Source organism: Aeromonas sp. 62-46 (assembly GCF_001898585.1).
Classification (GTDB): domain Bacteria; phylum Pseudomonadota; class Gammaproteobacteria; order Enterobacterales; family Aeromonadaceae; genus Aeromonas; species Aeromonas caviae.
This window is the reverse complement of record NZ_MKUI01000053.1, coordinates 1-45,841: the sequence shown is the minus strand read 5'-3', so window position 1 is coordinate 45,841 and position 45,841 is coordinate 1. Positions and strand designations below refer to the sequence as shown.

Here is a 45,841-nt window from a genome sequence, read left to right as displayed (position 1 = left end):
GGGGTTCTGTATATCGGGGGTAATATGGTCTCCCTAGCTGTGATCTCTCTGCAGGTTGTTCACTCGGGGCATTACCGGAGAATTGGAGGCGCCAACCAAACTAATCGTCGGAGATGTGCGAGTGAACAACCATAAAAATGTCCACTTAACCGTCTTTGGTCGACAGCTTCTTGTCCGGCGCGTCCTTGAACAGGGCCTGCGTGTTGAAGAGGCGGATCACGCTGCCGAGTCACTATCCGAGCAACTGACAAGTGGCTCACTCGATATCGCAAGGAGGGACCTGATGGCTTGCTCGGTCACTCTTCTTGCCCCCATGCCATCGATGACCAGCGCCAACAGGGATTATCGAACTGCGCAAGCATCAACAAACCTATCGACCCATCAGTCATGGGCTGGTGGTGCTAGCCTGCGTGTAAATGTAAACCATCATGCCGCATCAATCGTGCCATCGGGCGTTTCCCACAGGTCTCACCCATCTCTCGCAGCTAAGCGTAAGAACTAGCTAGGCAGGATGTGGCGGAAGCGCCATTTGGTGTTTCTGGCATGGGGTCGACCCGGCAAGCGGCGAGATATTGTTCGGTGCATTGCTGGGCCGGGATGGCCGAATGCGGTTGGTCTATGGGCTGTTGATTGGTGCTTTCTACAGAGATGAGCATTGAGGACTCGTTTTGCTTTGTTTGAATTCTACTGCAATGCATTGAAATATAACTACAAATTGAACTTCTGCTGTTTATGGTCACGAACTTCTGCATGTTGTGTTTCACATATGAAACAGCGGACTGGCTTTACTGGTTTTTTTGCGGCCAAAGCGGATGAAGTCCTGACCCTTCAGTTACTCACACGAACAGCGTTGCTATCTGTAGCAATGCCCTCAAATTTCACCATGTCCCAATTGTGTACCGCGCTCATCAGCGTAAGAACCATAAACCTTTATAAATCAGTCCATTAAAAAACACATATTGCAAAACGTGGAAGTAGAACGTGGGCCCGCTGGCCGGGTGCGCTGATGTGCTCATGTTGCTCGAAAGGAGTATCCGATGACGGCGGCGCCTGGCGCCTGGGTGGGGGTGCCATGCACCGCAATTGCCTGCATGGTAAACCATCGCGCTGGCAGAGCGAAGTCCGGGGCGTTCGCCTGGCGCTTTAATGGGCAGTGGGCGTTGTCCGTGAGCCTGGTCATCCCATCGGTCCGGCTCAGGGCTGGGGAAAGTGAGGAGTCAGGGTATTGAGGTCCAGCAGGGTGAAGTAGCCGCCCTCCTCGGGATACCAGCCGCCGGTGTCGATGTAGTGGACGTTGCCAAGGCGCACCGGCACCCTCACCGGGGTGTGGCCCACCACCAGGGCGGCGAGATCCGCGACCCCGCTCTCGTCCAGCCGCTCGATGCAGCGCCTTGACCAGAGGCAGACGTTCTTGATGGCCCGAAGCCGTCCGCCGCTCACCCCGGCATCGAGTTGGTCCAGCAGCCCCTGCCAGGCGGAGAAGGGGCAATCGGCGTGAAGCAGCCCGACGGGGCCCTGGGTGGTCTGCACCTCGATGGCCAGGGGCAGGCTGCGGTAGTGGACGGCGAACGCCGCCTGCTGATAGGGGGAGAGCCGTTCAAACCAGCCGCCGCCGTTTCGGATCCAGTTCTCCCGATCGCAACTCTCGTAACGGCAGACGTAGTCGTCGTGATTGCCGCAGACCGGGTGAAACCAGGGCCTGGCCAGCCAGTGGACCACCTCGCTGCACTCGGGTCCGCGATCCGCCAGATCCCCGACGCTGAAGAGACGGTCCCGGGCGGGATCAAAATCCAGGGTGTCGAGGGCCTGCTGCAACAGGGCGAAGTGGCCGTGGATGTCGCCGACGGCCAGATCGCGCCCCAGGGCGTTTTGGGGGAAGCGTCTTATCAGGGGGGAGGGTGTCATGGCGTCTCCTGCCTCTATCCCGGACGGGGATGTTTTGTCTGCCTGTACATAAGGTTACAGAAGAAAAGTGGCGAGCGGGCAGAGCCTGGTAAATCATAGGATTGCCCCCGTGAACGTGCGGCGTCACGCGCTGCCTGTGGGGGAGTCACTCCGGGAGGGCGCCTTGTCCGCCCGCTTTCGGAGCCTCTCTTTCTCCACGCTTTTCGACAGGAATCTTGAATGCGGCGTCAGCTGTTGATCTGGATAGGCCCCCTGTGCAGCCTGCTGCTGCTGGGGGCGGCCTTGACCGTCCTCTATCATTTGACCCACCTGTGGCACTGGCACGACATCCGCCAGGCCATCTGGTCACAACCCTTGCCGCAGTTGGGGGGCGCCCTGCTGCTCACCCTGCTCAGCTATGGCTGCCTCTGCTGCTATGATCTGCTGGCCCTGAAGGTGCTGGAAAAACGCCTGCCCTGGCAGCAGGTGGGGATGACCTCCTTCATCGCCTACACCTTCTCCAACACCCTGGGCTTTGCACTGCTCACCGGCTCCTCGGTGCGCTACCGGCTCTACTCCTCCCTGGGGCTTGGCACCGGGGAGGTGGCCAGGGTGATCCTCTTTTGCTCCATCACCTTCTTCCTCGGCCTGCTGGGCTGGGGGGGCAGCGCCCTGTTGCTGGGGCAGGGGGCGGCCCTGCTGGTGGACTGGCCCCGCTGGGCGACCGGGTTGTTGCAACTGGCGGGGGGCCTGGCCCTGCTGACGGTGCTGGCGTATCTGGTGTGGCCGGGGACAGCCCTGGTCTGGCGCGGGCACCCGCTGTTCCTGCCGCGCATCAGATACCGCCTGCTGCAGCTGCTCATCGCCCTGCTCGACTGGATGGCCGCCGCCGCCGTGCTCTATGTGCTGCTGCCATCGGGCAGCGTGCCCTATCCGGTGCTGCTCAGTGCCTTCGTGCTCTCCAGTCTGCTCGGGGTGCTGGCCCATGTGCCGGGGGGCATCGGGGTCTTCGAGGCGAGCATGAGCCTGCTGCTCACCCACTATCTGCCGGTGGACAAGCTGCTCGCCTCCCTGCTTATCTACCGCTGCGTCTACTACTTCCTGCCCTTCCTCTGTGCCCTGCTGCTGTTCGCAGGTCAGGAGCTGCTGCAACAGCGGGCCCGCCTGCACCGGTTGCAGGGGGTGATGATGGCGACCCGGGAGTTTGTGCCCGCCCTGGTGAGCATGGGTACCTTCGCGGCGGGCACCCTGCTGCTTTGCTCCGGGATGATCCCCACCATGAAGGGGCGGATCGAAGCCTTCCTGGAGGTGTTGCCCCTGCACCTGCTGGAGCTCTCCCATGTGCTCGGCAGCGTCAGCGGCGTGTTGCTGCTGTTGCTGGCCCACAGTCTCTACCGCCGTCATGACGGGGCATTCAGGATCACCCAGTGGCTGCTGGGGCTTGGCATGCTGTTCTCCCTGTTCAAGGGGTTTGACTGGGAGTCGGCCCTGCTGCTCGGGGGCTTCTTGCTCATCATCACCCCCTGCCGCCCTCTCTTTTATCGCAAGGGTTCCCTGCTTCACGCCCGGTTTACCCCTTCCTGGCTGATGTCGGTGGGGGCCGTGCTGCTGGGGGCCTTGTGGTTGCTGCTCTTCTCCTACCGGCATGTGGAGTACGACCCCTCCCTCTGGCTGCACGTCTCGGCCCACGGGCCCGGGGCCGCCTCCCGCGCTCTGCGCGCCATGGGGAGCGTCATCGGCGTGCTGGCGGTGGTCGGGGTGGCCCATCTGTTGGCCCCCTTGCGCCTCGCCACCTGCAAGCCGGATGCCGAGGCGCTCTCCCGTGCCCATGGGCTGGTGATGCGGGCAGGGGGAGGCCACGGCTACCTGGCCCAGCTCGGGGACAAGTCCCTGCTGTTCCACCCCAGCGGCGAGGCGTTCCTCATGTACGGGGCCGAGGGCAGCAGCTGGATAGTGATGGGGGATCCCGTCGGCCAGCCCTCCCTCGTGGAGGAGCTGCTCTGGCAGTTTCGCGAGCGCTGTGACGAGCACGACGTCAGCCCGGTCTTCTACCAGGTGTCGGCCCGCTATCTGCCTGTCTATCTGGATCTCGGGCTCATCCCCTTCAAACTGGGGGAGGAGGCCATCGTGGATCTGCCGAGCTTCGATCTCGCCGGCAGTCGCCTGCGCAACCTGCGCCAGAGTCACGCCAAGGGCAAGCGGGAAGGGCTGCGCTTCGAGGTGGTTGCCCCCGGTGAGATTGCCCCCCTGCTGCCTGAGTTGAAGGGGATCTCCGACAGCTGGCTGCACAGCAAGCAGGGCAGGGAGAAGGGCTTCTCCGTGGGCAGTTTCGATCCTGCCTACCTCACCCTCAACCCGATGGCGCTGGTGCGGCGGGAGGGGCAGATCGTCGGGTTTGCCAACCTCTGGACCAGCGACAACAAGGAGAGCCTCTCCATCGATCTGATGCGCTACAGCCTGGACACAGGGGCGGCGCCGGTCATGGATTTCCTGTTTGTCGAGCTCCTGCTGTGGGGCAAGCAGGAGGGGTATGCCAGCTTCAACCTGGGGATGGCCCCCATGTCGGGCTTCAACGACAACCCCCTGGGCGGTTACTGGGCCCGCCTTGGCAACACCCTGTTCACCCGGGGCAGCCGTTTCTACAACTTCCAGGGATTGCGGCGTTACAAGGAGAAGTTCGGCCCAAGGTGGGAGCCCCGCTACCTGCTCTGTACCGGTCATCTGGTGCTGCCCCGCACCCTGACCCACCTCGTCTCCCTCATCAGTCGCGGCCCCTTCGGGCTCATGAAAAAATAGGAGTTGGCCCATGAGAGCCATGTTGTTGCTGTTGATTTGCTGTTTCGTCTCTTCGTTCACCTTGCCGGCAGTGGCTGCCCAGCCGGGGCGGGTCGGCGCGGATCTGGGGCTGGTGGAGTTGCCCGTGGCGCAAGCCTCGTCTTCCCCCATGGTGGTCTTCATGAGCGGGGATGGCGGCTGGGCGGCGCTGGACAAGGGGCTCAGCGCCCAGTTGCAGGCCCACGGCATGCCGGTGGTGGGCTGGAGTTCGCTCTCCTATTACTGGAAGAAGAAGACGCCGGAGCAGGCGACGGCGGATCTGGTGCGCATCCTCACCGAGTACCAGTCCCGCTGGGGGCGCCAGCGCTGGCTGCTGGTGGGCTTCTCCTTTGGTGCCGAGATAGTGCCCTTCGTCATCAATCGTCTGCCGCCGGCCTATCGCGACAGCCTAGCGGGGGCCGTGATGCTCTCCCCCTCGACCGCGTCGGATTTCGAGATCCACGTCAGCGACATGGTGGTGCACGACAAGGGGGGCCGTTATCCCACCCTGCCGGAGGTGACACGGATCCAGACTCTGCCGCTGCTCTGCGTGCAGGGCGCGGAGGACGACTCCCCGGTCAAACTCTGTCCGCGCTTGCAGCAGCCGAACGTGACGACGGTGACCCTGCCGGGCTCCCACCACTTCGACGACAACTACCAGACCCTGTATCAGGAGATTGCCGGGCACCTGGGCCTGGCCCAATAACGGCGAGAGGCTGGGAAAACGACACAGGGCGGCCAATGGCCGCCCTGTTGCCGTGGCCCCTTGCAACTGTCCAGGGGGCTGGCATGCCGGGATCAGAGCAGATCTTCGAGCTGGTACTTCTTGAGCAGGGTGTTGAAGGTGCCGTCGGCCTTGACGCTCTCGATGGCGGCATCGAAGCGGGCCTTGAGCTTGTCATCGTGTTTGCGAAGGGCCACCGCCACCCCTTCTCCCAGGATCTTGTCCTGGGTGCCGTTGAACTGGGGACCGACGAAGGCGAACTGCTTGCCCATCTCCTTGTCGAGGAAGCCCACCTTCAACTGCACCATGTTGCCGAAGGTGTAGTCGGCGCGGCCGGACTGCAGATCCAGCATGGGAGACTGGGCGTTGACGTAGCGCTTGATCTTGGCCACCTCGCCATAGCGGGCGGTGACGAAGTTGTCCTGGGGAGTGCCCTCCTGCACCGCGATCACCTTGCCCTTGAAGTGGGCCGGATCGTCTGCAAAGTCGGCGGCCTTGTCGCTGCGCCCCACGAAGCGGTTCTGCATCATGTAGTAGACCTGGCTGAAGTCCACTTTCTGGCGCCGCTCGTCCGTGATGTTCATGGAGGACATGATGGCGTCGTACTTGCGCACCTGCAGGCCCGGCAGCAGGGCATCCCAGGGCTGGTTGATCACCTCGCACTCGGTCTTCATGGCCGCGCACAGGGCATAGGCCAGATCGACCTCGAAGCCGCCGAGCTGGCCGTTGCTGTCGACCATCTCGAAGGGGGGATAGGTGGCATCGGTGGCGATCACCAGGGGTTTGGCGGCGGCCTGGCCGGCGGTGGCCAGGGCCATCAGCATCATCAGTGTGTTGAGTTTCATGGTCAGTCCCTTGAAGTGTGGTGTCATTCCTAGCGTGCTAAAGGGTGCCGGCCTCAAGGGCCGACGGCTATCTTGCGATGGGTGAGGGCCGGCAACTGGCTGCGCACCGTGCGCTGTGCTGCCAGATCCAGGGTGGCGATGGCCATGCCCTGACCCTCCTCTACCTGGGCCAGTATCCGGCCCCAGGGATCGATGATCATGCTGTGGCCGAAGGTGCGCCGCCCACCGGGGTGGTGTCCCCCCTGGGCACTGGCAAACACGAAGGCCAGGTTCTCCACTGCACGTGCCCGCAGCAGCAGCGCCCAGTGCGCGAGCCCGGTGGTGTGGGTGAAGGCCGCGGGCAGGGCGATGAAATCGGGGGCGGGCCCCAGGCGAAACAGCTCCGGGAAGCGCAGGTCGTAGCAGATCCCGAGGCGCAGCACGCCCCAGGGCAGGGGATGGCTCACCACCTCCCGGCCCGGGGTCATGGTCGCGGCCTCGTCATACTGCTCCTGCCCGGTGCAAAAGCCAAACAGGTGCAGCTTGTCGTAGCGGCTTGCGAGCTGCCCTTGCGGGTCGATGAGCAGGCTGCTGTTGTGCATCTTGCCGGGCTCGTGGCTGGCAAGCGGCAATGTGCCGGCCAGGATCCAGACGCTGAGCTCCCGGGCCAGCCCCTGTACCCAGGCAAGCAGGGGGTGATCGTCAACGGGGGCGGCCAGGGCCACTCGCGCCCGCTCATCGACCGGCATCAGGTAGAAATATTCGGGCAGCAGGGCCAGCTCGGCCCCCTCGGCCGCCGCCTGACGCAGCAACGCTTCGGCCTGGGCCAGGTTGTGGTCAAGGTCATCCCCGGAGACCATCTGGAGGACGGCAACGCGCAGTGAATCCATGGTGCCCCCTAGACGCCGCACAGGCGCTCGGCGCCCGCCAGCAGGGTGTCGTCATCCTTGGAGAAGGAGAGACGGATGACCCGCTGATCCGTGCCGTCGTGATAGAAGGCGGAGACGGGAATCGTAGCAACCCCGTGATCGCGGATGAGCCGCTGCACGAACAGGCTGTCCGGCTCGTCGCTTACCCGCTCGTAGCTCGCCAGCATGAAGAAGCTGCCCGCCGAGGGGAGCAGGGTCAGGCGCGAACCGGCCAGGGCCGAGGTCAGCAGGTCGCGCTTGCGCTGGTAGAAGGCTGCCAGCCCCTGATAGTGGGCCGGTTGCTGCAACAGGTGGGCGAAGCCGTACTGCATGGGGGTGTCGGCGGCGAACATGGCGAACTGGTGCACCTTGCGGATCTCCTCCATCAGGGGGCGGGGCGCCACGCAGTAACCCACCCGCCAGCCGGTGACGTGGAAGGTCTTGCCGAAGGAGAAGACGGCGACGGAGCGTTCCACCAGCTCCGGATAGCGGATGACGCTCTGGTGCAGGGCGCCGTCGAACACCACGTGCTCGTACACCTCGTCCGAGAGGATCAGGATGTCGGTGCCGCGCACCAGGCGGGCGAGGCGCTCCTGATCCCCTGCCTGCCAGACGGTGCCGGTGGGGTTGTGGGGGGTGTTGAGCACTATCATGCGGGTGCGGGGGGTGATGCGGGCGGCCACCTCGTCCCAGGGAATGGCGAAATCCGGCGCCTTGAGGGCGATCACCACAGGGGTGGCTCCCTGCAACTGGATCATGGGGCGGTAGCTGTCAAACGCCGGCTCGAACATGATCACCTCGTCGCCGGGGTGAACCAGGGCGGTGATGGCGCAGAACAGGGCTTCGCTGGCGCTGGCGGTGATGGTGATCTCCTCGCCCGCGTCATAGTGATGGCCGTAGCTGGCTGCAATCTTGGCCACCAGTTGTTCGCGCAGGGCAGGCAGCCCCGTCATGGGGGCGTACTGGTTTTCACCGGCCAGCATGGCCTCGTGGGTCACCCGGATGAGCTCGGGATCGCAGGGGAAGCTCGGCGCCCCCTGGGAGAGGTTGATGCTGGGGTGGCGGGCGGCCAGATCCCCGATCACGGTGAAGATGGTGGTGCCCACCTGGGGCAGTTTGCTGGAAACCTGGGGGATGGACATGGGGCCGTCACCTGCGTGTGTGAAAGAGGTCCCTTTTTAGCCCCCCCAAGGCTTGCCGGACAACGGATTATTCGGCATGGTATGCATGAGTTTTTCTCAAGCATGGAGGCTTGTCATGTTGTCCACCCAGCCGCGTACTCAGTTGCCTCTCTATGGCCTGCAGGTCTTCGAGTGTTCTGCCCGCCACCTGAGTTTTACCCTGGCTGCCGACGAGCTGTGCGTGAGCCAGGGGGCGGTGAGCAAGCAGATCGCCCAGCTGGAGGCGCGCCTGGGCCACCTGCTGTTCGTGCGCGGCACCCGTTGCCTCACCTTGACTCCGGCCGCCGAGCGGCTGCTGCCTTTCGTTCGTGAAGGGCTGGCCCGCATGGGGGAGGGGCTCAGCGCCTTGCAGGCCCTGCCCCACGAGCAGGCGATCAGCATCAAGGTGCCCTCCTGCGCCAGCCGCTGGCTGCTGCGGCGGTTGCAGGCGTTCGAGGGGGAGGCGGTGGAGGTGCGTGGCAGCCACAGCCATGGCATCGACTTCTCCCGGGAGCCCTTCGATCTCGCCATCGTCTACCAGCCCTGCCTGGGGCGCTATCCCCACAGCCAGCCCCTGTTTCGGGAACGGCTGACCCCGGTCTGCGCCCCGGCGTTTGCTGCCAAGCATCGTCTGTTCGAGCGCGACCTGAACGAGCTGCCCCTGCTGCCCCTCATCCATGCCAGCGCCGATAGGCGGGACTGGCGCAACTGGTTTGCCGCCTTCCTCGACATCCCCTGGCAGCCCCAGGGGGGGCAGCTGTTCGATACCCTGGACTTGGCGATGAATGCTGCGCTGCAGGGGTTTGGCCTCTCTCTCGGGGATCCCACCATAGTGGCCGAGGAGCTGGAGAGCAGCGCCCTGGTCGCTCCCTTCGCCCCCGTGCTGGAGACGGATCACGAATACGCCCTGATCGCCCGGCCCGACAGCCAGCGCCACGGGGTGCAGCGGGTCTGTCACTGGCTGCTGGAGGGGGAGGGTCATCCCTGAGGGGACGCGAAATGAAACAGCCCCGCGGGCGGGGCTGTTGTCAGGCGAATACCATCTCCATACAGTCATGGTGATGGTCGCTGGCCGATTAAAGGGTCACTGGCAGATCTTGTAGTAGACCTCGTTCCAGCGCAGTTGCTCTTTGAGCGCGGGGATGCGGGTATGCTCGTCGATGACCACAAACTCGATACCCATGATGTCGGCGAAGGTGCGCAGCTGCTCGATGTCCACCGCCTGGGTGAACACCGAGTGGTGGGCGGCGCCCGCCAGGATCCAGGCCTCGGCGCTGGTCTGCAGGTCCGGCAGGGGTTTCCACAGGGCGCTGGCCACCGGGAGTTTCGGCATGGCCTCTGGCAGGTCCACCACTTCCAGCTGATTGACCACCAGACGGAAGCGGTTGCCGAGATCGATGAGGCTGGCGTTGACCGCCTTGCCCGCCGGGGCCGCGAACAGCAGGCGGGCCGGATCGGCCTTCTTGCCTATGCCTAAATGCTGGGCGTCCAGCACGGGTTTGCCTGCGGCGATGGAGGGGCAGACCTCCAGCATGTGGGCCCCCAGCACCAGGTTGTTGCCCGCCTCCAGGTGGTAGGTGTAGTCCTCCATGAAGGAGGCTCCCCCCGCAAGGCCATATCCCATCACTTTCAGGGTGCGCAAGAGGGCCGCGGTCTTCCAGTCCCCTTCTGCCCCAAAACCGAAGCCTTGCTCCATCAGGCGCTGGCAGGCGAGGCCCGGCAGCTGGTGCAGACCATAGAGATCTTCGAAGGTGGTGGTGAAAGCGCCAAAGCCGCCGTCGGTGAGGAACGTCTTCATCCCCAGCTCCTGGCGCGCCGCCTCATACAGTGAGGCACGCAGCGGTCCACCCGCCTGCACCGCCTCGGTCAGGGTGTAGGTCGCCTCATATTCGGCCAGCAGCGCCTCGATGTCGCTCTTGGGCACGGCATCGATCACCTTGACCAGATCGCCGACCGGGTGGTAGTTCACCTGATAGCCGAACTGGATCTGGGCCTCAATCTTGTCGCCCTCGGTGACCGCCACGTTGCGCATGTTGTCGCCAAAACGGGCAATCTTGAGGTGGCGGCTGTCGTGGATGGCGGCGGCGATGCGCATCCAGTTGCCAATCTTCTGTCTGGCCTCTTCATCCTGCCAGTGACCCACCACCACGGTGCGGGGCAGCCGCAGGCGGGCCCCCATGAAGCCGAACTCGCGTCCGCCGTGGGCGGTCTGGTTCAGGTTCATGAAGTCCATGTCGATCTCGCTCCAGGGGAGATCCCGGTTGAACTGGGTGTGGAACTGCAGCAGAGGCTTTTGCAACTGACTCAGCGCCGGGATCCACATCTTGGCAGGGGAGAAGGTGTGCATCCACACCATGAGCCCGGCGCAGCGCTCGTCGTGGTTGGCATCCCGGGCCACCGCGCTGATTTCATCCAGGGTGGTACCGGTGGGTTTGAGCACTATCTTGAGGGGCAGGTTCGCCCCCTCGTTGAGCTGGCTGGCGATGGTGTGGGCGTGATCGGCCACCTGCTTCAATGTGGTGGCGCCATACAGGTGCTGGCTGCCGACCAGGAACCACACTTCCAGCTGTTTCATCAATTCCATGAGTTTGTCCTCTTTTAGGCTTTTGTCTGGCCGTAATAGGCGTGTTTGCCATGCTTGCGCTGGTAGTGCTTCTCCAGCAGGTAATCGGGCAGGGGGCGGGCCCCCGGGTTGATCTGGCCGGTGAGCCAGGCCATGCGGGCCACCTCTTCCAGCACCACGGCGTTGTGTACTGCATCCTCGGCGCTCTTGCCCCAGCTGAAGGGGCCGTGGTTGGCCACCAGTACCCCCGGCATGGTGAGGATGGGGGTCTGCTTGAGGGTTTCGACGATGAGATGACCGGTCAGCCCCTCGTAGTCCTCCTCCACTTCGCCCGGGGTGAGCAGGCGGGAGCAGGGGATCTCGCCGTGGAAGTAGTCGGCCTGGGTGGTGCCGAAAATGGGGATGGGGCGCCCCGCCTGGGCCCAGGCGGTGGCGTGGGTGGAGTGGGTGTGCACCACGCCGCCAAGCTCCGGATAGGCGCGATAGAGCACCAGGTGGGTGGCGGTGTCGGAGGAGGGGCGAAGGTCCCCCTCCACCTGCTTGCCCGCCAGATCCAGCACCACCATGTCCTCGACCCGCATCCGCTCATAGCTGACGCCGCTTGGCTTTATCACCACCAGATTGCGCTCTCGGTCGATGCCGCTCACGTTGCCCCAGGTGAAGGTCACCAGGCCATGGCGCGGCAGATCCAGGTTGGCGGCGAGCACCTGCTCCTTGAGGGTCTTGAGGCTCATGCCGGCACCCCCCGGTTGTAGAGCGGTTCGGCGGCGGCGCCCCAGGCGAGGTAGCGCTGGTAGAGGCGTTCATACTCGGCGACCTGCTCGGGGTGTGGCTGGTGGGTGCGCTCCACGGCGCTCGCCATGTGGTGCTGGGCCTTGGCCACATCGGGATGGATCCCGGCCGCCACGGCGGCAAAGATGGCCGCCCCCAGGGCGCAGCACTGATCCGAGGCCACCACCTGGATGGGCCTGTTCATCACGTCGGCGCAGGTCTGCATCACGGTGGCGGACTTGCGGGCAATGCCGCCAAGGGCGATCACCTGCTCCACCGGCACCTGCTGACTGGTCATGCACTCCATGATGCTACGGGCACCGAAGGCGGTGGAGGCCACCAGGGCGCCGAAAAGATCGGGGGCATCGGTGCCGAGGTTGATCCCCGTGAGGGTGCCCTGCAGGCGCTGGTTGGCATAGGGGGTGCGCCGGCCGTTGAACCAGTCGAGCACCACCGGAAGGTGCGCCAGGTCGCGCTGCTGATCCCAGGCGGCGGCAAGGTTTGGCAGCAGCTCCCGCTTGTGGGCCTCGATGGCGGTGCGCAGCTCCGGATACTGGGCGGCGAGGCTGTCAAGGGGCCAGCCTAGCTGGCGCTGATACCAGGCATAGATGTCACCGAACGCGGACTGTCCCGCCTCCAGCCCCACCATGCCCGGCACCACGCTGCCATCCACCTGGCCGCAGATCCCGGCAATGGCCCGATCACCTATGGTGGCCTCGTCGGCGATCAGGATGTCGCAGGTGGAGGTGCCTATCACCTTCACCAGGGCATTGTTGCCGGCCCCGGCTCCCACCGCCCCCATGTGGCAGTCAAAGGCGCCGCCGGCAATCACCACTTCGCAGGAGAGGTGCAGCCGCTCCGCCCACTCCGGGGTCAGGGTGCCGACCGGCAGATCGGCGGTCCAGCTGTCGGTAAAGAGGGGGAAATCGAGATCCTCCGTCAGCAGGGGATCCAGGGCATTGAGGAAGTCGGCGGGGGGCAGGCCGCCCCAGCTCGGGTGCCAGAGGGACTTGTGGCCGGCGGCACAGCGCCCGCGTTTGAGGGTGGCCGGGGCCTGGGTGCCGCTCAGGATGGCGGGGACCCAGTCACACAGCTCGACCCAGTTGCAGGCGGCGGCGCGCACGGCGGCATCGGCTCGGGAGACGTGCAGGATCTTGGCCCAGAACCACTCGGAGGAGTAAATGCCGCCGATGTAGCGGCTGTAGTCGGGGAATTGGCCGCCGTGGCACAGGGCGGTGATGGCCTCGGCCTCCTCGATGGCGGTGTGATCCTTCCACAGCACGAACATGGCGTTGGGGTTGTCGGCAAACTCCGGACGCAGGGCCAGCACGCGCCCCTCTCTGTCGATGGGGGCGGGGGTGGAGCCGGTGCTGTCCACCCCGATGCCGCGCACGGCGGTACGCTGACTCGGTGTGAGCTGGCTCACCACCGCCACCACTGCCTGCTCCATGGACTCCAGATAGTCGAGGGGGTGGTGGCGGAACTGGTTGTTGACCGGTTGGCAGTAGTGGCCTGCCTGCCAGCGCGGGTAATAGACGACATGGGTCGCCAGCTCGGCGCCGTCCTGGCAGCGCACGGCGAGTGCCCTGACCGAGTCGCTGCCGAAATCGAGTCCGATGACGATGTGCTCAGACATAAGTGCTCCTGACCATCAATGAGGGGTGACTGGGGGGAACCATAGGAGATGGGCAGGAGGGGCGGTTAGCCATTGGCTGCTGGAAATATGGATTTTAACGCTGTCAGTGCGACAGGGTGACAGCTCTCAAAAATTCGATATGTGACGAAATTGCTAATTATATAGACGAAATGGCTGCAATCTCATGGCGTGATCCTGCTCTCCATTTTTAATTGTGAAAACGATTACAACTTGGTTCGCTCAACCAGCAACAACAATAACGTCCTGTTTAAGCATGTTTTTATATGGCTGCGACTTGATTGACTCAACGAGCAGCACTGCGTGGATACATGGATTGATAGAACCGTTGGAGACATTCGCATGAACAAAATCGTTAAAGGCATGATCGCGATGGGGTTCGCCCTTGGTATGGCAAATTCTGCTTTCTCGGCCGAAGCGCTGAAGCTGGGCTACCTGGTCAAGCAGCCCGAGGAGCCCTGGTTCCAGACCGAGTGGAACTTCGCCGACAAGGCGGGCAAGGATCTGGGCTTCGAGGTGATCAAGATAGCCGTCCCCGACGGGGAGAAGACCCTCAATGCCATCGATAGTCTGGCGGCGAATGGCGCCAAGGGTTTCGTCATCTGCACCCCTGACCCAAAGCTCGGGGCCGCCATCATGGCGAAGGCCAACAGCATGGATCTGAAGGTCATCACGGTGGATGACCAGTTCGTCAACGCCAAGGGCCAGCCCATGGAGCAGGTGCCGCTGGTGATGATGGCCGCCACCAAGATTGGCGAGCGTCAGGGGCAGGAGCTCTACAAGGAGATGCAAAAGCGCCAGTGGGACGTAAAGGCGACCGGGGTGCTCGCCATCACCGCCGACGAGCTCGACACCGCCCGTCGCCGGGTCGAGGGCTCCCTGGGCGCGCTCAAGGCCGCCGGTTTCCCCGAGGGCCAGATCTTCCGCGCACCCACCAAGAGCAACGACATTCCGGGGGCGCTGGATGCCGCCAACTCCATGCTGGTGCAACACCCCGAGGTCAAGAACTGGCTCATCGTCGGCATGAATGACAACACGGTGCTCGGCGGCGTGCGCGCCACCGAAGGGCAGGGCTTCAAGGCGGAGAACGTCATCGGTATCGGCATCAACGGGGTGGATGCGGTGAACGAGCTCTCCAAGTCCAGCGCCACCGGCTTCCTCGGCTCCCTGCTGCCCAGCCCGGACGTACACGGCTACAAGAGCATCCAGATGCTCCATGACTGGGTCGTCAACGGCGCCGAGCCTGCCAAGTTCACCGAGGTGACCGACGTGGTACTCATCACCCGCGACAACTTCAAGGCCGAGCTGCAAAAGAAAGGGCTGTGATCCCCATCCCTTGATACCCATGCCGGCATGGCGGAGTGCGCCGTGCCGGCTGGCTGGAGTCATCTCATGAATCAAGTTCCATATCTGGAGTTTTGCGGCATCAGCAAGGAGTTTCCCGGCGTCAAGGCGCTGCAGAACGTCTCCTTCGCCTGCCAGCAGGGCACGGTACACGCGCTGATGGGAGAGAACGGGGCCGGCAAGTCCACCCTGCTCAAGATCCTGAGCGGTTTTCAGGCGCCCACCCGCGGGGTGGTGAAGCTGGCGGGTCAGGAGAAAGTGTTCCAAAACACGGTCGATGCCCTTGAGAGCGGGATTGCCATCATCTATCAGGAGCTGCACCTGGTCCCTGAAATGAGCGTGGCGGAGAACATCTACCTGGGGCAGTTGCCGACCCGGCGCGGCGTCATCGATCGGGAGAAGCTCTATCAGGATGCAGCCAGGCAGCTGACGCGCCTCGGGATGGACGTCTCCCCCGAGACGCCGCTCAAGTACCTGTCCCTGGGTCAGTGGCAGATGGTGGAGATCGCCAAGGCCCTGACCCGGGACGCCAGCGTCATCGCCTTCGACGAGCCGACCAGCAGCCTGTCGTCCCGCGAGATTGAGCAGCTGTTTCGGGTCATCCGCCAGTTGCGGGACGAGGGCAAGGTCATTCTCTACGTCTCCCATCGCATGGACGAGATCTTCGCCCTGTGCGATGCCATCACGGTGTTCAAGGATGGCCAGTTCGTGCGCACCTTCGCTTCCATGGCCGAGGTGGACCGGGATCTGCTGGTCAAGACCATGGTGGGGCGCGAGCTGACCGACATCTATGGCTACAGCCCAAGGCCGCTCGGTGAGGCGGGCCTCAAGGTGGAGCACCTGATGGGGCCCGGCCTCAAGGCGCCGGTGTCGCTCGAGGTAAAGAGAGGGGAGATCCTCGGCATCTTCGGGCTGGTGGGGGCCGGGCGCAGCGAGCTGATGAAGCTTATCTTCGGCGCCGAGACACCTCGAGGGGGCGAGATATCGGTGTTTGGCAAACAGGTGGTCATTCAGAGCCCCATCGACGCCATTCGCAGCGGCATCATGCTCTGCACCGAAGACAGGAAGGCGCTCGGCATCATCCCCATCCATTCGGTGCAGGAGAACATCAACATCAGCGCCCGCCGCCACCACGCGTGGGGAGGCTTCTGGATCAACCAGAAGTGGGAAGACGAGAACGCGAGGCTGCGGATCCGCGACATGCGGGTCAAGACCCCGTCTCCCCAGCAGGCCATCATGAACCTCTCCGGCGGCAACCAGCAGAAGGCCATTCTGGGGCGTTGGCTGTCGGAAGACATGAAAGTGATCCTGCTCGATGAACCGACCCGGGGCATCGACGTCGGGGCGAAGAACGAGATTTACAACGTGATTTACGATCTGGCCAAGGTGGGCATCGCCGTGATGGTGGTCTCGAGCGAGCTGCCGGAGGTGCTGGGCATCGCGGATCGGATCCTGGTCATGCGGGAGGGGGAGATCGCCGGAGAGCTTTCCCACGACGAGGCCAACGAGGTCAAGGCGCTCAATCTGGCCATGCCGGCCCGTTGACCCGCTGACCGCAACGAGATAGCACCCGGAATTTTCAGGAGAAATACCATGACAACAACGACCTCGGTCGGCCAAGCCGCCAACGACACCGCGGCGAGCGGTACCCGCCTGCAACTGACCCGCATCTGGGATCAGTACGGCATGCTGGTGATCTTCGCCATCCTGTTCCTGCTCGCCTGCGTGCTGGTCCCCAACTTCGCCAGCCTGATCAACATGCGGGGGCTCGGGCTTGCCGTCTCCATGTCGGGCATGGTGGCCTGCGGCATGCTGTTCTGCCTCGCCTCCGGCGAGTTCGACATGTCGGTGGGCTCTGTGGTGGCCTGCTCCGGGGTTGCCTGCGCGGTGGGCATCAACGCCACCGAGAGCATCCCCCTCGGCATTCTGGCCGGTCTCTCGGTGGGCCTTGTCTTTGGCCTCATCAACGGCATCGTCGTGGCCAAATTCAAGATCAACGCCCTCATCACCACCCTTGCCACCATGCAGATGGCGCGCGGGGTGGGCTACATCATCTCCGACGGCAAGGCGGTGGGCATCGTGGAGGAGGGCTTCTTCGAGCTTGGCAACTCCGCCCTGCTCGGCATCCCGACGCCCATCTGGCTGACGGCTGTCTGCTTCGTGCTGTTCGGGCTGCTGCTCAACAAGACCACCTTCGGGCGCAATACCCTGGCCATGGGGGGCAACGAGGAGGCGGCACGTCTGGCCGGGGTCAACGTGGTGCGCACCAAGATCATCATCTTCACCATGACCGGGCTCATCGCCTCGCTCGCCGGCATCATCCTCGCATCCCGCATGACCTCGGGTCAGCCCATGACCTCCATCGGCTTCGAGCTGGTGGTGATCTCCGCCTGCGTGCTGGGGGGGGTCTCCATGAAGGGGGGGATCGGCAAGATCTCCTACATCATCGCCGGGGTGCTGATCCTGGGGCTGATGGAGAACGCCATGAACCTGCTCAACATCTCCCCGTTTGCCCAGTACGTGGTGCGTGGCCTCATCCTGCTCGCCGCCGTGCTGTTCGACCGCTACAAGCAGGTGCGCAAAGCCCGTATCTGAGCGATGTGTTTCCTCGTCACCGGGCGGGCCTCGCGTCGGCCCGGTGTTTTCCCCGGCAAGCTGTGAGCCAGTTCAACAATTTCACAACGAACAGCTTGCGAACATAGGGGGTTCCTACGCCGGATCTCTACAATGGCCCATGTCGACTTTTTTACCGAAACCCTGTTTTCCGCCATGTCCTCGATGCAAAAAGAGAAGCCGAAACAACTCAATCCCCTGCTGCCTGGCTACGCCTTCGACGTCTTCCTGGTCTCGGGGATGACTCCCATCGAGCAGGGGAGCGCGCTGGATTTCACCATCGACAGGCCCCACGGCATGAAGGGGTTCATCGTCAATCTGACCATCAAGGGCAAGGGACAGATCTTTCAGGGGGACAAGGCCTTCACCGTGGAACCCGGCGACCTGCTGCTCTTTCCACCAGCGGCGGTGCACCATTACGGCCGGGCGCCGGATGCCCGAGAGTGGTATCACCGCTGGGTCTATTTCCGGCCGCGGGCCTATTGGGCTGACTGGCTCAAGTGGCCCCAGGTGACGGAGCAGGTGGGGCGACTGCAACTGGCGGACAACCAGCTGCTCACCGAATTCGACGCCCTCTTCCTCGACATCGAGGAGACCCACAAGCAGCTGCGGCCCATGTCGGAGCAACTGGCCATGAACCTCTTGGAGCGGTTGCTCATCCGCTGCTACGAGGCATCGTCCCAGAATGCCTATCCAGCCATCGATCACCGGGTCCACGAGGCGTGCCAGATCCTGAGCGAGTCCCTCTCGGCCGAGATCTCGGTGGAAGCGCTGGCGGAGCAGGTGTTCTTGTCCCCCTCGCGCCTCGCGCACCTGTTTCGCGAGCAGGTGGGGGTGAGCATAGTGCGCTGGCGCGAGGATCAGCGCATCATGCGGGCTAAGCTGTTGCTGCAGACCACACCGCTGTCGGTCGCCACCATAGGCCAGCAGGTGGGCTATGACGATCAGCTCTACTTCTCGCGGGTATTCCGAAAGCGGGTAGGAGTCAGCCCCACCGAATACCGCAAGTGCGCCACCCCGCTGTGAGCAGAGCCCAGAGATGACAAAGCCCTCATGACGAGGGCTTTGTTATCCATGAGGGGCGGATGCGCAATCAGCCCTGACGAGCCTTGAACCTGGGATTGCTCTTGCAGATGACGAACAGCTTGCCGCGCCGACGCACGATCTGACAGTCCGGGTGACGCGACTTGGCGGATTTCAGGGAGGCGAGGACTTTCATTGTTTCTCTTTTCCTTTGCTGAAGAACTGACCGAATCGCTGGCCGAAGCGAGCGACCTGACCTTCCTTGCCGACCTGCTTCTGTTTGCCGGTATAGAAGGGGTGGGACGCGCTGGAGACATCCAGCGTCACATAGGGGTAGGTGTTGCCATCTTCCCACTCTCTGGTGCGATCGGTGGCCAGCGTGGAGCCGATCAGAAAGTAGGTATTGCTGGCGAGATCGTGGAACAGAACCTTGCGGTATTCAGGGTGAATATGGGGGCGCATGATTGCCTCTTCTGTTATGTTATAACAAGGCGTGAATAATGCGATGGATGAGAATCAATATCAACTGTTTTTTCCATGATGACAGCGATGGGGGAAAATCGGGGCCGTTCGGCTGCACATCGTCAGCGAGAAGGTGTGAGCGGTGAGGGCCTATGTGCAGCCACCATCTTTACTTTTTAAAATTACTGTATAAAAATACAGTTAATTATCATGGAGACGTACCCTATGCGCCTGGAAATCATCATCGACAGAAAACACCAGATCCCCACCTCGACCATGGAGGCCTTGCGCCAGGAGCTGCTCAAGCAACTGGGTGAGCGCTTTCCCGATCTGCATGTGCGGGTGGCGCCGGGTAGTGCCATGGCTCTGACGGTCAGTCGCGCCAGCAAGGAAGACAAGGAGCTGGCCGAAGCCATGGTTCAGGAGGTGTGGGAAAACGCCGATAGCTGGATGCCGGAAGAAGAGGCTCTGGAGGCCTGAAGATAAGCTCTCAGCAGCAAGCATCGTCGTGATCTGCCAGGCCGAGAGGAGGAGTCTCCAGCCGGATGATGATCCCTGTACTGGCTTTGCCGAACCGCTCTTCAAAACACGCAGCCATGGGCTGCGTGTTGCGTTGATGGGGGAGGCGCATGACCATGAAGGCGAAAGGCGAAAGGCGAAAGGCGAAAGGCGAAAGGCGAAAGAGTAATGTCTCTGGCTGCGCTCAGAGTCCCGCCCAACGCTTGAGGCTGTCGACCTGCACCCGTTGGGTGGCCTGTGCGATGTCGCCATTGGCACGCAGTGCCTTGAGGGCGGTGGGGAGCGCCGCGCGTACCTCGTCCGCCGTCATGCCCGGTTGCAATGCCGGGTGGTAGGCAAGCCTGAGCAACACGTAATCGAGCCCGGTCAGAAAGCTGTCGATGCTGCTGTCATTGAAGATGGAAGGGAACACCTTGTCCGAGTCGTTGGGCAGCCCCATCACCTGGCTTAACTCTTCCACCACGCAATCCAGAAAACGGCCCTTTGCCCGGCTGTAATCCACCGGAATGATGATGGTGGCACGGGTGATCTCGTAGCGAGCGTTGGTGGCGAAATTGGCCAGGCAGATCCCCTCTTTGAGGGCGATGCGCACCGACTCGTCCTGGCGCATGGTGCGTGCAGCCCAGCTCGCCATCTGTTTGTGCCGGGTCATGATGAGGGTGAGATTGGGGTTGTCGTTGACAATCTCGATGGGGTGACCGGTGATCCTGCTCAGGTGACGGGTCTGTACCTTGACGACCTCGGCCTGCAGCGGCTTGTCGCCGAATTCGTTGACGAGCTTGAGACGCACGGGGCCCGGCCAGCGGGAGAAGTGCTCCTGTTGTTCATGGCCATACTCCCGTTTCATGGCGATTTCCATGAAGCTTTGGACAAGGTAGTCATCACGTTGCCAGCGTTCGGTGGCCGACAGCGGCAGGGAGAAGAGCCAGAGCATCAGCCCCTGGAGCAACCAGTGCCCATGGCGAACGGGCTGGACAGGTGTGTGCCATGGGCGCATCTTGCCTCCTTGCAAGGGGATCAGCGGGCGGTACGCTCGATATCACGCCAGGTGAGCCAGAGCCTGAGATCGAACTCCAGTTGATGATAGTCCGGTTCCATGTGCTGGCAGAGCTGGTAGAAAGCCTTGTTGTGATCCTTCTCCTTCAGGTGGGCCAGCTCATGCACCACTATCATCTTGAGAAAGGCGGGATGGGCCTCCTTGAACAGGGCGGCGATGCGGATCTCGTTCTTGGCCTTGAGCTTGCTGCCCTGCACCCGGCTGACATAGGTGTGCAGTCCCAGGGCATCCTTGATCACGTTGATCTTGCCGTCGAAGATCACCTTGGAAAGCGGCGCCGAGCTTTTCAGGTAGCGGTTCTTCAGCTCCATGGTATAGGCGAGCAGCGCCTTGTCGCTCTGGACGAGGTGGGTTTGCGGGTAGCGCTTGGCCAGCATCTCGCCGAGTTTGCCCGCCGCAATCAACTGCTGTACCTGAGCCTTGAGTGGCTCCGGATAGCCCCCCAGATAAGTCAGCTCCGCCATGATTCTTCCCTCTGCCGCGAAAAAGAGCGCCATTGTAGTCAGGATGGGGCCCCTTGAACATGGTCGGCCCCCTCTTTATGACGGCAACGAAAAGGGGCCATCACCAGGATGGCCCCTTCTGTGTGCCTGATTAGCGGCGCCGGTACAGGCCCGGATCCACCTCTTCATACTGGTCTGTCAGATACTGGTAGAAGGCAAGGTGGGAGGGGGAGGTCGGAGTCTTGAGCTCCTGTGCCACCCGCTCCGGTTTGGCGATGATGAATTTGGGGTGTTGGCGCTTGATGTCAGCCAGCACCCGCTCGCGCACATCGTAGGGCGGGTTGACGTTGGCAAAGAACAGATAGGCGGAGGCCGGCTGGCGATCGGTCCAGAGGTAGTATTGCGGCTGGATGCCATCGACCCAGATCTTGTCGGTGTGCGCCGTCTCAGCCAGGATACGATCGACCCTGACCTGGGCGGGGGGATTGAACGGCCTGCCCTTGAGATTGCCTTCCCAGGCGTTGTTGACCAGCAGCGCCAGCATGGCCAGCGAGGCGAGCCAGGGGGTGGCGCTTCGCACGTCCCAGGCGCGCCAGAGCGGGACCAGAATGAGCACGGGCAAGGCCCACAGCAGGCTGTTGCCGAGCACCTCGCGCACCCGCTCCAGAGACCACTCCTTGGTGCTCCAGCCATAGCCGAGCTGCTGTGCCAGCAACCAGCTGGCGGTCAGCACCACCAGGGAGATGCAAAGTAGCCCCAGGGCATCGGATCGCTGCTCGCTTCTGTCCAGCAGGCAGGCGAGCGGCAGCAGGCCAAGCTGCAGATAGAGCACGTCATAGTGATCGAACACATGGCCGGAGACCGAGTTGGCGATCAGGGTGAACAGCACCCCCAGCAGGGTGGCGCACAGCGCGGGGAGATACCACTCCTGGCGGCGCCCGAGCATCAGGACGAGGAAGGCGGGCAGCAGCATGATGAGGCCGGTGCGCAGCAGACCGACGGCGCCTACCTCAGGAGAGAAACCGTTGCCGTAGCTCCCTTCAAAGAAGATGCCGAAGGCGTAGTATTTGAACTCTGCCAGCACGTCGTGGTGCTGGAAGTAGGCATAGAGCGGGCCGCCGACGAGAGCCAGTCCAAGCAGGCTGGAAAAGAGCAGGGCAAAGGCGCAGCGCCACTGCTCGCGCAGGCACCAGTGACAGAAGAGCACCAGATACCAGGCACCCCAGAAGGCGCCGTTGTTGGTGCGCATCCAGGCCACGATGGCGAAGGTGAGTGCGGCGACCAGGGCCGGTCCCCAGCTGAATCGCTTGTCCAGCAGCATGGTGATGAAAGCCCACTGGGCGATGAGGGCCAGATGGAATGTCCAGTCCTCAGTCATGTTGCCGTAGTAGTAGCGAGTGCTGTAGAGCGCCAGCAGGGCCAGCATGCTGCCAAGTCGCGCCCGCACCGAGAGCCCGAGCTGCGAAAAAGCCTGCCAGCTCGCCATGAGGCCCAGCCAGCAGAGCACCCACTCCAGCAGCCAGATCCCGAAGAAGCCACCAAGGCCATAGCCCAGAGCATCGAGGGCGAAGATCATGGGACCCTTGATGTCGATCATGTCCCGATAGAGTACGCCCCCCTCGCTCCACATCTTGCCCATCACCGCAAACAGGGAGGCATCAAATCCCGGGGCCATGCCGTGGAACAACGGATTGCGCAGACAGAACAGCAGAGCCATCAGGGCGGTGAGCAAGATGACCGACGGCCTGATCCCGGGATTGTGGCGGTGCGGGGTAAAGCGGATGGCATGATTCATGGGTGACCTGTTCCTGCGGGAAAGACTGAAAAAGCGGGCTTATCTTGCCGAGCCGGGCTGCACGATGCAATGGAAGAAGTGTAGGCACCTGAAATAATTCGTAAAAGTATCGTTTTCACGCCTCTGGCTGCACTGGCAGGCCCCATCACAAGACAGGGCTGGCGCAGTCGGGCGTCACAGCCTGAGGTTGCATGGTAGGGGGCCTGCGCCTGGGAGCGGATCAGGATTCCCCTATGCGGGGGCAAGGCGGCACCGACCCGGGATGGGCCGGTGCCAGATTCACTGGCCGTGATACTCCACCAGGGCCGGCAGGGGGCTGAGTTCCGGCAGGTGGCGTGCCCAGCGCAGGAAGGCATCCGCCAGGGTAATGCCGAGCTCCTGATTGTGCTGGGTCAGGGTGCGGGCAAGGGCCGTGTAGCCCTCCTTGCCGGAGGCGGTATAGGCACTGGAGACCCCGCGATAGATGGCATCCGGCTCGACGTGCTGCCACTGACCCGGGCTGACTTCCCATTCCAGGCGAGTGATCCTCTCCCCTTTGGGTCTGTCGGCCTGATAGCAGAAGCGCACCCCGGCGGTATAGGGGAAGCTGCCGCTGCCATTGCCCGTCACCCCGTTGTTGGTGGCGTTGTCGATGGCCCCCTCCAACGCCTCGGCCAGTTCATGGCCGTGCACCCGGTAGAGGGTGAGGGGAATGGCAAAGGGCAGCAGGCGCCCGGCAACGTCTGCTTCGGTCAGGGGGCCGGGCTCGAGGGAGCAGCGCACGCCCCCGGCATTGTGCAGGGCAAAGTCCACCTGACCCACCTGTTCGCGGGCACTGGCCAACATGGCACTCGCTACCAGGGGGGCGACCTGGCTGCCGGCGGGCAGGCTGGCATCGGGTAGGCGCTGGTGATGGAGCGGATCGGCGAGCCGGGTCACCACGCGCCGGGTCATGGTTTCGAGCTCGGGACGATAGCGTCTGGCCAGATGCTGCTCGAGCTCGGGGGCCGGTTCGCAGAAGTGCAGCCCCGCAGGAGGCGGGGAAGCAAAGGGCCAGGGATCCCAGGGTAACCACTCCAGCTGGCCGCGGCTTTGGCACACGCGTCCCTGCTCGTCGAAGGTGAGTTCGCACACCCCGAGACAGAGGGCGCTGTGGGCGGCGTGCAGGATGGCCACCCCGTTCACCATGAGGGGATAGCTGCCTTCGCTGTCGAGCCCGAGCGGCGCCAGATCCCCCAGCAGGCTGTGGGTGTGCCCGCCGACGATGAGGCTGAGCTCGGGGAAGCGGGTCGCCAGTCGCTTGTCCTGCGCCAGACCCAGGTGGCTGAGCAGGATAATGTGCTGGATGCCGGCGGCCTTGATCTCGCCGAGGGCGCGGCTCAAGGTCTCTTCGATACCGTGGAAACGGGTGTGGGGATCGGGGCTCGCGATGGCGGCCATCTGCGGCAGCGTGATGCCGAGCAGGGCGAAGGGCACGTCGTCGATGACGCGCTTGTGCCAGGGGCGGCTTGCGTCAAACAGCTGCGGCAGTCCCTGCAGCCGCAGCGGGGCATCGGCGGGCTCCTGACGGTTGTCGATGTTGGCGGCGAGCACCGGGAAATCGAGCTGGCGCAAAAACTCCACCAGCGGCCCGTTGCCCAGATCGAATTCGTGGTTGCCGATCACCATGGCATCCGGTCGCAAGAGGGCCAGCAGGTCCGCATTGGCCCGCCCTTTGAAGCGGTTGAAGTAAAGTGACCCCTGGAAGGTATCGCCGCCATGCAGCAGCAGGCAGGTCTGGCCGGCTGCCTCGGCCTGTTGGCGCAGGGCGGTGAGCCGGGTCAGGATGCGGCCATAGCCGCCGCACTGGGTGCGCCATTCGGACTCGCCATCGGGGGAGAAGCGCATGGGGGCGCCATCGAAATGGGAGTGGCAGTCGCTGAAGTGGGCAAGTTGAACCGTCATACTCAAGGCTCGGTCCTCCTTAGGAAAAAAGAGCACCGAGTCTACTGCATGGGGTGGGGGGGATACCAGCCCGGCGGCAGCCGGGCCGGTAAAGAGTCAGGCGGGAACCATGATCTGGGTGGCGAGGATCACTACCAGCAGGCCGACGGCCACCGGCAGCGAGGTACGTTTGACCACCTCGAACGGAGAGAGATTGCCCATCCCCGCACAGGCGACCACCACCCCGGAGACCGGCGAGATGGTGCGGCCGAGGTTGGATGCCTGCAGCATGGGGATCACCAGATAGGCCGGGTTGACGCCGAGGCTGGTGGCCAAATGGGGGATGAGCTCCACGAAGGCGTAGAAGGGGGCGTTGCCGGAACCCGTGGTGAAGGCCGCCAGGGTGGTGATGACCACCAGCACCAGCATGATGATGATGCCGCCGGTACCGAAGCTCTGGGCCAGATCCAGGAGGTTGGCGATGAAACCAAGCCCCATCAGACCCTGGGCAAAGACCCCGGCACCCACCAGCAGCATCACCACGCCGGCGAAGGCGTCGGCCATGTTGCGCCAGCACACCTGCAGTCCGTCCAGCAGCTCGCGGCCGTTGCGCTTGCGCACCAGCTCCAGCAGGGCGGCCAGCACCAGGCAGATGACGATGATGGTGACGATATCGAGCTTGGGCCCCAGTTTGCCGTCAAACAGCAGCACACCGATGATGGGGGTGAAGGGCAGGATGGCGTAGAAGCCGGGGGCGTCGGTGACGAGATCGCTCGGGGCGACCGCGGCGTTGTGCTCCCCGGCCTTCTGATCCAGATAACGCTGCCAGAAGAAGTGGGTCACCGCCATGGCGGCGATGGCCACCAGGGAAATGGGCAGGGTCAGCTTGAAGGCAAACTCGATGAGCTCCATGTTCGCGGCCTGGGCGGCCATCACCACGTCCCCCGAGGTGGGGGAGAGGATGATGGCGGCCGGCGAGGCGCACACCGCCGCTGCCGCGCCACGGGAGATCCCCATGTTGACCATCAGCGGGAAGAGGGTGGCCATCAGCAGAACCCCGAGGCCAGTCGCGGAGCTCACCGCCAGCGACATGGCGCAGGCGACCAGATAGGCGGCCACCAGCAGGATGTAGGGGGACTTGATGACACCGAGGGGCTTGCTCGCGAGCTTCACCAGTATGGTGTTGGCGCCGATGTGGCTCATGTAGCCAGCAAAGCCGCACAGCACCATGATGAGCATGCCGAGGCCACCCCCCCTGTCGACCAGCAGGAAGCGCACGTATTCGAAGATGTCGGTGGCCATGTGGCCGGTGGAGGGGACGCTCGCCGGCAGCACCGCCTTGCCCATCAGGGCGGTGATCGCCAGCAGCAGCAGGCCGCCGCTGAGCAGTACCCCGGTGGCGGAGTAACCCTTGAAGATGTAGCGACCCACGGCCAGGGTGACCAGGGTGCCGATCAGGAGTTCTATCATAAAACCTTCCCAAGAGTTGAAGTGAGGGGGTGGCCTGCCAGGGCTCACCAGAGGGTTGCGCTGGACTATCCGGTATCGGCCAACAAAAACACTGCGGATATTACCCACTAAGGAGTATTTCACCATCCATTCGATGGCAGCTTGTGATCTCGACTGCAAATCCCCGCCTGAGCCGGGGTGATGACTCGCACGTTTGCAGCAACCGGGTGCCAAGAGCGGATGACAGGGGGCTGGATCAGGGGTAATCTCCCAATCGGGTTATTAATTCATTGATTATTAATTGAAATTAAGCCGGGACTCACAAGGAGCAAAGCCGCGGACAGATGGGACTCTTCAGCAAGACAGGGGTGACGGTGGCCCTCATTTATGCCGCCTCAATCGGTGCTGTACCTTCCCACTATGCCGGTGTGAAGGTCGCCCCCGATATCAAGGTCGACTTCCAGTTCTATCGGGTCTCCGGGGCCGATGTGGGGGCCGTGATGCGCCAGATCACCGCCTTGTCGCCCACCCAGGCGGACGGGCACATCGGCAAGGCCAGCTATCAGCTCTCCTGGCAGTTGCAGACGAAGGCGACGGCGGCGCGCTGCGAGCTGGAGCAGGCCAGCGTCCGTGCCCGCATCCAGGTCAGGGTGCCCAACTGGATGGACAAGGCCCGTGCGCCCGCGAAGGAGCGCCAGAAGTGGGACAAGCTGGTGGCCGCCATGTTTGACTACGAGAGCCGTCACAAGGACATCCTGCTGGAGAGCGTGAGCCAGCTTGGCACGCGCCTCGCCCAGTTGCCGGTGACCCGGGATTGCCCAACCCTGGAGCATCAGGGCTGGCAGGCAGGGCAGGCGGTGCTGGAGGCCACCCGGGCGCGGTTCGACACCCTGGCCAGCCAGACCGATCAGGGGCGCAAGCTGGGGGTCGTCTGGCCCAGGGCTGGCTGATGACACGTGTACAGGCCCATGGACGCTCATGGGAAACATAAAAAACGGGCTGATTGAGCCCGTTTTTTATTGGTGTGTCCAATGGCGTGGAGGCGGGCAGCCCCGGCTCCTGGGTGGCTAGTCGCGCAGTGGCTTGCCCCTGCGCAGCCTTCGCACCCAGTAGCGGGCGGGATGGAGCGCCTCCAGCAGATCGGCGGCCAGCGGCAGGGGATCGCCGCAGATCTCGCTGGCGACCAGTTCGCCGCACAGGGGCGCCGAGCACAGACCTCGGGAGCCGAGCGCCCCCAGCACGTAGAGGCCGGCGTGCAGGGGTAGTGCGCTCTGCTGATCCGCGGGGGCGTTGACGTCATGATCCGCCAGCGCCGCCAACCGGGCGACGGGCCCGGCTACCGGCAGGTGATCCCGGCTGGCGCAGCGCACCCCGATGCGGGCCTGAGCACCGCTCACATCCACCTCGGCAGGCCAGCGCTGCTGGGGCACACAGGCTTGCAGCCGCGCCTTGTTCTGCTCCTGCTCGTCGGTGCGGTATGCAAGGTCGGTCTGGTTGCGGCCATAGCTGGCCCCGATGCAGTGCGCGCCGTTGTGGGCCGGGGTGAGGTAGCCATCGTAGCAGAGCACGCTCTTGAGCTGGCTCAAGCCAGCCGTGGTCGGCACATGGCTCACCTGGCCGCGCACCGGATAGAGAGGAAGCTCGGCAAAGGGGAGAAGGGTTGGCAACTGATGCCCGGCCGCCACCACCAGATTGGGGGCGTGCCACTGGCGGCCATCCCGGCTCTCCACTCGCCAGCCATCGGCCTCTTCGGCAATGCGGGTTACAGCGGCATTGAACACCACTTCCAGCCGCCCGCTGGCCTGCGCCTCCCTGATGGCGGCGCGGGTGAGATCCGCCGGACAGAGCCAGCCCCCTAGGGGATAGCTCACGCCATCCGCATCGCAGGGCAGGCCGACCACCTGTTCAACCTCCGCTGCCGAGAGTGGGTGCATCAGCTCGGGGGGGAAGGGGCCCTGGCTCATCTTGGCAAGCTTCGCGGCGGATTTGTCGTCGTAGCCGAGTTGGGTGACGCCACACAGCGAGAAGGCGACGGGGTGGTGCTTTGCCAAAGCCAGCAGCCGGTTTCTGGCAAAGCCGAAGGCCAGCGAATAGAAGCGCGACAGGGCATCGTGTTCGCCGTTAAGCAGGGGGTAGAGGGCTCCTTGTCGATTGCCGGAGGCGCCGCTGGCCGGTTCGCCATCTTCGCACAGCAAGGTGACGTGCCGACCCCGCTCCACCAGAGAGAGCGCCGTCATGGCGGAAGCGATGCCGCCACCGATGATGAGCACCTCTCCCTCCCGCCCTGCGGGGCGGGCATACCAGGGGGCGATGCTCTGCTGCGGCACTTTGCCTTCCCGAACACCCGCCAGCATCTCCCGCTTGCTTCCGTGGCCCTTCACCTTCTTCATGGCAAAGCCGGCGGCAATCAGCCCCCGTCGCACGAAACCGGCGCAGGTAAAGGTCGAGAGGGTGGCATCGGGGCGGGCGAGGCGAGCGAGATCGTCGAAGAGATCCTGGGTCCACATCTCTGGGTTCTTGGCAGGGGAGAAACCGTCCAGATACCAGGCGTCCACCAGACCGGTTGCCGGATGGGGCACCTGAGGCAGCATCTCCTTGATGTCGCCAAACCAGAGATCGAGGCGGATGCGGCCATCGGCAAAGAGCAGGCGATGGCAGCCGGAGACCGGCAACGGCCACTGGTCGATGAGAGGCTGGCTCAAGGGGGCGAGCTCGGGCCAGGCGGCCAGGGCCTTGCGCAGATCGGCCTGGGTAAGGGGGTATTTCTCGACGCTGATGAAGTGCAGCCGGGATCCGTTGCCGGACAGGGGGGCCTGTTCCAGAAAGGCGGCCATTGTGGCCAGAAAGTTAAGTCCTGTACCGAAACCTGTTTCACCAATCACGAAACTGTCACTATCGTGGTGCGAAAATCGCTCTGGCAGTCGATTTTGCTGCAAAAAGACGTAGCGGGTTTCACTTAGACCGTTATCATTGGAAAAGTACACATCCCCGAACTCACTGGAGACTGGAGTTCCCGCTTCGTTCCAGTCCAATCGGGCATGATGTAAGGATGTTTGACTCACGTTTTCCTCGGCTCGCGTCACAAAATCGCGGGCATTCTACGTGAAAGCAGACCAGTTTGGCAGCCGAAAGCGGGTAGACTCGGTGCCAGTTTTTCCAGACGAGATGAATTAATGAGAAGAGCAGTGATCACCGGTATCGGCGTCATCTCCAGTATCGGCAACAACAAGGAAGAGGTGCTGGCCTCCCTGAAAGCAGGCAAATCCGGCATCACCTATTCCGAGCAGTTCGAGCAGTACAACCTGCGCAGCCGTGTCTGGGGTAACATCAAACTCGATCCGTCTGAACTGATCGACCGTAAAGTCATGCGTTTCATGGGTGACGCCGCGGCCTACGCCTACCTCTCCATGCAGCAGGCCATCGAAGATGCCGGCCTGCCGGAAGAGATGGTCTCCAACGAGCGTACCGGCATCGTGACCGGTTCCGGCGGCGCCTCCGGCAAGAACACCTCCGAATCTGCCGATATCGCCCGTGAAAAGGGCGTCAAGCGGGTGGGTCCTTACATGGTGCCACGTACCATGTCTTCCACCACCTCAGCCTGTCTTGCCACCCCGTTCAAGATAAAAGGTGTCAACTACACCATCAGCTCCGCCTGTGCGACCTCTGCCCACTGCATCGGTCACGCCCTGGAACTGATCCAGCTTGGCAAGCAGGACATCATCTTTGCCGGTGGCGGCGAGGAGCTGGACTGGTCTTCCACCATCCAGTTCGACGCCATGGGCGCGCTCTCCACCAAGTACAACGACAACCCGGAAAAAGCGTCCCGCACCTATGATGCGGACCGCGACGGCTTCGTCATCTCCGGTGGTGGCGGCATCCTGGTGGTCGAGGAGCTGGAACACGCCCTGGCCCGTGGTGCCCACATCTACGCCGAAATCACCGGTTACGGTGCGACCTCCGACGGCTACGACATGGTGGCCCCGAGTGGTGAAGGCGCCGTGCGTTGCATGAAGATGGCGATGCAGGGTGTCGGCAAGGTGGACTACATCAACACTCACGGTACCTCTACTCCGGTTGGTGACACCAAGGAGCTGGAAGCCATTCAGACCCTGTTTGGCAGCAATGCACCCAAGCTCTCCGCCACCAAGGCGATGACCGGCCATGCCCTGGGCGCCGCCGGCGTGCACGAGGCCGTCTACTCCCTGCTGATGATGGAACACGGCTTCATCGCCCCCAGCATCAACATCGAGAACCTGGACGAGAAAGCAGTGGGCCTGCCCATCGTGCGTGAATACGAAGCGGCCGACCTCAATACCGTCATGTCCAACAGCTTCGGCTTTGGCGGTACCAACGCCTCTCTGGTGTTCAGCAAGTTCAAGGCTTGATCTCCCTGTGGGGAGCACAACGCGAAATAGAAAAAGGCGCCGAAAGGCGCCTTTTTTATTGAACTCTTTTTATTGAATTCTTTTTATTGAACTCTGCTGATGGTTCCCGGTTTGGGACCGCTGTCAGCCAGGGGCAACCGCATATAGACTGCCCCGTCACCATACTCCACCAGCGATTTGCCGGTGTCGGCGGGCACAAACCCCTGCTTGCGCCAGAAGGCGGGGGCATCCTGAACCGCCACCAGGCCTGCATGGCGATATCCTGCATGGCTCGCGAAAGCGAGCGCCCTTGCCAGCAGTCGCTGTCCGACACCCAGGCCGCGTGCCTTGCTCGAGACAGCGAGATCGTGCAGATAGAACTCGTCGTGACCGGCCAGCGCCTTCATCGGCACCGAGAGGGGCGGGGGCTGGTGGGCACGCCAGGGGTGGCAGAGCAGGTAACCCAGCACCTTGCCCTGACGCTCGGCCACCCAGCAGGAGGCGGGGGCCAGCTCGGTTTTGTTCTGCATCACCTCGAGGGGCTCGGGTTCGAACTGGTGATAACACTCGTGCTGGATGGCCATGATGGCGGGCCAGTCTGGCGTGCGGATGGTGCGGATCGTGATCATGATGCGGGTCGGGTCCGTACTCAAACCGTGGCAAAAAGGGGTGACAGCATACCCCAGAGAGCACACAAACGAAACCGGGTTACCTGTCAGCGACTCGTCAGCGAACCGGTTCCTTGCTCACGACCTTGATCAGCTGGTAGCGCAAGGAAGGGGCATCGGCCGGCACATCGGCAAGTTGCTCCTTGCTCACTTCCAGTTGATAGCGAAAGCCCGGTTCAAAGGTGAAGCCTTCGATCTGCTGATAGAAGAGGCTCCAGCTCTCGCCCGGCTGACTGCGTACCTGCATGCACTTCATGGGGGCGACACCGACGCAGTCTGCCAGCTTGTCCTGGATATAGAGGGTTTCGGTGGTCGGGGCGCTCTGGCAGGCGCTGAGCAGGAGGGCAGAGCTGAGGAGCAGGGGAGATTTCATGATGAGTGTCCTTGGCGTAAAAGGGCGCGATTAAACCTGCAAAAGAAAAGGCGGTCAATGACCGCCTTTGTAACAAACCATGACAGATCGGGCTCAGCGCTGGTCGAGGGGCACGAACTCTCGCAGGGGCTGACCGGTGTAGAGCTGACGGGGACGGCCGATCTTCTGATCCGGGTCCGAGTGCATCTCGTTCCAGTGGGCAATCCAGCCGATGGTACGGGAAATGGCGAAGATCACGGTGAACATGGACATGGGGATGCCGATGGCCTTCATGATGATGCCGGAGTAGAAGTCCACGTTCGGGTAGAGCTTCTTCTCGATGAAGTAGGGGTCGGACAGCGCGATGCGTTCCAGCTCCATGGCCACGTCCAGCAGCGGATCCTTGATCTGCAGCTCGGTCAGTACCTCGTGGCAGGTTTCGCGCATCACGGTGGCACGGGGGTCGTGGTTCTTGTAGACCCGGTGGCCGAAGCCCATCAGACGGAACGGATCGTTCTTGTCCTTGGCGCGGCCGATGTACTCGGGAATGCGATCCACGGAGCCAATCTCTTCAAGCATCTTGAGGCAGGCTTCGTTGGCACCACCGTGGGCCGGGCCCCACAGGGAGGCGATCCCCGCGGCGATACAGGCAAACGGGTTGGCACCGGAAGAACCGGCCAGACGCACGGTAGAGGTGGAGGCGTTTTGCTCATGGTCCGCATGCAGGGTGAAAATGCGGTCCATGGCGCGCTCGACGATGGGGTTGACCTTGTACTCTTCGGTCGGCACGCCAAACATCATGTGCAGGAAGTTGCCTGCATAGGAGAGGGCGTTGCGCGGCTGCATGAAGGGCTGGCCGATGGAGTACTTGTAACACATGGCGGCCAGGGTCGGCATCTTGGAGAGCAGACGGAAGGCACAGATCTCGCGATGCTCCTCGTTGTTGATGTCGAGGGCGTCGTGATAGAAGGCGGACAGTGCGCTGACCACGCCGCACATGACGGCCATGGGGTGGGCGTCGCGGCGGAAGCCGCGGAAGAAGAAGGCGATCTGCTCGTGCACCATGGTGTGGCGGGTGACCAGACGTTCAAATTCCGCATATTGGGTCTTGGTGGGGGCCTCGCCGTACAGCAGGATGTAGCAGACTTCGAGGTAGCTGGCCTGGGTGGCCAACTGGGCGATGGGGTAACCGCGGTGCAGCAAGACACCCTGGTCGCCATCGATGTAGGTGATGGAAGATTTGCAAGAACCGGTGGCCATGAAGCCGGGGTCGAAGGTGAAATATCCTTGCGTGCCCAGCTTTCTGACATCGATCACATCGGGTCCAACGGTACCGGAGAGGATCGGCAGTTCAACCGGCTCTTTTCCGGGCAGATGTAGGGTGGCTATCTTATCAGCCATAGCACGTCTCCTTTGCTCTTTTATAATTTGGTTCCAGCCCTACTTTATTACGACTGTTATGACGCTGGCAAAGGTTCTTACCCGTACCACGGCGGCTGGAGCGCCTTATTTGAACCAGAGAACCATGTCTTTGTCAATTTTGCTGGATGATCATTAATGACTTGTTAAAGCTGTTGTGAGATCTGGTTTACGGTTTTGGATTTTCTGTGTAGCTATTTGATTGTCATTGGTTAAGGCCGCCGATATACTGCGCCACGTGGGTGATGGTCGTCGGTGTTTGAAACGCTTTCGCAAAGCCAGATGTGATATCGAAAATGTTATTTTTGGCTTTCCTGAGTTGTTTTGGTAACAAAAACCTAACAAATGCCACTCCTCGCCCTCAAAGCGTGTGAAAACAATAACTAACGTGCTCAATGGAGCTGAGTGGGCAAAGCCGTGAAAAACAAACAGAGACCTGTAAACCTCGACCTACAGACGATCAGCTTTCCTGTCACCGCCATCGCTTCCATCTTGCATCGTGTCTCAGGGGTCATCACCTTTGTGGCATTGGCCATCTTGCTGTGGATGCTTGGTACTTCACTCGCCTCTCCCGAAGGATTTGAATCGGTCGTTGCCATCATGGACAACTTCCTGGTCAAGTTCGTGCTGTGGGGGATCCTGACCGCGCTGGCTTACCACATCGTGGGCGGTCTGCGGCACCTGGTCATGGACATGGGCTATTGGGAAGAGCTGGAATCCGGTAATCAGAGTGCCCGTGTGGCCTTCGTGATCACCGCGGTTTTGGCGGTATTGGCGGGGGTACTGGTATGGTAACCAATTCTGCAACTTTCGGGCGCAGCGGTGTTCATGATTACATCCTGATCCGCGCCACCGCCCTCATCATGACGTGCTACGTCCTCTATCTGGTTGGCTTTGTCGCGTTCAACGACATCACCTACGAGGTGTGGACCGGCTTCTTCTCCAACACCTTCACCAAGGTCTTCACCCTGCTGACGCTCGTATGCGTCTTGATCCACGCCTGGATCGGTCTATGGCAGGTGCTGACCGACTATATCAAGCCGGTCGGACTGCGCGGTGCGCTGCAGTTTGTGCTGGTGGTGGTGCTGTTTGTCTATGTGATGACTGGTTTCGTCGTGCTGTGGGGTGTGTAAGGTGACTATTCCAACTCGTGAATTTGATGCGGTCGTGATCGGTGCCGGTGGCGCCGGTATGCGCGCCGCGCTGCAGATTGCCCAGTCCGGCAAGAGCTGCGCCCTGTTATCCAAGGTTTTCCCGACCCGTTCCCACACGGTCTCCGCCCAGGGCGGGATCACGGTCGCCCTGGGCAATGCCCACGACGACAACTGGCAGTGGCACATGTATGACACCGTCAAGGGCTCCGATTACATCGGTGATCAGGAAGCCATCGAATACATGTGCAAGACCGGCCCCGAGGCCATCTATGAGCTGGAGAACATGGGCTTGCCTTTCTCCCGCTTTGACAACGGTACCGTCTACCAGCGTCCGTTCGGCGGTCAGTCCAAGAACTTCGGCGGCGAGCAGGCTGCCCGCACCGCGGCGGCAGCCGACCGTACCGGTCACGCCCTGCTGCACACCCTGTATCAACAAAACGTCAAGAACAAGACCACCGTCTTCTCCGAGTGGTATGCCCTGGATCTGGTGAAGAACCAGGATGGTCATATCGTCGGCTGTACCGCCATCGACATGGAGAGCGGTGAAGTCGTCTACTTCAAGGCCAAGGCTACCGTGCTCGCCACCGGCGGCGCCGGTCGCATCTACCAGTCCACTACCAACGCCCACATCAACACCGGTGACGGCGTCGGCATGGCGCTGCGCGCCGGGGTCGGCGTGCAGGACATGGAGTTCTGGCAGTTCCACCCCACCGGCATCGCCGGGGCAGGGGTACTGGTGACCGAGGGTTGCCGTGGTGAAGGCGGCTACCTGCTGAACAAGGACGGCGAGCGCTTCATGGAGCGTTATGCGCCAAACGCCAAGGACCTGGCCGGTCGCGACGTGGTGGCCCGCTCCATCATGATCGAGATCCGCGAAGGCCGTGGCTGTGACGGTCCCTGGGGCCCGCACATCAAGCTCAAGCTGGATCACCTCGGCAAAGAGGTGCTGGAATCCCGCCTGCCGGGCATCTGCGAGCTCTCTCGCACCTTCGCCCACGTGGATCCGGTCAAAGAGCCCATCCCCATCATCCCGACCTGCCACTACATGATGGGCGGCGTGCCGACCAGCGTGAACGGCCAGTGCCTGACCCAGGACAAGGATGGCAACGACGTGCCGGTGGTCGGTCTGTTCGCGGTGGGCGAGATCGCCTGCGTCTCCGTGCACGGTGCCAACCGTCTGGGCGGCAACTCCCTGCTGGATCTGGTGGTGTTCGGTCGTGCTGCCGGCATGCACCTGGTGGAGACCCTTGGCTCGATGGAGCACGGCGTGGAAGCCACCGACGCCGACATCGCCAAGGCGCTGGAGCGCTTCAACCGCTGGGAAAACAACCGTGACGGGGAAGACCCGGCCCAGATCCGCAAGGATCTGCAGCGCTGCATGCAGAACAACTTCTCCGTGTTCCGGGAAGGGGATGCCATGGCAGAAGGGCTGGCCGAGCTGAAACTCATCCGCGAGCGTCTCAAGAACGCCCGTCTGGACGACACCTCCAAGGAGTTCAATACCCAGCGCATCGAGTGCCTGGAGCTGGACAACCTGATGGAGACCGCCTATGCCACCGCGGTGGCAGCGAACTTCCGTACCGAGAGTCGTGGCGCCCACAGCCGCTTCGACTTCCCGGAGCGTGACGATGAGAGCTGGCTGTGCCACAGCCTCTATCATCCGGACACCGAGTCCATGACCCGTCGCGCTGTCAACATGTCACCCAAGACCCGTGAGGCGTTCCCGCCCAAGGTCCGGACTTACTGATTGCGGAGCCAAGCACAATGAACGTCACATTCTCTGTCTACAGATACAATCCGGACGTTGATAACGTCCCGTATATGAAGGATTATCGTCTTGATATTCCTGAAGGTTCCGACATGATGGTGCTCGACGCACTGATCCAGCTCAAGGAGCTGGATCCCACCCTCGCCTTCCGCCGCTCCTGCCGCGAAGGGGTCTGTGGATCTGACGGTCTCAACATGAATGGCAAGAACGGTCTGGCCTGCATCACGCCGCTCTCCGATCTCTTGAAGAAGGGCAACAAGGTCGTCATTCGGCCCTTGCCCGGTCTGCCGGTGATCCGGGATCTGGTGATCGACATGACCCAGTTCTACACCCAGTGGGAGAAGGTCAAACCTTTCCTCATCAACGACGAAAAACTGCCGCCCGTGCGTGAGCACCTGCAATCCCCCGAAGAGCGCGCCAAGCTGGATGGCCTGTACGAGTGCATACTCTGTGCCTGCTGCTCCACCTCTTGCCCCTCCTTCTGGTGGAACCCGGACAAGTTCATCGGTCCGGCCGGCCTGCTCGCCGCCTATCGCTGGCTGGCGGACAGCCGCGACACTGCGGCCAGTGAGCGACTGGGCAACCTGGATGACGCCTTCAGCGTGTTCCGCTGCCACGGCATCATGAACTGCGTGAACGTCTGTCCCAAGGGCTTGAACCCGACCAAGGCCATCGGTCAGATCAAGTCGATGTTGCTCAACCGGGCCGTGTAGTATCGGGGCCAGGGCGCCTTGCGCCGGGCCCGACCTCTGGATAGCCATCCCGCCCCGGGATGGCTATGACCCTACAAGCTGCAGTGCAGCGAACAAGATGTACAAGGGATAGAAATGCATAACGGCGTGATGAAGGCCTGGTTGGAGTCATCTCACCTGGCTGGTGCGAATGCAAGCTACATTGAGGATTTGTACGAATCCTTCCTGGAAAACCCCGACTCCGTTGCCGACGAATGGCGCAGCCTGTTCCAGTCGCTGCCCCAGGTCAACGGACATGCAGTAGAACAACCCCACTCCCAGGTTCGCGACTATTTCCGCCGCCTGGCCAAGGACTCCTCCCGTTACAGCGCTCCCGTCTCCGATCCCCAGGTGGATGCCAAACAGGTTCGCGTACTGCAACTGATCAACGCCTTCCGCTTCCGCGGTCACCAGAACGCCAACCTGGACCCCCTGGGTCTGTGGCAGCGCGAGCCGGTCGCCGAGCTGGATCCGGCCTTCCACAACCTGCAAGGTGCAGACATGGAGGCCACCTTCAATGTGGGCTCCTACGCCATCGGTCGCGAGACCATGGTGCTCTCCGATCTGTATGCCTCGCTGAAGAAAACCTATTGCGGCAGCATCGGCGCCGACTACATGCACCTCACCTCCACCGAGGAGAAGCGCTGGCTGCAAGACAGGCTGGAATCCATCGAAGGGAAGGGCAACTATACCCTCGAAGAGAAGACCCGCTTCCTCGAGAGCCTGACCGCCGCCGAAGGGCTGGAAAAATACCTGGGTGCCAAGTTCCCGGGGGCCAAGCGTTTCTCCCTGGAAGGGGGCGATGCCATGGTGCCCATGCTCAAAGAGCTTATTCGCCGCGCCGGTGAGCAGGGTTGCAAGGAAGCCGTCATCGGCATGGCCCACCGTGGTCGCCTCAACGTGCTCATCAACGTGCTGGGCAAGCGCGCCCAGGACCTGTTCGACGAGTTTGCTGGCAAGCACGGCGAATCTTGGGGCACAGGGGACGTGAAGTACCACATGGGCTTCTCCTCCGACTTCGCCACCCCGGGCGGCAACGTCCACCTGGCGCTCGCCTTCAACCCGTCTCACCTCGAGATCGTCAACCCCGTGGTCATCGGCTCCGTGCGTGCCCGTATGGATCGTCGCGGTGACAAGGACGGCTCCAGCGTCCTGCCCATCACCATCCACGGTGACTCCGCCATCGCGGGGCAGGGGGTCGTTGCCGAGACCTTCAACATGTCCCAGACCCGAGCCTATGGCGTGGGCGGGACGGTGCGCATCGTCATCAACAACCAGGTAGGCTTCACCACCTCCTATATCCGTGACCTGCGCTCCACCGAATATTGCACCGACATCGCCAAGGCGGTGCAGGCCCCTGTGCTGCACGTCAACGGGGATGACCCGGAAGCCGTGGTGCTGGTGACCCAGATTGCCCTGGATTACCGCAACACCTTCAAGCGCGACGTGGTGATCGAGCTGGTCTGCTACCGTCGTCACGGCCACAACGAGGCTGACGAGCCGAGCGCGACCCAGCCCCTGATGTACCAGAAGATCAAGCAGCACCCGACCCCGCGCAAGATCTACGCCGATCAGCTGATCGCCGAAGGAGCCATCGCGCCGGAGCTGGCCACCACGCTAGTCAACGACTATCGCGATACCCTGGATCGGGGCGAGCGGGTGAGCAAGGAGTGGCGCCCCATGGAGCTGCACTCCGTGGACTGGACGCCGTATCTGGGTCACGACTGGGCCATGGCCTATGACAGCACTGTGCCCATGGATCATCTGAAGGCCCTGGGTGAGCGCATCAGCCAGTACCCGGCGACCCATGTGCTGCAACGTCAGGTCGAGAAGATCTACGAAGACCGTCGCCTGATGGCCGCCGGTGAGAAGCTGGTGGACTGGGGCTTTGCCGAGACCCTGGCCTACGCCACCCTGGTGGACAAGGGATCCCGCATCCGCTTCACCGGGGAAGACTCCGGCCGCGGTACCTTCTTCCATCGCCACGCCGTGCTGCACAGCCAGACCGATGCCAGCACCTACACCCCGCTGTGCAACCTGCACGACGAGCAGGGCCCGTTCGAGGTGTACGACTCCGTGCTGACCGAGAACGCGGTACTGGCGTTCGAGTATGGCTACGCCAGCGCGGAGCCGGCCGGCCTCACCATCTGGGAAGCCCAGTTCGGTGACTTCGCCAACTGCGCCCAGGTGGTAGTGGATCAGTTCCTCTCCTCCGGCGAGCAGAAGTGGGGCCGGATGTGCGGCCTGACCATGCTGCTGCCCCACGGTTACGAGGGTCAGGGCCCGGAGCACTCCTCCGCCCGTCTGGAGCGTTACCTGCAGATGTGCGCCCAGCACAACATGCAGGTGTGCGTGCCCTCCACCCCGGCGCAGGTGTTCCACATGCTGCGTCGTCAGGTAGTGCGCCCCATGCGCCGTCCGCTCATCGTGATGACGCCCAAATCCCTGCTGCGCCACCCGCTGGCGGTGAGCAAGCTCGAAGAGCTGGCAGAGGGCACCTTCCTGAACGCCATCGGCGAGATCGATGCGCTGGATCCCAAAGGCGTCAAGCGCGTGGTCTTCTGCTCCGGCAAGGTCTACTACGACCTGCTCGATGCCCGTCGCAAGGCCGAGCAGCAGGACGTGGCTCTGGTTCGGATCGAGCAGCTCTACCCCTTCCCGGAAGAGGAAGTGCGCGCCATCCTGGCCGATTACAGCCATGTCACCGACTTCGTCTGGTGTCAGGAAGAGCCGCAGAACCAGGGCGCCTGGTACAGCACCCGTCATCACTACGACAGCGTGCTGCCAAGCCATGCCCGTCTGCGTTATGCCGGTCGCCCGGCCTCGGCCTCACCGGCCGTCGGTTACATGTCCGTCCACGCCAAGCAGCAAAAAGCACTGGTGGAAGACGCCCTTACCCTGGAATGAACGAGTTGTGGATGAGAGGGCCCGTGTCGGGACCCTCTCTGACCTGGAACAAGCCTGCTGGCCAAGAAGTAACAAGGAACTGATTACATGACTATCGAGATCAAGGTACCGGACCTGCCGGAATCAGTGGCGGATGCCACCATCGCGACCTGGCACAAGAAACCGGGTGATCTGGTTGCCCGTGACGAAGTGCTGGTTGACATCGAAACCGATAAAGTCGTGCTGGAAGTGCCCGCGCCGGAAGCCGGCGTACTGGGCGACATCCTGCAGAGCGAAGGGGCGACCGTGCTCTCCCGCCAGCTGATCGCCATGCTCAAGCCGGCCCCCGTTGCCGGTGAAGCGACCAGCGAGAAGCCGGTGGAAGCCGTGGCCGATGACGCTGCCGATGGCCTGAGCCCCTCCGTGCGCCGCATGGTGGCCGAGCACGACATCGACGTCGCCAAGCTGACCGGCACCGGCAAGGGTGGTCGTGTCACCAAGGAAGACGTGGAAGCCTTCATCAAGAATCTGGGCAAGGCTCCCGTGGATGCGCCGACTGCTGCCGCTCCCGTGGCTGCCGCACCGGTTGCCCCGCTGGCCGGTCGCACCGAGAAGCGTGTGCCCATGACCCGTCTGCGCAAGCGCATCGCCGAGCGTCTGCTGGAGGCCAAGAACACCACCGCCATGCTGACCACTTTCAACGAGATCAACATGGCGCCCATCATGAAGCTGCGCAAGCAGTACGGCGAGATCTTCGAGAAGAAGCACGGCATCAAGCTCGGCTTCATGTCCTTCTATGTGAAGGCCGTGGTCGAATCCCTCAAGCGCTACCCGGAAGTGAACGCAGCGCTGGACGGTGACGACATCGTCTACCACAACTACTTCGATGTCAGCATTGCCGTCTCCACCCCCCGTGGTCTGGTGACCCCGGTGCTGCGCGACTGCGACAACATGAGCCTGGCGGACATCGAGAAGGCCATCAAGGATCTGGCCGGCAAGGGCCGTGACGGCAAGCTGACCGTGGATGAACTGACTGGCGGCAACTTCACCATCACCAACGGTGGCGTGTTCGGCTCCCTGATGTCCACCCCCATCATCAACCCGCCCCAGAGCGCCATTCTGGGCATGCACAAGATCCAGGACCGCCCCATGGCCGTCGACGGCAAGGTCGAGATCCTGCCGATGATGTACCTGGCGCTCTCCTACGATCACCGCATCATCGACGGCCGCGAGTCCGTGGGCTTCCTGGTCTCCATCAAGGAGCTGCTGGAAGACCCGACTCGTCTGCTGCTGGATGTCTGAGCAAGCGTGACTGAAAGATAACGAGGGGCCGCCCAGGCCCCCATTCACAGGGGATTGAGAAACACGAGCCCCGGACGGAAATACCTACAACACGGATAGAGCATCTATGAATCTGCATGAATATCAGGCAAAACAGCTGTTTGCCGAGTATGGCCTGCCGGTCTCCGAAGGTTATGCCTGTGCCACCCCGCAGGAAGCGGCCGAAGCGGCCGACAAGATTGGCGGCAACACCTGGGTCGTCAAATGCCAGGTCCACGCCGGTGGCCGCGGCAAGGCGGGCGGCGTCAAGCTGGCCAAGAGCAAGGACGAGATCCGCGCCTTCGCCCAGAACTGGCTCGGCAAGAACCTGGTGACCTATCAGACTGACGCCAATGGTCAGCCGGTTACCAAGATCCTGGTGGAGTCCTGCACCGACATCGCCAAGGAACTGTACCTGGGCGCCGTGGTCGACCGTGGCTCTCGCCGCGTGGTCTTCATGGCTTCCACCGAAGGTGGCGTGGAGATTGAGAAAGTCGCCCACGAAACCCCGGAACTCATTCACAAGGCTGCCATCGATCCCCTGGTAGGCCCGCAGCCTTATCAGGCCCGCGAGCTGGCCTTCAAGCTGGGTCTGGTCGGCGATCAGATCAAGCAGTTCACCAAGATCTTCATGGGTCTGGGCCAGATGTTCCTGGACTGCGACTTCGCCCTGCTGGAGATCAACCCCCTGGTCATCACCGACAAGGGCAACCTGCACTGCCTGGACGGCAAGATCAACATCGACGCCAACGCCCTGTATCGCCAGCCCAAGCTGCGCGAGATGCACGATCCGTCCCAGGATGACCCCCGCGAAGCGCACGCCGCCCAGTGGGAGCTGAACTATGTGGCGCTCGATGGCAACATCGGCTGCATGGTCAACGGCGCCGGTCTGGCCATGGGTACCATGGACATCGTCAACCTGCACGGCGGTTCACCTGCCAACTTCCTGGACGTCGGCGGCGGCGCCACCAAGGAGCGCGTGACCGAGGCCTTCAAGATCATCCTCTCCGACAGCAAGGTACAAGCCGTGCTGGTCAACATCTTTGGCGGCATCGTGCGCTGCGACATGATCGCGGAAGGCATCATCGGCGCCGTCAAGGAAGTGGGTGTGAAAGTGCCCGTGGTGGTGCGTCTGGAAGGCAACAACGCCGAACTGGGTGCCCGTAAACTGGCCGACAGCGGCCTCAATATCATCGCCGCAACGAGTCTGACTGACGCAGCTCAGCAAGTGGTAAAAGCAGCGGAGGCCAAATAATGAGCGTTCTGATCAACAAAGACACCAAGGTGATCTGCCAGGGCTTTACCGGCGGTCAGGGTACCTTCCACTCCGAACAGGCCATTGCCTACGGTACCCAGATGGTCGGCGGCGTCTCCCCGGGCAAGGGCGGCACCACTCACCTGGGTCTGCCGGTGTTCAACACCGTCCGTGACGCCGTGGAAGCAACCGGCGCCACCGCCTCCGTCATCTATGTGCCGGCGCCGTTCTGTAAGGACGCCATCCTGGAAGCCATCGATGCCGGCATCAAGCTCATCGTCACCATCACCGAAGGCATCCCGACCCTGGACATGCTGCAGGTCAAGGTGAAGCTGCAGGAAACCGGCGTGCGCATGATTGGCCCGAACTGCCCGGGCGTCATCACCCCGGGTGAGTGCAAGATTGGCATCATGCCTGGCCACATCCACAAGCCGGGCAAGGTGGGCATCGTCTCCCGCTCCGGCACCCTGACCTATGAAGCGGTCAAGCAGACCACGGACGAGGGCTTCGGCCAGTCCACCTGCGTCGGTATCGGTGGCGACCCCATCCCGGGTTCCAACTTCATCGACATTCTGGAGATGTTCCAGAATGACCCGCAGACCGAAGCCATCGTGATGATCGGCGAGATCGGCGGCAACGCCGAGGAAGACGCGGCGGCCTACATCAAGGCTCACGTCACCAAGCCGGTGGTCTCCTACATCGCGGGCGTCACCGCCCCGGCTGGCAAGCGCATGGGTCATGCGGGCGCCATCATCGCCGGTGGTAAAGGCACCGCGGCCGAGAAATTTGCCGCACTGGAAGATGCCGGCGTGAAAACCGTGCGCTCCCTGGCCGATATCGGCAAGGCCCTGCGTGAAGTGACCGGCTGGTAAGTTAGCCTGTTAGCTCAGATAGCAAAATGCCGCCCTTGGGGCGGCATTTTTATTGCTAGTATTCTGAGATAAGAGTTTTCTCGATGACTGTTATATACCAACCTATTATTTCTGACCTGCAGTCAAGAATTGAATTCGCTCTTTGGTAAAGTCTGTTTGGCACTTGAAGATTTCAACCCTGTCTTTGACTGCTTCATCTGGGGAGTTGGCTCTACTTAGAGAACCGCAAGTATTGGCTTTGGTAATGACCCACTGCCTTTGTGAATCCATCATTGATGAGCGGAATGACTTGGGAATTGCTCCCCAGATACGATTCAGCTCTTTATCCTCGGCCATATAGAGTTCCTTGGCCGCCGGTACCATTGAAGGATCGTTCTCCTTGAGGATCTCATCTTTTCTGGTTGCGATAGAGGCAGCGTTTACCAGAGTCAACATTGGAGAATAGAAGTTCCTCCCTCTGACGGAGATGTCTGTGCCATTATCTGCCAGACGTAGACTGTAAGTTCTGTCTTTCCATATTAAGGAGTTATTTCTGCTTGTCGCATCACTATGGTTCAGGAATTCGTTGTAAACAGCGGGAACCTTATCCGCAACGTCTTTAAGCTCCACAGGTATTGTCATTGTGATAGTCGCGATACAGTTCAGTGAGGCATCTGTCTTGTCAACCGTTGTGACCTCTGATGCTTGAACATTAATAGCATCAAGGGTTGCCTGAAATTGGCTAAGTTGCTCGGTACTGGTGGTCTTTGCATACCTAGACTTCAGCATTGGAGATGCATCATCGCGAAGTGTCTGCACAAGAGCAGACACAGCATCCTCTCTTCCGCATTTAAATGGTGCTGACTCTTCTTTTACATCGAACAACCCAGCAAAAGCGGGGCTTGATGCACTGACTCCGATTATTACTGCTATTACTTTAAAGTTCATATCTTTTACCAAGTCAATGATGCCATGCAACGGCCTCTCGGAGGCTAAATATCCATGACAAAGAGCAAAGCGCCTAGGATATCAACTCATTTGAGGCCCGTCACCTGTCAATATTACCGGGGGAAACTCGGGAGAGGATCACCTTGGAGGAGTGTGGGGCACGCAATCTGGATCGGCTACCTTTTGACCTCGACCTATTTTTTACCTGTTTTGATAAGCCTCTCACGAGGCATGTATTGACATACGATCTTGTTATAAATTGTGGAAGGTGACATTTTATAAAACACTCTAGGGAGAGATGTTGGCCCAGAGGGAATCGTCATAGGATTGATTAGTGACATTTTCATTGCCTCTGCCAGACAATATGACTCCGAATAGATAGTGGTTCTCCCTTATGGAAATTATGTACATGCTGAATCACTTGTTTGGAAGAAAAAAGGAAGCGTCACCTCCTGACATGAAAGATATTTTCAGGGGGACTGGATGCCCCAAAGTGCCAGAAAGTGCGTACAGCGGGTACCCAACGCCACTACCACCAGAGCCTTCAATCGAGGCTTATCTTATTCGTTTCCTTGTTTCAGAGGATAGTCTGGCGATATTTTTCCAAGCTCTTGCCCAAACAGGCTATGTAGTGAGCCCTGATTTGAACACACAGGTATTAAGTCGTTCAGGGGATCCAGTGAGCAAGAAAGTCATGCTTTTCTTGCACCCTTCTTTTGCTGGAACGACAGTCTCGTTTGCCTGTAATGACCTTGATGTGCTTGAAACTCTCCAGCAGACGAGATTAGATCCACCTCTTCCTGCAGACTCATTCCCATGGATTGACCCCGAAGGGTTGGGCTCACTACAGGGAGACATGGAATACTGGTGGACGTATTTGTGGTTACCATTTTGGTTGTCCTTAAGCCAAGAGAGGCAGTCTGCCTTGGAGCTTGAACCTGAATGGCGTGAATTTATCGCAATGCATCAGCCATACGACACTTCTGCATCTACCGGTTGAATCGCTACCGTGCCAGTGTTGGTATGGCCTGATATCTTCAGAGCCTCATCGTTTTTGGCCCTTCTAGTTTTTGGTCGCCTTGGCATCTTTTGTCGTTTCTGGAGGACAATGCATGGGGAGGAAGGGGGCGCCCTCGCTACTGCGGAGGAAGCAAAGCCTGCAACCTCGGTTGTGGTGACCATGTTGATGTGAATAGCAGTTTTAATGGGCCGGTTAATTGGTTAGATATCATCAAGAACAGGATCATGTAGCGTCTCTTTGGCTCTGTCGCAAACCTTGAAAAATCGGGCCATAGGGCGTATAACCACGCGCTTGTCAGTGTATTGAGTGAGCTAACTTTTATGCAGCAGAGTGAACCCGTGCAGACCGCCCCCTTTTGGCAGGTAAAAAGCCTGCAACAGATGACCATGACGGAGTGGGAGTCCCTGTGCGACGGCTGCGGCAAGTGCTGCCTGAACAAGCTGATCGACGAGGACACCGAGGAGCTGGTGTTCACCAACGTGGCCTGCAACCTGCTCAATACCAAGACCTGCCAGTGCTCCGATTACGGCAACCGCTTTAAAAAAGAGCCGGACTGCCTGCAGATCACCCACGACAAGATTGCCGAGTTCAACTGGCTGCCCTCTACCTGTGCCTACCGCCTGCTGGCGGAAGGGCAGACCCTGCCGACTTGGCATCCCCTTATCACCGGCAGTCGCAGCGCCATGCACCAGGCTGGCCAGTCGGTGCGCGGCAAGGTAGTGCACGAGGCGCAGGCTGGTGACTGGGCCGACCATATCATTACCTGGGCGAGCTAAGCCTTAATCCGCCGTTTATTGCTTACTACAGGGGCAGGGGAGTGAGACTTCGCTGCCCCTGTTGTTTTTGGCATATAAGTGATCAGTTTTTTGCGATAAAGGCAGTTTGAAACTTCATGGTGAGATGAAAGCATCGTGAAGTCGTGAGAGGTCGCCCCTGACGCAGCCAGCACCCGTTAAACTGCATCCATGACACAAGGGCTGCAGAGCACACTCTGCAGCCCTTGTTGCTTTCTGGCGCTTGCTAGCGATGTAGAGTGGTTTCCCCTCACCCTGACCCTCTCCCAAGGGGAGAGGGAATAGATCGAGGTTGCTATGCAAAACTCGTGGTGGTCGAGCATGGTTCTGCTCTGCTTTTTTGAGTACCTGAGTACCTGAGTACCTGAGTACCTGAGTACCTGAGTACCTGAGTACCTGAG

General features: G+C 61.7%; 39 protein-coding genes and 1 pseudogene. 21 read left to right on the top strand and 19 right to left on the bottom strand.

Annotated features, from left to right (window positions below; all coding sequences use genetic code 11):
- Positions 1–121: 121 nt before the first annotated feature.
- Positions 122–395, top strand: a pseudogene (locus BGO64_RS16950) (leucine zipper domain-containing protein); the annotation flags it as partial.
- 799 nt (positions 396–1,194) lie between these two features.
- Here the strand turns inward: BGO64_RS16950 and BGO64_RS16945 are convergent.
- A complete protein-coding gene (locus BGO64_RS16945; RefSeq protein WP_286701056.1) occupies positions 1,195–1,905 on the bottom strand; it encodes a metallophosphoesterase in 711 nt (236 codons plus the stop codon).
- Between the two features lie 219 nt (positions 1,906–2,124).
- On the opposite strand from BGO64_RS16945, the gene mprF reads away from it, so the two are divergent.
- Both mprF and BGO64_RS16935 read left to right on the top strand, forming a co-directional pair.
- On the top strand, positions 2,125–4,680 hold the full coding sequence (gene mprF / locus BGO64_RS16940) for a bifunctional lysylphosphatidylglycerol flippase/synthetase MprF (protein WP_286701055.1): 2,556 nt from the start codon (positions 2,125–2,127) through the stop codon (positions 4,678–4,680).
- Positions 4,681–4,690: 10 nt separating this feature from the next.
- On the top strand, positions 4,691–5,404 hold the full coding sequence (locus tag BGO64_RS16935) for an AcvB/VirJ family lysyl-phosphatidylglycerol hydrolase (protein WP_171864823.1): 714 nt from the start codon (positions 4,691–4,693) through the stop codon (positions 5,402–5,404).
- A gap of 92 nt (positions 5,405–5,496) precedes the next feature.
- Here BGO64_RS16935 and BGO64_RS16930 read toward each other — a convergent pair whose 3' ends face one another.
- From BGO64_RS16930 to BGO64_RS16920, 3 genes are read right to left on the bottom strand one after another with little or no spacing between them, the layout of a single operon-like run.
- The gene (locus BGO64_RS16930; protein ID WP_041211345.1) at positions 5,497–6,267 is read right to left on the bottom strand and encodes an ABC transporter substrate-binding protein; all 771 of its coding nucleotides are present in this window, start codon (positions 6,265–6,267) and stop codon (positions 5,497–5,499) included.
- 53 nt (positions 6,268–6,320) lie between these two features.
- Positions 6,321–7,136 carry a carbon-nitrogen hydrolase family protein gene (locus BGO64_RS16925; protein WP_286701054.1) on the bottom strand — a complete coding sequence of 272 codons (816 nt, stop codon included), beginning with the start codon at positions 7,134–7,136 and terminating at the stop codon, positions 6,321–6,323.
- 8 nt (positions 7,137–7,144) lie between these two features.
- A complete protein-coding gene (locus BGO64_RS16920; protein ID WP_261999857.1) occupies positions 7,145–8,296 on the bottom strand; it encodes a methionine aminotransferase in 1,152 nt (383 codons plus the stop codon).
- 115 nt (positions 8,297–8,411) lie between these two features.
- Here BGO64_RS16920 and BGO64_RS16915 point away from each other — a divergent pair, with 115 nt between their 5' ends.
- Complete coding sequence (locus BGO64_RS16915) at positions 8,412–9,302, top strand: LysR family transcriptional regulator (RefSeq protein WP_286701053.1); 891 nt, start codon at positions 8,412–8,414, stop codon at positions 9,300–9,302.
- A gap of 96 nt (positions 9,303–9,398) precedes the next feature.
- On the opposite strand, the gene araA is transcribed toward BGO64_RS16915, so the two are convergent.
- The 3 genes from araA to BGO64_RS16900 are packed head-to-tail and all read right to left on the bottom strand — an operon-like array spanning position 9,399 to position 13,284.
- Complete coding sequence (gene araA, locus BGO64_RS16910) at positions 9,399–10,898, bottom strand: L-arabinose isomerase (RefSeq protein ID WP_286701052.1); 1,500 nt, start codon at positions 10,896–10,898, stop codon at positions 9,399–9,401.
- Positions 10,899–10,912: 14 nt separating this feature from the next.
- Positions 10,913–11,611, bottom strand: coding sequence for an L-ribulose-5-phosphate 4-epimerase (locus tag BGO64_RS16905; RefSeq protein ID WP_201894215.1), 699 nt, complete (start codon positions 11,609–11,611; stop codon positions 10,913–10,915).
- Positions 11,608–13,284, bottom strand: coding sequence for a ribulokinase (locus BGO64_RS16900; RefSeq protein ID WP_286701051.1), 1,677 nt, complete (start codon positions 13,282–13,284; stop codon positions 11,608–11,610). Before BGO64_RS16900 ends, BGO64_RS16905 begins: the two co-directional genes overlap by 4 nt.
- A 360-nt stretch (positions 13,285–13,644) precedes the next feature.
- Here BGO64_RS16900 and BGO64_RS16895 point away from each other — a divergent pair, with 360 nt between their 5' ends.
- The 4 genes from BGO64_RS16895 (at position 13,645) to araC (ending at position 18,285) form a co-directional block, all read left to right on the top strand.
- On the top strand, positions 13,645–14,628 hold the full coding sequence (locus tag BGO64_RS16895; protein ID WP_039040094.1) for an arabinose ABC transporter substrate-binding protein: 984 nt from the start codon (positions 13,645–13,647) through the stop codon (positions 14,626–14,628).
- Between the two features lie 66 nt (positions 14,629–14,694).
- The gene (araG, locus tag BGO64_RS16890) at positions 14,695–16,191 is read left to right on the top strand and encodes an L-arabinose ABC transporter ATP-binding protein AraG (RefSeq protein WP_286701050.1); all 1,497 of its coding nucleotides are present in this window, start codon (positions 14,695–14,697) and stop codon (positions 16,189–16,191) included.
- Between the two features lie 48 nt (positions 16,192–16,239).
- Positions 16,240–17,241 (top strand): L-arabinose ABC transporter permease AraH, encoded by a 1,002-nt coding sequence (gene araH / locus BGO64_RS16885; protein ID WP_010674477.1) that lies wholly within the window; start codon positions 16,240–16,242, stop codon positions 17,239–17,241.
- Positions 17,242–17,373: 132 nt separating this feature from the next.
- On the top strand, positions 17,374–18,285 hold the full coding sequence (gene araC / locus BGO64_RS16880) for an arabinose operon transcriptional regulator AraC (RefSeq protein WP_039040092.1): 912 nt from the start codon (positions 17,374–17,376) through the stop codon (positions 18,283–18,285).
- A gap of 67 nt (positions 18,286–18,352) precedes the next feature.
- Here the strand turns inward: araC and ykgO are convergent, their stop codons facing one another.
- Complete coding sequence (ykgO, locus tag BGO64_RS16875) at positions 18,353–18,478, bottom strand: type B 50S ribosomal protein L36 (RefSeq protein ID WP_010674479.1); 126 nt, start codon at positions 18,476–18,478, stop codon at positions 18,353–18,355.
- On the bottom strand, positions 18,475–18,744 hold the full coding sequence (locus BGO64_RS16870; protein WP_039040091.1) for a type B 50S ribosomal protein L31: 270 nt from the start codon (positions 18,742–18,744) through the stop codon (positions 18,475–18,477). Before BGO64_RS16870 ends, ykgO begins: the two co-directional genes overlap by 4 nt.
- Positions 18,745–18,969: 225 nt before the next feature.
- Here BGO64_RS16870 and BGO64_RS16865 point away from each other — a divergent pair, with 225 nt between their 5' ends.
- Positions 18,970–19,224 carry a DinI family protein gene (locus BGO64_RS16865; protein ID WP_010674481.1) on the top strand — a complete coding sequence of 85 codons (255 nt, stop codon included), beginning with the start codon at positions 18,970–18,972 and terminating at the stop codon, positions 19,222–19,224.
- A gap of 223 nt (positions 19,225–19,447) precedes the next feature.
- Here BGO64_RS16865 and BGO64_RS16860 read toward each other — a convergent pair whose 3' ends face one another.
- From BGO64_RS16860 to dcuC, 5 genes are all read right to left on the bottom strand, one after another.
- Positions 19,448–20,197: a DUF2927 domain-containing protein gene (locus tag BGO64_RS16860; protein WP_080944271.1), complete on the bottom strand. Its 750-nt coding sequence runs from the start codon at positions 20,195–20,197 to the stop codon at positions 19,448–19,450.
- Positions 20,198–20,280: 83 nt separating this feature from the next.
- The gene (locus BGO64_RS16855; RefSeq protein WP_010674483.1) at positions 20,281–20,784 is read right to left on the bottom strand and encodes a M48 family metallopeptidase; all 504 of its coding nucleotides are present in this window, start codon (positions 20,782–20,784) and stop codon (positions 20,281–20,283) included.
- 130 nt (positions 20,785–20,914) lie between these two features.
- Positions 20,915–22,558 carry a hypothetical protein gene (locus tag BGO64_RS16850; protein ID WP_286701049.1) on the bottom strand — a complete coding sequence of 548 codons (1,644 nt, stop codon included), beginning with the start codon at positions 22,556–22,558 and terminating at the stop codon, positions 20,915–20,917.
- A 279-nt stretch (positions 22,559–22,837) separates the two neighbouring features.
- Complete coding sequence (locus BGO64_RS16845) at positions 22,838–24,487, bottom strand: bifunctional metallophosphatase/5'-nucleotidase (RefSeq protein WP_286701048.1); 1,650 nt, start codon at positions 24,485–24,487, stop codon at positions 22,838–22,840.
- Between the two features lie 90 nt (positions 24,488–24,577).
- Complete coding sequence (gene dcuC / locus BGO64_RS16840; RefSeq protein WP_286701047.1) at positions 24,578–25,930, bottom strand: anaerobic C4-dicarboxylate transporter DcuC; 1,353 nt, start codon at positions 25,928–25,930, stop codon at positions 24,578–24,580.
- A 323-nt stretch (positions 25,931–26,253) separates the two neighbouring features.
- Here dcuC and BGO64_RS16835 point away from each other — a divergent pair, with 323 nt between their 5' ends.
- On the top strand, positions 26,254–26,859 hold the full coding sequence (locus tag BGO64_RS16835; protein WP_010674487.1) for a DUF922 domain-containing protein: 606 nt from the start codon (positions 26,254–26,256) through the stop codon (positions 26,857–26,859).
- Positions 26,860–26,976: 117 nt separating this feature from the next.
- Here BGO64_RS16835 and mnmC read toward each other — a convergent pair whose 3' ends face one another.
- Entirely contained in the window at positions 26,977–28,992 is a 2,016-nt protein-coding gene (gene mnmC, locus BGO64_RS16830) for a bifunctional tRNA (5-methylaminomethyl-2-thiouridine)(34)-methyltransferase MnmC2/FAD-dependent 5-carboxymethylaminomethyl-2-thiouridine(34) oxidoreductase MnmC1 (RefSeq protein WP_223952841.1), read from the bottom strand.
- Between the two features lie 90 nt (positions 28,993–29,082).
- On the opposite strand from mnmC, the gene fabB reads away from it, so the two are divergent.
- Positions 29,083–30,294 (top strand): beta-ketoacyl-ACP synthase I, encoded by a 1,212-nt coding sequence (gene fabB, locus BGO64_RS16825; RefSeq protein WP_029314417.1) that lies wholly within the window; start codon positions 29,083–29,085, stop codon positions 30,292–30,294.
- Positions 30,295–30,377: 83 nt separating this feature from the next.
- On the opposite strand, the gene BGO64_RS16820 is transcribed toward fabB, so the two are convergent.
- From BGO64_RS16820 to BGO64_RS16810, 3 genes are all read right to left on the bottom strand, one after another.
- Positions 30,378–30,902, bottom strand: coding sequence for a GNAT family N-acetyltransferase (locus tag BGO64_RS16820; protein ID WP_160837940.1), 525 nt, complete (start codon positions 30,900–30,902; stop codon positions 30,378–30,380).
- 97 nt (positions 30,903–30,999) lie between these two features.
- The gene (locus BGO64_RS16815) at positions 31,000–31,314 is read right to left on the bottom strand and encodes a DUF4377 domain-containing protein (protein WP_041215298.1); all 315 of its coding nucleotides are present in this window, start codon (positions 31,312–31,314) and stop codon (positions 31,000–31,002) included.
- A gap of 93 nt (positions 31,315–31,407) precedes the next feature.
- Complete coding sequence (locus BGO64_RS16810; protein ID WP_010674492.1) at positions 31,408–32,694, bottom strand: citrate synthase; 1,287 nt, start codon at positions 32,692–32,694, stop codon at positions 31,408–31,410.
- Positions 32,695–33,117: 423 nt separating this feature from the next.
- On the opposite strand from BGO64_RS16810, the gene sdhC reads away from it, so the two are divergent.
- The 8 genes from sdhC (at position 33,118) to sucD (ending at position 42,698) form a co-directional block, all read left to right on the top strand.
- Complete coding sequence (gene sdhC, locus BGO64_RS16805; protein ID WP_029314418.1) at positions 33,118–33,507, top strand: succinate dehydrogenase cytochrome b556 subunit; 390 nt, start codon at positions 33,118–33,120, stop codon at positions 33,505–33,507.
- Positions 33,501–33,845 carry a succinate dehydrogenase, hydrophobic membrane anchor protein gene (gene sdhD, locus BGO64_RS16800; protein WP_010674495.1) on the top strand — a complete coding sequence of 115 codons (345 nt, stop codon included), beginning with the start codon at positions 33,501–33,503 and terminating at the stop codon, positions 33,843–33,845. Before sdhC ends, sdhD begins: the two co-directional genes overlap by 7 nt.
- A 1-nt stretch (position 33,846) precedes the next feature.
- Entirely contained in the window at positions 33,847–35,613 is a 1,767-nt protein-coding gene (gene sdhA, locus BGO64_RS16795; RefSeq protein ID WP_029314421.1) for a succinate dehydrogenase flavoprotein subunit, read from the top strand.
- A gap of 17 nt (positions 35,614–35,630) precedes the next feature.
- Entirely contained in the window at positions 35,631–36,347 is a 717-nt protein-coding gene (locus BGO64_RS16790) for a succinate dehydrogenase iron-sulfur subunit (RefSeq protein WP_286701046.1), read from the top strand.
- Between the two features lie 114 nt (positions 36,348–36,461).
- Positions 36,462–39,272 carry a 2-oxoglutarate dehydrogenase E1 component gene (gene sucA, locus BGO64_RS16785; RefSeq protein WP_103260002.1) on the top strand — a complete coding sequence of 937 codons (2,811 nt, stop codon included), beginning with the start codon at positions 36,462–36,464 and terminating at the stop codon, positions 39,270–39,272.
- 87 nt (positions 39,273–39,359) lie between these two features.
- Positions 39,360–40,553, top strand: a complete 1,194-nt coding sequence (gene odhB / locus BGO64_RS16780; RefSeq protein ID WP_286701045.1) for a 2-oxoglutarate dehydrogenase complex dihydrolipoyllysine-residue succinyltransferase — start codon at positions 39,360–39,362, stop codon at positions 40,551–40,553.
- A 106-nt stretch (positions 40,554–40,659) separates the two neighbouring features.
- Positions 40,660–41,826 carry an ADP-forming succinate--CoA ligase subunit beta gene (gene sucC / locus BGO64_RS16775; protein WP_005300220.1) on the top strand — a complete coding sequence of 389 codons (1,167 nt, stop codon included), beginning with the start codon at positions 40,660–40,662 and terminating at the stop codon, positions 41,824–41,826.
- Positions 41,826–42,698: a succinate--CoA ligase subunit alpha gene (gene sucD / locus BGO64_RS16770; protein WP_042015506.1), complete on the top strand. Its 873-nt coding sequence runs from the start codon at positions 41,826–41,828 to the stop codon at positions 42,696–42,698. The genes sucC and sucD overlap by 1 nt, the downstream gene beginning before the upstream one ends.
- 105 nt (positions 42,699–42,803) lie before the next feature.
- Here sucD and BGO64_RS16765 read toward each other — a convergent pair whose 3' ends face one another.
- Positions 42,804–43,625: a lysozyme inhibitor LprI family protein gene (locus BGO64_RS16765; RefSeq protein WP_286701044.1), complete on the bottom strand. Its 822-nt coding sequence runs from the start codon at positions 43,623–43,625 to the stop codon at positions 42,804–42,806.
- 394 nt (positions 43,626–44,019) lie between these two features.
- Here BGO64_RS16765 and BGO64_RS16760 point away from each other — a divergent pair, with 394 nt between their 5' ends.
- Complete coding sequence (locus BGO64_RS16760) at positions 44,020–44,625, top strand: hypothetical protein (RefSeq protein ID WP_103254857.1); 606 nt, start codon at positions 44,020–44,022, stop codon at positions 44,623–44,625.
- A gap of 341 nt (positions 44,626–44,966) precedes the next feature.
- Entirely contained in the window at positions 44,967–45,422 is a 456-nt protein-coding gene (locus BGO64_RS16755; protein WP_104452876.1) for a YcgN family cysteine cluster protein, read from the top strand.
- The last annotated feature ends 419 nt before the right edge of the window (positions 45,423–45,841 follow it).

Bases quoted from the DNA above. Each gene is read 5' to 3' on its own strand.
- BGO64_RS16945 (WP_286701056.1), bottom strand. From the start codon at position 1,905: ATGACACCCTCCCCCCTGATAAGACGCTTCCCCCAAAACGCCCTGGGG.
- mprF (WP_286701055.1), top strand. From the start codon at position 2,125: ATGCGGCGTCAGCTGTTGATCTGGATAGGCCCCCTGTGCAGCCTGCTG.
- BGO64_RS16935 (WP_171864823.1), top strand. From the start codon at position 4,691: ATGAGAGCCATGTTGTTGCTGTTGATTTGCTGTTTCGTCTCTTCGTTC.
- BGO64_RS16930 (WP_041211345.1), bottom strand. From the start codon at position 6,267: ATGAAACTCAACACACTGATGATGCTGATGGCCCTGGCCACCGCCGGC.
- BGO64_RS16925 (WP_286701054.1), bottom strand. From the start codon at position 7,136: ATGGATTCACTGCGCGTTGCCGTCCTCCAGATGGTCTCCGGGGATGAC.
- BGO64_RS16920 (WP_261999857.1), bottom strand. From the start codon at position 8,296: ATGTCCATCCCCCAGGTTTCCAGCAAACTGCCCCAGGTGGGCACCACC.
- BGO64_RS16915 (WP_286701053.1), top strand. From the start codon at position 8,412: ATGTTGTCCACCCAGCCGCGTACTCAGTTGCCTCTCTATGGCCTGCAG.
- araA (WP_286701052.1), bottom strand. From the start codon at position 10,898: ATGGAATTGATGAAACAGCTGGAAGTGTGGTTCCTGGTCGGCAGCCAG.
- BGO64_RS16905 (WP_201894215.1), bottom strand. From the start codon at position 11,611: ATGAGCCTCAAGACCCTCAAGGAGCAGGTGCTCGCCGCCAACCTGGAT.
- BGO64_RS16900 (WP_286701051.1), bottom strand. From the start codon at position 13,284: ATGTCTGAGCACATCGTCATCGGACTCGATTTCGGCAGCGACTCGGTC.
- BGO64_RS16895 (WP_039040094.1), top strand. From the start codon at position 13,645: ATGAACAAAATCGTTAAAGGCATGATCGCGATGGGGTTCGCCCTTGGT.
- araG (WP_286701050.1), top strand. From the start codon at position 14,695: ATGAATCAAGTTCCATATCTGGAGTTTTGCGGCATCAGCAAGGAGTTT.
- araH (WP_010674477.1), top strand. From the start codon at position 16,240: ATGACAACAACGACCTCGGTCGGCCAAGCCGCCAACGACACCGCGGCG.
- araC (WP_039040092.1), top strand. From the start codon at position 17,374: ATGGCCCATGTCGACTTTTTTACCGAAACCCTGTTTTCCGCCATGTCC.
- ykgO (WP_010674479.1), bottom strand. From the start codon at position 18,478: ATGAAAGTCCTCGCCTCCCTGAAATCCGCCAAGTCGCGTCACCCGGAC.
- BGO64_RS16870 (WP_039040091.1), bottom strand. From the start codon at position 18,744: ATGCGCCCCCATATTCACCCTGAATACCGCAAGGTTCTGTTCCACGAT.
- BGO64_RS16865 (WP_010674481.1), top strand. From the start codon at position 18,970: ATGCGCCTGGAAATCATCATCGACAGAAAACACCAGATCCCCACCTCG.
- BGO64_RS16860 (WP_080944271.1), bottom strand. From the start codon at position 20,197: ATGCTCTGGCTCTTCTCCCTGCCGCTGTCGGCCACCGAACGCTGGCAA.
- BGO64_RS16855 (WP_010674483.1), bottom strand. From the start codon at position 20,784: ATGGCGGAGCTGACTTATCTGGGGGGCTATCCGGAGCCACTCAAGGCT.
- BGO64_RS16850 (WP_286701049.1), bottom strand. From the start codon at position 22,558: ATGAATCATGCCATCCGCTTTACCCCGCACCGCCACAATCCCGGGATC.
- dcuC (WP_286701047.1), bottom strand. From the start codon at position 25,930: ATGATAGAACTCCTGATCGGCACCCTGGTCACCCTGGCCGTGGGTCGC.
- BGO64_RS16835 (WP_010674487.1), top strand. From the start codon at position 26,254: ATGGGACTCTTCAGCAAGACAGGGGTGACGGTGGCCCTCATTTATGCC.
- fabB (WP_029314417.1), top strand. From the start codon at position 29,083: ATGAGAAGAGCAGTGATCACCGGTATCGGCGTCATCTCCAGTATCGGC.
- BGO64_RS16820 (WP_160837940.1), bottom strand. From the start codon at position 30,902: ATGATCACGATCCGCACCATCCGCACGCCAGACTGGCCCGCCATCATG.
- BGO64_RS16815 (WP_041215298.1), bottom strand. From the start codon at position 31,314: ATGAAATCTCCCCTGCTCCTCAGCTCTGCCCTCCTGCTCAGCGCCTGC.
- BGO64_RS16810 (WP_010674492.1), bottom strand. From the start codon at position 32,694: ATGGCTGATAAGATAGCCACCCTACATCTGCCCGGAAAAGAGCCGGTT.
- sdhD (WP_010674495.1), top strand. From the start codon at position 33,501: ATGGTAACCAATTCTGCAACTTTCGGGCGCAGCGGTGTTCATGATTAC.
- BGO64_RS16790 (WP_286701046.1), top strand. From the start codon at position 35,631: ATGAACGTCACATTCTCTGTCTACAGATACAATCCGGACGTTGATAAC.
- sucA (WP_103260002.1), top strand. From the start codon at position 36,462: ATGCATAACGGCGTGATGAAGGCCTGGTTGGAGTCATCTCACCTGGCT.
- odhB (WP_286701045.1), top strand. From the start codon at position 39,360: ATGACTATCGAGATCAAGGTACCGGACCTGCCGGAATCAGTGGCGGAT.
- sucC (WP_005300220.1), top strand. From the start codon at position 40,660: ATGAATCTGCATGAATATCAGGCAAAACAGCTGTTTGCCGAGTATGGC.
- sucD (WP_042015506.1), top strand. From the start codon at position 41,826: ATGAGCGTTCTGATCAACAAAGACACCAAGGTGATCTGCCAGGGCTTT.
- BGO64_RS16765 (WP_286701044.1), bottom strand. From the start codon at position 43,625: ATGAACTTTAAAGTAATAGCAGTAATAATCGGAGTCAGTGCATCAAGC.
- BGO64_RS16760 (WP_103254857.1), top strand. From the start codon at position 44,020: ATGGAAATTATGTACATGCTGAATCACTTGTTTGGAAGAAAAAAGGAA.
- BGO64_RS16755 (WP_104452876.1), top strand. From the start codon at position 44,967: ATGCAGCAGAGTGAACCCGTGCAGACCGCCCCCTTTTGGCAGGTAAAA.